Origin of the sequence: Streptomyces sp. RLB3-17 (genome assembly GCF_007113425.2) — a bacterium.
GTDB classification, from domain to species: domain Bacteria; phylum Actinomycetota; class Actinomycetes; order Streptomycetales; family Streptomycetaceae; genus Streptomyces; species Streptomyces mirabilis_D.
This window is the reverse complement of record NZ_CP041610.2, coordinates 112,701-166,340: the sequence shown is the minus strand read 5'-3', so window position 1 is coordinate 166,340 and position 53,640 is coordinate 112,701. Positions and strand designations below refer to the sequence as shown.

Sequence of the window (53,640 nt, the reverse complement as noted above, 5' to 3'; positions counted from 1 at the left end):
GCCCGGCGGAGCCGGGGGAGTGCTTCGTCCGGGCCGGAATTGCCCGTATGGCAGCAGTGCGGAAGTGTTCCGGTGAGGGCCGGGTTGGACTGATCGGGTCGGGGTTGTCGGTGGTGGGTGTTGGCGTCCGGATCATGCAGCTTCGGTATGCCTTCCGCCTCGACCCGGGGTCCGGTCAGCGCGTTGCGCTGGCGCGGGCGTTCGGGTGTGCGCGGGTGGTGTATAACGACGCGGTTGCCGCCCGGGAGCGGGCCCGGCGGGAGGGTGCTGCGTTTCCGAGTGCGGGCGTGCTGTCGAGGACGCTGATCACCGAGGCGAAGCAGAGCCGCGAGCGGCAGTGGCTGTCCGAGGTGTCGGCAGTGATCCTGCGCGGCCAGCGCGAGCGGCACGGTGGCCGCGATGATCAATGTGCGGGACCGCGGACGTAAGACTGTTGTGGCGGGCATGATGGCTCCTGTTCTCGCCCCTCGGGGCGGGCATGAGAGAGGCGCACCCCGGGCTGTCCAGGCGGTGGGGTGCGCCTCTTGCGTTGATCATTCGATTCCGCCCTGACCAGGCGGTCGGGCATGCTGGATGGTGCTTCCATCTCGTGACGGGGAAGGGGAGCGCTCGGGGCGGTCGACGCGGCTTAACGGATGCTGCGGCCGTCCCGGGGCCCGCTACCGCCAGGCACCGATCCACGAAGCCGGCCAGTCACCGCGGCCGGTGAAGACGTGTGTGACTGGCACTCACCTAACTCAAGCGCTCCGCCAGTGAAGCGCTCAGTCACAACGTGCACCCCGCTGTCCCGTCTCAGAAGCCTTCCGCTTACCGGTCAATGGAGTTGTCTGGTCGAACAGGGTTCTGGATGGGCGAAGGGGCGACACCCGTGCGTGACGGGTGCCGCCCCTTCCTCTGTATCAGCCCAGCAGCCCGGCCAGCACTGCCGTCGTCGCGCTCAGCAGTTGCTCGGTGGCCGGGCCGCCCGCGGCCGTACGGGCGAGCAGGCCCTCGCGTGCGGCCAGGATCACCTCGGTGGCCTGCTCGGGGGAGGCCCCGGGCGGTACCAGCTCCGGCAGGACCCGCTCTCGGTGACTGTGCTGATGCCGACCGCGCTTGACCGGGCTTGCCTGCGTGCAGGGGTGGGCTCCTCCTGGCAGGAGGAGCCCACTTCGGGGGATGTGTGAGGGGCTATTCCGTGCGCAGGCCCTCCGGGCGCATCATCCGCAGCAGCGGCGGCAGGCTGAGCAGCGTGACCATGCCGACCACGGCCGCGCCCACGCCGGTCATGGTCAGGACGCTCGGCCAGTCCATGGTCACCGGTGTACGGGTCATCTTCAGCAGCACCGAGCCGAGGGTGATACCCACCGTTGTGGCCAGTACGAGGCCGAGTCCGACCGGGAGGGCCGTCTGCCACAGCACCGAGAGGCTTAGCGTGCGGCGCCGGGTGCCGAAGGCGACCAGTGCGGAGAGCAGCTTCCTGCGCTCGCGCAGCTGCTCCAGCTGGGAGACCAGCAGACTCGCGCCGATCAGTGCCAGCACGAAGGCGGAGCCGACGAACAGGCCAGTGCGGATGGAGGCGTATTTGGCGTCCTCCTGGGTCGCCGACCAGCTGTAGGTGTGTGCCAGGGGGTCGATCCGGGCGACGACGTTGCGTATGTACTCCCGTGAGTCCGGCACCGACGGGTCCAGACGCAGGTAGACACCGTCCGAGGACACTGCGGGCGCGGCCTTGGCGGGTAGGGCGGCGGGGGTGACCAGCAGACCGTTGGCGTCCTGCAGTGAGTCCTTGCGCGCGTCCACCACTCGCACGTTCGCCGGAACGGTCCAGGGCACCTCGAGGCCGCGTTCGGCACCGTCGTACGACGGGTCGATGTAGAGCTGCCGACCGGGCTTCACCACGGCGATTTCGTCGGCGTTGCTGGGGGAGGTGTAGTGGCTCCTCGTTCGCGTGATGAACACGTCGCCGTCCTTGCAGGAGGGAAGCGTGGCGAGTTCGCGCAGGGCGGTGCAGTTACCCACGGTGAGGCCGTTGCTGTTCTTCGGGTTGCGACGTGCGTCCCCGTACTGCGAGATGGCCGGGGCCACTGCGGCCCGTACCCCCTTGGTGCCGGTGAATTCGCGCTCGATGCCGGACAGCGGCTTGCGGTCGCTGAAGTCGACCTGCATCTGGACCCGGCCGGGGTCCTTTCCGGTGGCCTTGGTGTACTGGCTCTGAGTTCCCGTGAACAGCATCTGCAGGGCGATGGCTCCGGCCACGGCGACAGCGATGCCGTTGACCATGCGTGCGGCGGTTCCGCTGCTCAGCTGCAGCCGCCGTACCGCGAGCTGCCAGGACAGCGCGCCCTTGCCGAGGCGGACGACGACCGCCTCCACGACCCAGGGGAGCAGCGCGGTGATGCCGATCAGCAGCAGCAGCACGCCGCTGATGACGAGGTACTGGTTGAAGTCGCCGTTCTTGCGGCCCTTGTCGATCATCGGGTAGAGCATCGCGAGGCCTGCCAGCGGCGGCAGCAGCCGCCACCACAGCCGGCGGCGGCGCTGCTTGGCCGTGCGCACGACGCCAAGCGGTTCCACCATCACGCCGCGCATCGCGAGCAGCGTGACGAGTACGGCGGCGGCCGGGATCGCCACCGCGACCAGCGCGGCGAGTACGGGGGAGGGATCGAGGTAGCTGGGCCAGACGCTCACGCCCAGCACCTCGGTGGAGCCCAGCGTCTGACGGCCGAGGAGGAAGAAGCCGGTGCCGATGACCAGGCCGAGCAGGGCTCCGGCGAGTGCTTCGCCCGCCGCGATCCGCCGGGTCATGTGGCTGTCCGAGCCGACCAGGCGCAGCGCGGCCAGTCGGCGGTCGCGGCGCTCGCCGCCGAAGCGGACGGCGGCGGCGATGAACACGGCGACCGGGGTCAGCAGCACCACGAACACGACCAGGACCATGAGCAGCAGCACCGGGTCGGTCTTCTCGGGTGTCGTGTCCGGTTTGCCATACTCGGTCAGCCGGTGCACCGGGGAGAAGCCCGTGAGTTTCAGCCCTGAGGCGCCCGCGTAGTAGGCCAGTTCGTGGGAGCCGATGAGTCCGCTCTCGCCGATCGTGCCGGTGATCTTGTAGGGCAGGCGTTCCCGCAGCAGCGTGGCGTCGTCCGAGGCGAGCAGGTTCTTGAGCGCGGGGGAGACCACCATCTCGCCCTTGCCCGGGAAAGCGTCGACTCCCGGGGGCAGCGGCGCCCGTTTGCCCTCGGGTTCGACGAACCGGCCGAGGATGTCGTCGTCGTGCCAGGTGGTGTCGGCTTGGGCGATCAGGAAGGTGTTGTCGGCCCTGGACGGGACTTTCTGGGAGTACACGTTGGCGTAGCGGGCGTCTTCCACCCGGGTGCGGGCGGCGAAGACGTTGGGCAGGGCGGTGCACAGCAGGAGCAGTGCCACGCCGAGGCCGACGCCGACCGCGGTCAGCGTCATCCGGACCCAGCCCTCGCGGCCGCCGGTGACGGCGAAGCGGGCTCCCATGGCCAGGTCTCTGGCCCACTGGCGCGGACTCATACGGCGCGCTCCATGTCGCGGGACTTGCCGTCGCGGACGACGATCTCGCGGTTGGAGTAGGCGGCCACGCGTGTCTCGTGGGTGACGAGGACGACGGCGGCGTTGGTGGAGCGGGCCGCGTCGGTGAGCAGGTCCATCACGCGCTCGCCGTTGTAGGAGTCGAGTGCGCCGGTCGGTTCGTCGGCGAACAGCAGGCGCGGTCCGGTGACCAGCGCGCGTGCCACGGCGACGCGCTGGCCCTGGCCGCCGGAGACCTCGCCGGGCCGCTTGCCCTTCAGGTCGTCGACCTCCAGGCGTTCCAGCCAGCCGAGCGCCGCCCGCTCGGCTTCCTTGCGGGAGGTGCCGTTCAGCCTGAGCGGCAGGGCGACGTTCTCCACGCAGGTCAGCTCCGGCACGAGCTGCCCGAACTGGAATACGAAGCCGAACTCGGAGCGGCGTAACGCGCTGCGCTGGGCGTTGCTCATCGTCGTCACCTCGCGCCCGTTGTAGGTGATCGACCCGGAGTCGGGCGGCAGGATGCCCGCGAGGCAGTGCAGCAGCGTCGACTTGCCGGAGCCGGAGGGGCCCATGACGGCGACGACCTCGCCGGGGTGGATGGAGAACTCGGCGCCGTCGAGGGCGTGGGTGTGCCCGTAGGTCTTGCGCAGGTCCTGCGCGGTGAGCAGGGAACCAGGGGGAGAAGTCGTCATCGGGCTACAGCCTCACGGAGTTTGTCGAGTCGGGCGGCGGTCAGCTCCAGCCAGCGCAGGTCCGCCTCCAGGTGGAAGAGGGCGTGGTCGCAGATCAGCTGGTCCGCCAGATCGCCCTTGCGCTTGCGGTCGGTCAGGATGCGCATGCTGCGCAGGTGCTCGGAGCGTTGGGTGTCCAGGATGTCGGCGGCGTCCCGGTGGGTGAGCAGCGCGAGGACGACTTTGGTGTAGAGGGCCGACTGGAGGTACTCGTCCGGCTTCTGCGGGGTCGCGAGCCACTGCTCTACGTCGGTGATGCCGGCGTCGGTGATCGCGTAGCGCTTGCGCTCCGGGCCGCCGCCGGCCTCGATGCCGTCGACCTCGACAAGGCCGTTCTTCAGCAGCCGGGACATCGTCGAGTAGACCTGGCCGTAGTGCAGCGGCCGGTCGTGACCGAACGTCTCGTCGAAGGCCCGCTTCAGGTCGTAACCGTGTCGCGGGCCGGCCTCCAGGAGCCCCAAAAGGGTGTGACTGATGGACATGACCCGCACTCTACACACCGTGTATACGCGGCGTGTATACACCGAGTGTGCAGATCGTGGCGGGGTGTGCGACAGTGCAGGTGAGGGAGCCGGGAATTCCGATCGTCACGGTTCGGAAACAGGCAGTCACCCCCGCCTGCGCGGGGAGGACACGATCCACTCCATCTGGTTGAGGTCGCCGTTCACAATCCCTCGCCTTGTGCGGCCACGGCCTGCGAGAGCGAGAACCTACCTGGCACCGGCTCGACCAGCCACCCCCGGGCCACCATCCGCTTTGCCTTCGACCGCAACGCTTCCACCTTTGACGGAACCACCTCCAGGCCGAAGCAGACGGCCATCTCCTGGCAGGAAAGCGGACCTTGACCAAGCCGGTGGCAGTCGGCAAGGACGCGCAGGATGCGTCGGTAGTCCACCGACAGCGCCGACCAGACCAGCCCCGCACGCCCCATCGGCACCACCGACTTCGACTTCGCCGGTTCCGAAGCCCCGGCGGGCACCGGCTGTTCACCGCCATCCGGCAGGTCCACAGCGACATCAGGACCGGCGACGTCACCCTCGCCTGGGGCCAGTACCTCGCCGACACGCGACCAGGCGATGACCCACTCGTTCCAATCGCGCTCGGCCATGGACAGCTCGGCCTGGATCCGATCGGCCTCCTCCCGCAGTTCGTCCACACGACGGCGAGCGGCGCACTCGCGCTGTTCCAGCAGCCCCACGACCGACGGCATTCCTGACCTCCACTGGAGCGACGACACAACAGGTCACCACTGCAACGGAACCACCGTCCCCATGCCTGACCAGCGGAAATGCGATCCTCAAGCTCGGAAAGACAACGGCTTCTTACCGAGGGCCCTGAGAGCTACGACTTCGCCGTTCACCACGCTGGAGTCGGTACAGAGCACCTGCTCAAGGCCTACCTCGCAGGAATTCATCCGGCTCTGATCGTCGACGGTCGGCACTTCGACTCGTTGCTCCATGCCACGGGCCTGGGCTTCCACGCAACCATCCCTGGCCAAGGTGAAGACCATCGGCCTCACTGATGCCCATGAGCGGGTGCTGAGGCTCCTTCCCAGAAAGATCCCGATCGACAAGAAGGCCCTCGAACCCCTGGCGGACGCCCGCAACGGAGTTGCCCACAGCGCGATACACGACTCGGCACAAGCTGAAGCGGTAATCACGATCTGCTTGCGCCTCGTTGACCCGGTTCTCGAAGAACTGAAAGTCCATCCGAACGGCTACTGGGGCCCTACCGCGTCCTGCATGACAATCTGGTCGATGACCAAGTGCGAGAGGAATGCGTTGCGGCGGAAGCCCTGCTCGTCAAGGCACGCTCAATGTTCGAACGGCGCTTCGGGCACATGGCACGCAAGGAGCGTGATGTGGTTTTGGCCGCAACCACCAGTCAGCCGATGATCACCATGAGCCGGGGAGCACCAAAACAGTGTCCGGCCTGCGGTTCGCATGGGTGGCTGGCGAGGCGAACGTCCAGGGCATCGCTGCCCACTGCGCGGTATGGGACCTCGAAGTGGACAGCAAGCTGCTGTTTCACTTGGGCGACCTGAGGAGGTTCTCTTGGACGACGACCCTTACCACTACGTCGGGGACGAACCGCCAGTGGACGAAGACATCTACAAAGGCCGCTGAGTCGGCTCGGCTCATCGCACTCGGCCCGTCGTCGCCCCGGCCAGTGCCTATCTACGCGGCGTTACCGTCGAGTTCGTCATCCGCCGCGCTCGCCGCAGTTGTGGCCTCCGGCGCGGTGCGCCTGTAGCCCGACGACCGGCCACTCGAGGCCGGTTGGCCATCGCCCCTGGGCCAGGACCCGGGGCGTTTGGTCAAACGAAGAAGGGGCCGCCGCGCCCGGACAGGGTGGTAAGCGGGGAGGTGGTCTCGAGGATGGCCTGCCGCCACTGGACGCGGCTGGCGAACTGCTCCTGGTCGAGGCCGTTCGGGTTGTGTTCCCGCTGGGCAAGATGCTCGGCGACGGCGGTGAGGGTGGCGGCGCCCCTCGCCTCCATACCGGGCATTGAGGCCCGGAGGGCGTCGATCGCGGCGACGGCCGGGGTGGTAGCTGAACAGCATTGCGGGGTCGTTGGCGTCGATTCCCGTGTGCAGTGCGGCGATCGCCTTCCGCAGATGCGCATCCCCTGTCTCAGCCGGCACCCAGCCGCGGTCAGGCTCTCGGCGGCCGTGCGGGGGCGCGGGAGGCCGGGGTCAGTTTCGGTCCTCGTCCTGGGCGTGTTGGTAGAGTTTGGCGATGTCGTTGTCGAAGTACGCGGCGTAGGAGACGTCGTTCTCGTCGCCGCCGCCTTCATGGCCGCCCAGGATGCCGATGACGGTGCTGGTGTGGCTCTTGGGGTCGTAGTCGGTGAGCCAGGGGCTGCCGCTCGTGCCGCCCTCGAAGTCGGTGCACTGGATGCGCAGTTGGGTGTCGCTGAATTTCGTGGTGTGGTTCTGGCAGGAGATCGGGGTGTCGCGGCTGGTGGGGTAGCCGGTGATCTTGACTTCGTTGTTGAAGCCGCGGTCTGTGCCGAGGCTGTTGCCGCCCAGGACGTCCTGGATGTTCTTGCCGTCCTTCGGGCCGACCGTGAGGAAGGCGACGTCGAGGTCCTCGTCCTGCGATGTGGCCCAGCGGTCGTCGACGACGACCTTGTTGACCTTCCACAGGCCGGTGGGTTCGTTGCCGTTGCGGTAGTCGGGGGCGAAGACCAGGTCGTCCACCGGCTTCCCGGCGTCGGCGTCGAAGGCGCAGTGAGCCGCGGTGATCAGCATGTTCCGGCCGGGGCTCTGCACCACGCTCGCCGTGCAGAAGTGGGAGCCGTGGTCGTCCTTCTCGAAGACCGTGCCGATCCGGGCGTTCTCATCGGTCCTGCGCGGGGTGTACGCGGTGCCGTCCTGGGCGGGGGCGGTCGCCGAGGGGTCCCGGTCCTGAGGGGCCTGGCCCGGCTCGCCGGACTTGCCGTAGCTGCTGCGCCCGCTGCTTCTGCTCGGATAGGTCTCCTCCGCGGCGGAACCCACCACCGCGGCTGCCCCCACGATGACCAGCGTCAGTGCTATGCCAGCCTTCATGGAGCGAAACGGTAGCCCAGTCCGGGCATGCTGGTCAGCCCGGGATGGGGCAGACGGGCTGACAGGTCCCTGACCCTACTCAGGTCGGCCACCGAGCGGGCGCACCCGGCAGCGGTACTGATTCGGCAGAGGCGCTGGCCCGTCGCCTCCGAGCGGCCATCCAGGAAGTGGTTCGGCCGAACCACCGTAGACGTGCTGCCGCGCCTCGAACGGAAGTCCCGGAAGCGTTTCGGTCGAAACACTTCCGACGTCCTACGTGCCTAACTTGCCTGAAGCCGGAGCACCCCATCTGATCAGCATGGGCCACCCCGAACCATAAATAATCCTCGCGGACGGGGCATCCGGCCGATGGACTCCCCGGCCGCCACCGGGGCGGCGCACAGGCCACGGAACGAGTCCGCTGCGGCCGGTTTGGTGTGGATCGGCGCGCGGACACCGCAAGGCTCGACGGGCTCCGGAGTCACGTGCAGCGTAGGAGTGGGTCGTAGGTGATCAGCGGTGGTGTGACGGCTGGCCGATGCCAGCGTTGCCCTGCGGGTGGTAGAGCTCTTGGGCGCGGGCCAGGTTGATAGGCCCGTCCTGCTGCAGGTGCAGGAAGAAGCCCAGCTGCCACGCTTGAGCACTGCTGGCCTGGCGGTTGGCAGGGCTTACCCAGGGCGGGTAGACGCGAAAGGCTCGTTTCCCCCCGGAACCGTTTGCTGATACGACGCCATGCTGGCGGAGCGCGTCCATGGGAAAGACGAACTGGCCGAAGTGGTGATCGTCGCGGGTGCTGATGACAAAGAGGTCGACGGGGTCCGTAGCATCGAAGGGCTGGATAGGCCCGGCCGGGGACCTCTTCCAGACGGTGACGAACTGGCCAGCCTTGATGGGGGTCGTCTTGGCGGCGCGAAACCGGACGGCGAGGCCGTCGAGGGTGAACTCGTAGGCAGCGTACTCGGCGCTCTCGGCTTCGGGGACTGGCTGCGAGCAGGCAAACCCGCAGCGGTCGTAGACGAGCACCTTCGCCGCGATGAGATCTCCGTGGGCCGGGGAGGAGTCCAACCAGGGTTCGGGGCGGAGATCGGTTGAGTGCTCGCGGTCCGTGGCCATTTGCCCACTCTTTCACGGGCAGTTGGACGCAGCCGACTTGACCGGGGGTGATCGCTGGAGGGTCCGCTCCGGGAGCCGAATCTGGGTCAAGAACCGGCAGTGGACGACACCCATTTCCTGCGCCGTCTACATGGCCGAGCCCGCTGCGAATTGGGTGCTGTGGCCGATGGGCGCCTGCCGCTTGAGCGACAAGGGTGGAGCCATGAAGCATCCGCCGACCCCATTGTCGCAGCCGCTGGCGCCTCTGGCACGGCGGCACATGGACCCGCGTTCGGCTGTGCAGCCATGAAGGGGCTCGGTTGTATGGAGGCATGAGGAAGTGAACAACCAGGTCAGCGCCACCGAGAGTGCGGTCCTGCGCCCCGAGCACCTCGCCGCGTCGCGTGAAACGTTGCATGAGCAGCGCCTGTTCCGCCAGGCGCAACTGCGGCAGATCGCAGCGCCCTCCCAGCCAGGAGCCGACCACATGCGCTGATAGCCGGCCGCTTCGCAGATCGAGGTCCACGTCAGGCTCGTCGCCGCGGCCCGGATGGTCCTTGCCCACGTGGAAGCGGCACTGGATCGGATGGACCAGGGCCGCTACGGCAGGTGCCACCTGTGCGCGAAGCCCATCGCACTGGACCGTCTCAAGATCGTGCCGTACGTCCGCGACTGCGCACGCTGTCAGCAACTTCGGGAAGCAGGGCAGTGACGGGCACCGGGCTAGGGAGTCGTCCGTGACGTTCCCGCTGTCGCCTTCGTTCAAGCCGAGTGTCAGGGTGGCGCAGGTCCTCTGCCCGCGGGAGGCGGGTCGGCTGCAGTGAGGGGCGGGCTATGGCTCGATGAGCCCGGCGCGGACGGCGCAGCGGGTGAGTTCGAGGCGGTCTTTGAGGCCGAGCTTCTGCAGGGGTCGTATGCGTCTGGCGATATGTTCGGCCTCTGCGCGGCGACCCATGGGTCCAAGCGGTAGCAACTGGACCCATGGGTCCAAGCGGTAACAACTGTTTGAAGCGGTCATGAGCAGTCGAGGCAGCTGCCCCGGCCGCCAGCCGGTCGGCCCCGCTCCGGTGTTCTCTGATGGCACCGTCGGTCTGATCCACCTCACCAGTCACGGCCTGCCCCGCTCGGTCAACAACATCGCTTTGTAGGCGCTGATCGCTGCGTTCGCTGACGAGAAGAGCATCGTGGAGGCTCCTCCACCCGCCTCGCCATCATCAAGACGCACGCGACGGCGCGGACCACGAAAGCGGCACCGGGGCCACGAAGACTGCGGCGGCCTGGCGGCCAGCGTGGCCTTCTCGTCCTGTCGGGACGGAGACCGAGGCCGGATACGCTGGCGGGGTGATCGAGAATCTTCCTCCCTGTCCGAAGTGCTCGTGTGAGTACACCTACGAGATGAACGCCCTGGTGGTGTGCCCGGAGTGCGGCCATGAATGGGTGGCCGCCGAGGGCGGTACGGATTCCGGCGCCCCTGCGGAGCGGGTCGTCAAGGATGCCGTCGGCAATGTGCTGCAGGACGGCGACTCTGTGGTCGTGGTGAAGGCGCTCAAGGTCAAGGGCAGCCCCTCGGGGATCAAGGCCGGCACGAAGGTGCGCAACATCCGACTGGTCGACGGGGTCGACGGGCACGACATCGACTGCAAGATCGACGGTTTCGGGGCGATGCAGCTGAAGTCGAGCGTGGTCAAGAAGGGCTGACCAGCCCGCCCCAGTCGCCGGGGCGGCCCGGCAGCAGTCTGATGCCGAATTGCAAAATTTCGCAATTGGTTAGATGCTGTCATCGCTATGCCTGCAGGTAGTCGCGGGCGCAGCCTTCGCTTGCCCCGGGTGGGGCGCTGTCGGGGAAGTCGAGGAGTCGTGTCCGTTCCGCTGTACCAGGCCAAGGCCGAGTTCTTCCGGATGCTGGGGCATCCCGTACGGATACGGGTGCTGGAGCTGCTGCAGGACGGGCCTATGCCGGTACGTGCGCTGCTCGCCGAGATCGAGGTGGAGCCCGCCAGCCTGTCGCAGCAACTGGCGGTGTTGCGCCGCTCGGGCATCGTCACCTCCAGACGCGAAGGCTCGACGGTGGTCTACGAACTGGCCAGCGGGGATGTCGCCGACCTGATGGGGGCCGCGCGCCGCATCCTGACCGAGCTGCTGGCAGGGAAGAACGAGCTGCTGGCAGAACTGCGGGAAACCCAGGTCGCCGGGCGATGAGACTCTCGTTCGGCCGGATCGGGGCCCGGCTCACTGCGCTGCTGCCGGGCCGTACGGACCTGGCGGAGATGCGCCGCGACCCGCGCCGGGACCTGCTGGCCGGCCTCACGGTGGCGATCGTCGCGCTGCCGCTCGCGCTCGGTTTCGGCGTCTCCTCCGGGCTGGGCGCGGAGGCGGGTCTGGCGACCGCGGTCATCGCCGGCGCGCTGGCCGCGGTGTTCGGTGGTTCGAATCTGCAGGTGTCCGGACCAACGGGCGCGATGACGGTCGTGCTGGTGCCGATCGTTGCCGAGCACGGGCCGTCCGGGGTGCTCACCGTCGGGCTGATGGCGGGCGTGATGCTCGTCGCGCTCGCCCTGCTTCGGGCCGGGAAGTACATGCAATACGTGCCCGCGCCCGTGGTGGAGGGCTTCACGCTGGGCATCGCCTGTGTGATTGGTCTGCAGCAGATCCCGAATGCCCTCGGGGTGCCCAAGCCGGAGGGCGACCGTGTCCTCGTGGTGACCTGGCGCGCCCTGGAGGCGTTCACAAGGAGCCCGAACTGGACCGCCGTAGCTTTCACCCTGGCGGTCGCTGCCGTCATGCTTGTCGGGGCTCGCTGGCGGCCCAAGGTGCCTTTCTCCATCCTCGCGGTGATCGCGGCCACCGTCGTCGCCCAGGTAGCCGGTCTGGACGCGGCGAAGCCGATCGGTGACCTGCCGTCCGGCCTGCCCGCCCCCTCGCTGGCCTTCCTCGACGTCGGCGCAGTCGGTTCACTGCTCGCTCCAGCGGCCGCTGTGGCGGCGCTGGCCGCGCTGGAGTCGCTGCTCTCGGCCTCGGTCGCCGATGGCATGACGGTCGGCCAGAAGCACGATGCGGACCGCGAGCTGTTCGGCCAGGGCCTGGCCAACATCGCCGCCCCGCTCTTCGGCGGGGTGCCTGCGACCGGCGCGATCGCCCGTACCGCGGTCAACGTCCGGACCGGGGCGGGGTCCCGGCTGGCGGCCCTCACCCACGCCGCGATCCTCGCCGTGATCGTCTTTGCTGCCGCGCCCCTCGTCTCCAGGATCCCGCTCGCCGCGCTCGCCGGCGTGCTGCTGGCTACCGCTGTCCGGATGGTCGAGGTCGGCTCGCTGCGGGCCATGGCCAGGGCCACCCGCTCGGACGCGCTGATCCTCGTCCTCACCGCCGTCGCGACCCTCGCACTCGACCTCGTCTACGCCGTGATCCTCGGCCTGATGGTCGCGGGCACGCTCGCCCTGCGCGCCGTGGCCAAACAGGCGCGCCTGGACCAGGTTCCCCTCGACCGCGGGGACCACAGCGCGGAGGAGCACGCGCTGCTCGCCGAGCACATCGTCGCGTACCGGATCGACGGGCCGCTGTTCTTCGCCGCCGCCCACCGCTTCCTGCTGGAGCTGGCCGAGGTCGCCGACGTACGCGTCGTCATCCTGCGCATGTCCCGCGTGACCACCATCGACGCCACCGGCGCCCTGGTCCTCAAGGACGCGGTGGAGAAGCTCAACCGGCGCGGCATCGCTGTTTTGACCTCCGGAATACGCCCCAGCCAGCGCCAGGTCCTGGACTCCGTGGGCGCATTGGAGCTGCTGCGTCGGGAGGGACGCGAGTACGCCACCACGCCGGAGGCGATCCAGGGCGCGCGCAACTACCTGGAATGCGCCGGTGTCATACCGACCCACCCCGCCCAGATGTCCCGGCCCATCAGTGAGGAAACAGAGGAAACCGTCGGATGAGCACTCCCCGCGCATCCCTGCGCATGGTCGAGGTCTCGGGTGCCGAGGCCCTGTGGCTGCTGGAGGGCAGTGCGCTGGGACGGCTGGTGTACGCGCAGCGGGACCTGACCGTGCTGCGCCCGGGCCGGCACACCTGGGAGTACGGCCGCCTGGTGGTGCGCACCCCGGCACCTGCCGCTGCGGTCCCCGCCACGGCGACCTACCACGTGGACGAGGTCCGCGCGGCGACCGGTACCGGCTGGAGCGTCACGGTCGCCGGGCCGGTCGACGTGATCACCGAGCCTGACGAGGCCGCCCACTACCAGCGCACCCTCGCCGGCTGGAGCCACGGCCCGCACGACACCCTGCTGCGCCTGAACCCCAAGACGGTGACCGGTTTCCGTCTCGCCCGCGCGGAGGCGTGATGAGCACTCGGCTCGAAACCCTGCCCTACCGGCATGTCCTCACGCTGCCGACGATGCCGTCCGCGGTCCGCATGGCCCGGGAAACCGCCGAGCAGGCGCTGGCCGAGTGGGGTATCAGCCTGCGTCACCCCAGTGTCGATCCGGCCCTGCTGATCCTCGGTGAACTGGTCACCAACACCGTCCGGCATGCCGCCGACCTCTCCCCGCAGCTGACCGTCATCTACGCGGCGGGCAAGGACTGTCTGGCCTTCGCCGTCCATGACCGTCACCCCTACCAGCCGGCGTTGTACGGCGCGGTCACCCAGACCGGTGGCGGCGGTCTGGGCACGGTCATGGAGCTCACCCTCGGCCTGGGCGGCACGGCCGTCGTACGGAGTGATGCCGACGGCCAGGGCAAAAGCATCTGGATCACCCTCCCCCTCTGAATCGCCAGACTGACCGCGTAAGGAAGTTGACGCACATGACCATCGAGTGGCGCTACACCGCCGAGCAGGACCTCGGCATCCTGTCCGTCTCCGGATACCTGGGCCCGGACGCCGTCCACCGCTTCACCGGTGCCGTTGGCTGGGCGCTGGCCCGGAGCACCGGTCCGGTCATCGTCGACCTCACCGGACTGCGCGGCTGGTCGGCCGAGGGGCAGCTGGCGATCACCGAGGCCGCGCGCTGTCTCGCCGCATCGGGCCGCAGCCTGGAACTGGCCGCGATCCCCGCCGACGGATCCCTCGTCCCCGGCGGAGACTGCCCGCTCATCCCCGTGCACGCCGACCTGGCCGGCGCGCTCGCCGCACACAGCACACGGCACGACGAGCCGCCGCAGGGCCGCCCCGAGTGGCAGACGACAGGGCGCCCGACCGGAGACCAGCAGCGGGCCTGATCCCGCCGGGCTCAGCCGAGGGAGAAGGCTCCGTCCCCGTCCCGTACGGGCACGGCAGCGCAGATGTCGCCTTCCGTGGCGATGGCCACGTCCTGGACGAAGCCCCTTGCTGCCAGCTCCCGCCCGGAGACACCGGCGGCGACCGCGCGGGTGAGGTGGGCGGTGCCCTCGTAGGCCGCTCTCGCGGCGGCCGCCTCGGCGGACAGCGGTCCCGCGCCCTGGGCGTGCAGGTCGGAGATGAGGCCGCCGGCGCCCAGCAGGTCCTCCAGCGCGGGGCGCAGGCGGCCGTCCGGCCATTGCTCGCCCGCTGCGATCACGGCGACCGGATGCGCGGGCGAGCCGTAGCCGCGGGCGGTGAGCCAGCTGCCGACCGCGGTGATGTTGCGCAGACAGGCGGCGACCACCCGCAGGTGAGGCGGTGCGGCCGCGGCGATGGCCGCGCCGTTCGGGGACGGCAGCACCAGGCGCGCGACGAACGGGGCGCGGCGCATGTGGGCCGGTGAGAGGGACCAGGGACTGTCGGGCGTCACGGCGTGGCGGGCGACGGCCAGCCGTGCTCTGGATTGCCGCGCGTAGACGGCGGCGGCCTTCTCTGATGCGGCCCGCTCGGCCGTGGTGGCGGGGCAGTCCGGCAGCCAGAACGGGAGAACCCGGATGCCCCTCTCGGCGGCGACGCTCACCGCCGTGCTGAAGGACAGCACGTCAACGACGATCGGACAGGCAGCCTCTCCCGCGAGGCGCCCCGCGCGGGCGGGTCCCCACTCGAAGCGGATCCCGTTGCCGGACTGAACCGTCCAGTCACCCATGGTCCATCCCCCCGTTGCGGAGCCGCGTGCGGGTCAGCTCCGGCCGCCGTCCGACGCGGTGGCCCGGCCACCGAAGGACAGCTTCAGCATGCGGGCCTCGCCGCACCGCGGGCACTGCCCGTCCGGGCCGACGGCGGTGGGCCGGCACTTGAGGCGGCAGGCGGGGCACTTGAACCAGGCGACGCCCGCGCCACGCAGCGGAATGATTCTCACGCCAGCCTCCTTCACATCACGTATGGAGTTGCTAATCTTAGCAATTGCTGAGGTCGTCACTGCTGAATTCGGGCGGCTCGGTTCTCGTGCGCGGATTCGGCTGGGCCGCTGCCGCACGCGAGGATGGGCCACATGTGTTTGACGAGTGGGTTGATGCGATGCGTCGAGGACGGCCTGGTGCGGCCGTGCTGCCGTACCGGGGAGGCGACGACAGGATGAGTACGCCGCTGTACCAACTGAAGGCCGAGTTCTTCAAGACGCTCGGCCACCCGGCGCGCATCCGGGTCCTGGAGCTGCTGAGCGAGCGCGAGCACGCGGTCGCGGAGATGCTCCCGGAGGTAGGGATCGAAGCAGCGCATCTGTCGCAGCAGCTCGCGGTGCTGCGCAGGGCGAACCTGGTGGTGACCCGTAAAGAGGGATCGACGGTGTATTACTCGCTGACCAGCCCGTATATCGCTGAACTGCTCAGGGTCGCCCGCACCATCCTGTCCGGCGTGCTCGCCGGACAAGCCGAGCTCCTCGCCGATCTGCAGGCCGCCCAGACCCAGGCGAAACCGCCGTCGTAACGGCGGCCCTCAACCGGCGGCCGCTTCCCGGGACTGACAGCGCTCTGTGGTAGCGGGAGGTGGCCGCTTCACCCCCGAGTGACGTGACTCCGGTCGCAGGTGGCCTGTCGGGCACCTGCCGACAAGCCCTCACGGTGCCAGGGAGGGTTCTTAACTGCTGTGGGCTTCGTCATCGAATCTCAGCGTTTGTCAACTTCCGTTGATGGTCGGGGGGTTGTCGGTGGCGGCCGGTAGCCTGATCGGGTGATCGTCACGCATGCCTACCGGTTTGCACTGGACCCGACGCCTGGTCAGGCCAGGGCGCTGCTGCGGCATGCCGGTGCGGCCCGGGTGGCGTTCAACTGGGGTATCACGCAGGTGAAAGCGAACCTCGGGCAGCGGGAGGCGGAACGGTCCTACGGCATCGCCGAGGCCGGTCTGACGCCGTCGTTCGGCTGGTCGATGTATTCCCTGCGCAGGGCCTGGAACGCAGCGAAGAGGGAGGTGGCGCCGTGGTGGGCGGAGTGCTCGAAGGAGGCGTACGCCACCGGGCTGGATCAGCTCGCCCGGGCCATGAAGAACTGGTCCGATTCCAGGCGCGGCAAGCGCAAGGGCCCGCGGATGGGCTTTCCTCGCTACAAGTCGAAGCGGAAGACCACGCCGTCGGTTCGGTTCACCACCGGCACGATCCGCTTGGAAGACGACCGCAGGCATGTCACGCTCCCGGTCCTGGGAACGATCAGGGCGCATGAGTCCACACGGAAGCTGCACCGCCGGATCGCGGCCGGCACGGCGGTGGTGAAGTCGGCGACCGTCCGCCGCGAGGCGGGCCGCTGGTTCGTGTCCTTCAGCTGCGAAGTCGAGCGGACCGACCGTACCCCGTCCCGAGCGGATACGGTGATCGGCGTCGACCTGGGCATCAAGCACCTCGCGGTGTTCTCCGACGGCCGCCCGACCGCCGAGAACCCCAGACACTACGACAGCGCGCGCCGCAAGCTCGGCCGCCTGTCCCGCACGGCCGCCCGCCGTCTGGGCCCTGACCGGCGCACCGGGCAGCAGCCTTCGAAGCGTTGGCAGCGCGCGGATGCGGCCCGCAACCGGGTGCACTACCGCACCGCGAACCTGCGGCGGGACGCGCTCCACAAGCTCACCACCAGCCTGGCCCGCGAGTACGGCACGATCGTGGTGGAAGACCTCAACGTCTCGGGAATGCTCAGGAACCGCAGACTCGCCCGCGTCGTGGCCGACGCCGGGTTCGGCGAGATCCGGCGTCAACTCGCCTACAAAACCCGGTGGAACGGCGGAACGCTCGAAGTGGCGGACCGCTGGTTCCCCAGCAGCAAGACGTGTTCCGGATGCCAGGCAGTGACACCCAAACTGCCTCTCCGGATACGGATGTACGTATGCGAACACTGCGGACTCGTCCTCGACCGGGATGAGAACGCGGCACTGAACCTCGCCGCGCTCGTGAAGCGCCACGTCGCCGGGAGTGGCCCGGAGACAGAAAACGGACGTGGAGCCGACCGTAAGACCCCGTCCTGCGGGGCCGGTGGCATTGAAGCGTCTACCCCGCATTGATACCTCCTGGTATCGAGTGAGACGGGGACCTTCACCCAGCAATGGGTGAATCACTGAGATTCGCAGAAACTCGGTGAACGGTCGCTATGTGCTCCAGCTACCGTGCCGCGTCATCCGTGGTGTTCGCCACGGTGTTCCTGGCGGGCTGCTGGCGAATCGGCGGGTGCTACACCGTGCTCGATGGTTCGGCGCGGTCGAACACCACGAGGTCCCAACCGGTGCCGACCACGATTTCCCCGCGCGGGCCGACGCACAGCGCACCGCGGATCATGCCGGCTACGTCGAACGCGTCACGCTGCGTGCCGTTCCGCAGGTCCCAGAACCGCACCGACCCTCCACTGTCGACGGTGAGCGCGGTGGGCACGCCGTCGAATGCGCGGCAGTCGATCGCGGCAATCGGGCGCTCGTGCCCCGCGAGGGCGTGCAGGGCGGCACCGGTCGTCAGGTCCCACACCCGGACGTACGTGTCCTGGCCGCCGGTGACCGCCACGGGACGGCCGTCGACCGATCCGCATGCCACTGCTTCCACGGTGCCGTCGTGTCCCGTCAGCGCCGCGCGCCGGGTGCCCGTGGCCAGGTCCCACACCCACGCGGATCCGTCGTGGCCGACCGAGACCGCGAGCGGCCGCCCGCCGACGCCCGAGCACGCGATGCCGTTCACCGCGATCTCGTGCCTGGTGTGGATCTCGCGGCACACCTCGCCCGTGTCGAGCCACCAGACGAACAGCGAGTCGTGGTACGCCCCGGCGCTGACCGCCACGGGCCGTCCCGCCAGAGTCGTGCACGCGATCCCCCTTACCGGTCCCCGGTGTCCGGTGAAGGTAGACGTCGGCGTCCCGCTGGCCAGGTCCCAGACCCTCACGGTCTCGTCGTCCCCGCCGGTGATCGCTACGGGCTGTCCGGCCACGACGGCGCACGCGGCAGCATAGACGGCGCTCCGGTGCCCGGTGAGGGTGACGCGGAGGCGCCCGGTGCCGAGTTCCCACACCCGCACGACGTCGTCGTGCCCGGCGGTGACCGCCACGGCAACGCCGTCCACGACCGCGGTCGCGACCGCGCCGATGTCCGAGGTGTGGCCGGCGGCGGGCAGGCGGGCGCGCACGGACGCGGTGAGGTCCCACACCCGCACCGTGCCGTCGAGCCCGGTACTCACCGCGACCGGCTGTCCGCTGTGGACGGTGCAGGTCACCGACGACACGAAGTGCTCGTGGCCCGCCATGACCGCGCGCGACTCGCCCGTGACCAGGCCCCACACCCGGACGGTGCCGTCGATCCCGCCGGTGACCGCGACGGTCTCGCCGTCGATCACCTTGCAGTCCACCGAGGTCACCGTGTTCTCGTGACCGATGAGGGCAAGCGCCTCCTCTGCGCTGTGGAGGTCCCACACCCGGGCGCTGCCGTCGGTGCTGCCGGACACCGCGACCGGACGTCCATGGAGGACGGTGCAGGCCACCGCGCGGAACCCGTGACCGCCGAGGAAGTCGTTGGTGATCCTGCGTCGCGCGCCGGTGGCCAGGTCCACCACGAGGACGTTCGAGTGGGTCGCGACGACGGCCACCGGTCGGCCGTCGAGGACCGTGCACGCCAGCGCGTCGACGGAACAGTCGTAGGCGGCGACGCGAGTTCTGCTGCGGACGTCCCACACCTCGAGCGCCGGTCCGCCCACCACGGCGACGGGACGGCCGTCGAGTTCGGCGCACGCGACCGCGTTCAGGTGGCGGCCGTGGCCGGTGGGCGTGCTCCACACCGCGCCCGTGGCCGGGTTCCACACCCGCAGCTCAGCGTCGCGGCCCGCGGTCACCACGAGCGGACGCCCGTCCACGACCGTGCACGCGACCGCGTCCACCGTGTCCGTGTGACCGGTGAGCGTGGCCCGGACGGCCCCGGTGTCGAGGTCCCACAGCCGGACCACGCAGTCGTGGCCCGTGGTGACCGCGACGGGGCGACCGTCGAGGACGGTGCACGCGCTCGCCGTCACCGGCTTGTCGCCGCCGACGAGCGTCGCGCGGAGGGCGGGGCTGATCTGCTGCCCGGTCGCCCAGTGCGGGAACCACCGCAGGGGCGGCACGAGCGCCCGGTGTAGCTCGGTCGCGCCGAACCTCGCCGCGTCCGTGGCGAGCACCAGGCGGCGCCGCTGCGGCGGCAGGCGCCGGTGCACTCCGGAGGAGGCGCGGTAGACCGAGCGCACCAGGCGGGCGCCGGGCGTGGTGACGTGGTCGAGCGCGGGGAGCAACTCGTCGGGTTCCGCGTGGGCCAGGTAGCCGGGGTCGGTGACGAGTTCGTCCAGTCGCCCGCACCGCGCGGCGTGCGTCGCGAGGTGCCGCAGCAGGTACGGGTGCGCTCGCGACCAGATCCGCTCGCCGGTGTGGTCGAGCGGGACCCGCGAGAGCAGCACCTCCGTGAACGCGCCGTGCGCCGCGACGGCGTCGACGCCCTCGCGCAGGTGCTCGGCAAGCGCCTGGTGGTACAGGCGGTAGGCGGAGCGGTGCGCCTCGACCGCCTCGACGACGTACGAGCCGGCGTGGCGGCGCAGCCACAGCAGGTCCTCGTCGCCGTACCCCGTTCCGGCCAGCCGGGCGGCGAGCGGTGCCCAGATGTCCTCCCACGGCAGGCCCTGCCCCTCGGCGAACGCCAGCGGCCGCAACAGGTCGCGCACGCGCTCGGCGTCGCCGCCGAGCCTGGTCACGAGGTCGTGGCGCATCGCTGGCCCGGGCAGCCGCGGCAGCGCCGCGCGCCACGCCGGGTCGCGCCAGTCGGGGATCGCTGTGTCCGCCGCGAGGGTGCCGCTGGTGATGCGGGCGACCAGGAACGACGGGGTGGCGGCCGCCGCGACCGCCGCAGCCACGGCGGCGGTCGCGTGGGGCCGGTCCCGGTAGGGGCTCTCGGCCGCCGACTCCCGCAGGCAGCGCGCCGAGTACGCGGTCAGGGCGTCGAGGTCGGCGTAGCGGGATGCATCGAGGTCCACGCTGCCGTCCCGCCGCAGCCCGAGGTCCGCCAGCAGGTGCGGCCGCGTGCCGACGAGCAGGCGCAGCCGGCCCGCCGCGTGGTCGGCCAGCGGGCGCAGCAGCCGCAGGACGAGGTCGTGAGGGTCGGCCGCCTCGTCGAGCGCGTCGATGAGGACGGTGACCGGCGTGGTCAGCGCGTCGAGCAGCGCACCCGGCGTCTCGGCGGGCACGCGGGCACCGGCGGCGATCCCCCGCAGCACCTGGTCGGTGGTCAGGTTCTGCGCGTACACGGCGACGTCGACCGCTCCGACGGCGGGGACGGCGTCCGGCGGCAGGCCGATCGTGTCGACCGGCACCATGGGACGCCGGTCCGGGTGGGTCAGCGTCGAGACGAGGCCGAGGACCGCGGTCTTGCCGGACCCGGGCGCGGCGGTCACCGCGAGGAGCGGTCGCGCCGGGTCGGGCTCGGCGAGCCAGCGTGCGATGTCGCGCAGGGCGGCCACCCGCCCGGAGAACCACCACCCGTCCCCGCCCTTGGCCCGGACCAGCAGGGTGGCGCGGAACTCGCCGTCCCGCCGCCGCGCCTCGGCGTCCCACTCGACGGCCTGCTGGATCGCGAGGTCCACGCCCGACGGGCGGGTGTCGCGGCGCGGGTTGGGCAGGAACGGCGGCACCTCGCCGGTGAGCCCGGCCATCGCCGAGCCGATCATCTGGAAGCGCGGCCGGGCCGGATTGGCGTTCATCGCCTTGACCACCGTGTCCAGCGGCAGGGTGGGCGGCGCGTGGCCCGCGGTCGAGACGTCCACGACGGCGTCACCCAGCAGTCGGGGGAACGCGCCGACGCTCGCCTGTTCCACGGGCTGGGCGGAGGTGATGACCACGAGCCCTGTGCCTGCCTCGCCCGCCCAGTGCCGGGTCATCCTGGTGAGCGCTGCGGCCGTCAGCTCGTTGCCGCCCTGGCCGGAGTAGCAGGTGTCGAGCATCAGCAGCAGCCGCCGCACGGGGGTGTCGAGCAGCATTCGCCGGGCCAGTTCCACCGTGGGCAGGGCGTCGGCGACGTCGTCCGGGTCGGTGTCCGCAGTGAGCAGGACGTGGTCCTCGCTGCCCTCGAGCACCTCACCATGCGCCGCGACGTACACCGCGAGCACGTCGTCCGGCCGCCGGTCGGGGGCGCGGCAGAAGGCGCGGAGCCGGCTGGTGAGCTGCTCGCGGGTCGGGTCGAGGCCGAGGTCGTCGACGTGGGTGTAGCCGAGGGCGCCGGTGAACAGCTCGATGATCCGCTCCCGCGCGTGTACGAGGCCGGGCCGGTCCCACCGCGGCGCCCTCGCGTAGTGCGCCACCGCGGTCGCGATCAGGAACCGCCGGACCGGGTCGTCACGGTCCACCGAGCCCTCCGGCGATGGCGGCGCCGGTGAGCCGGTCGGTCAGGTACGCGGCGGCGTCGTGCGCGTGGGAGCCGTTGTGCACAACGACGTTGTGCACCCGGTCGCCGAACCGGCAGCGGAGGTCCTTCTCCAGTGCGACCACGTCGCCGCGGTCCACGACGTTGGTCCACACCAGGTCGTCCGGGCCCGGCCAGGCCCCCAGCCCGTCGATGGGCGCGGGTTCGAGCCGGTCGAAGATCAGGTTCCGGATCCCGAGCGGCGACCCGAGCGTCACCAGCGCCCTCACGCTGTGCGGCCGCGCGCACAACGCCTCGTACGCCACGAGCGTGCCCAGCGAGTGCGCGACCACCACCCGGGTGTCTGGCTCGATCAGCGCCGCCAGCCGGGACCGGGCCGCCGCCCGCAGCGCGGGATCGGCCAGGTAGCGGTGCACCTGCTTGAGGTCGAAGACCAGCGCGCGCGTCGCGATCCCGGCGAAGAACCTCGAGCGCGACAGCTGGCGCAGCGCCGCCTGCACGGACCCGGGCACGCGCGCCAGAGTGTCAGCGCCGGGTGGCGCCACCGCGGGATCGGCCTCGGCGGCCGCGCGCCACCACGCGAGGAGCTGCTCCTGCTCCCACCCCGGCTCGACATCCTGGGGTCCGAGGAGGGGGTCGCCGACGGCCAGGGATTCACCGGGCGGGCGGAACAGGTCGCCGTAGAACGCCATGGCGCCGTCGCCAGCGGCCGCCTCGTCGCCACCCGCCCTGGTCAGGCCGTCCAGCAACGTTGGCCACCAGTCCCGCAGCAGCGTGCGTTCCCCCAGCAGCTGCTTGCCCACTCCGTGCACGCAAACGACGCGAGCCACACCGCCCCCTCAGCCCTTGCGGACGCCATTGTCACACAGCCCTGCCCGCCACTCGCCGAGGTGAGCAGCCGCACGCTGGCGGCCTGCCGCCAACTGGCCGCGCGGCGCAGGCTCCCACGACTCCGACGGCCCAACGCGCCAGCATCGTCAGGGCCTTCAATCAGGCACGGAAAGCCAGGAACAATCTTATTGTCACCGGATCCTGTTCCGGATCACTCCGAACTCCGGATCGTCCGGGGCGCGCTGGCGGCGGCGTCCTGGCCGTCGGCTGGATCTCGACCTCAGCCCCGCGAGACTGATCCGCATTGGTGGTCTGCGGTCTGCGGTCTGCGGGAGCGGCTCGGCCGGAACCGGTCCTGTCATGTTCGGTTGCCGAGACGGCACAGTAAGTACTGCTGCGGCCTCCGCCCCGCCGGATCCGTTTCGTGGCGCGTGGCCCGGTTGTATCTGCCCGCCGAGAACGAGACCCGGATCGGGGGCGGCCTGTTCGCCACCGCCCGCGCCGCCCACCCCTGGACCCGGGAGGCCGGAGCCTCTGCTGGGGCCTGGGGCGCGGCGAGCTGTCTCGCGCGACCGTGCGGCCGCCCAGATCCGGGGGAAGCAGGTAACGCATTGAGTTGGGCCACGTGGTTGGTCGCGGGCAGCTCGAACGCACCTGCCCCCACCAGCTCTGCCGGCTGTTCCGCATCTGATGGACGACCGCTGGAAGCACGGGGTCGAGATGGCCGTCGACGTCACCTTGGTCGGCCGCTACTACGCGCGGTTTGCCGACCATGCCGTGTCGATCGCCCGGTGAGTGGTCTATCTGGTCACCGGCGAGCTGACCACAGACGCGTCAATCACCCCGTGAACCCGGCCTACGGCGGCTCGGACCCTACGCTCGGCGAACCGGCGCGCCCCGGGGCATCCTGGCGACGGACTGGTCACCGGCCGTCAAAGGGGCTGGGTGAAGCGCCAGAGGCGGCGGGTCAGGTCCCCTTGGTCGACAGCGTGGACCTTGGCGAGTGTCCAGCTGTCGGCAAGCATGCCGACCAGGTCGTGGGGGAGAAGCGCACCGCGAAGCCGCCGTGCTCAAAGACGTCGTCGGCGTGGGCGGCGCCGGTGTCGTAGTGGGCGTCACCGGTGTGGGGCGGTGTCGGGGGAAGGTCCCGCCAGGGGCGTGCGGCAGGCCCCTGTGACCGTCCGTGGAGGCTGGCCGCAGGGGGCGCCGGAGCGGAGAATGGTGTTGTTGCCCCGCTCGTCGGTTGGGCGGTGGTCGGATGGACAGGCTCGGCCGGGTGGCTCCGCGCGCTGGAAACCGACCGACGCACTGTGCCTGGATTCGCTGCGGCGGGGCGATGTCATAGCCTTCGCCCGCCCGTGCGCCCGCTGGGCCGAACCGCGCGAGTGCGTGTGCGCGCGGCTGGCCGATGTCTGAGCGACGGGCATCAACTCGCCGGGTGTCCCGGACAGGACGTCTCGTGAGAGTCCATCTCTCGGCTCAGGCTTTCGGCCGCGAGGACTCGTGTGCGAGTGTCAGCAGGTCGGGGGCCCGGCCTCCGGCGGTGTGTCGGTGCGGGAAGGCGGTGGCGCTCCATGTCGTACGTCGCCGTGAGTGCGCTGAGCCATCCCGGGCTGCTCCGCGGGCGGAACGAGGACAGCCTCGTCGTCGGACCGTGGACACTGTGCGCCACCGTGACCGAGAACCCGCAGAGCCTGGTCTTCCCGCTGGGGACGCCCCTCGTCGTCGCCGTCGCCGACGGGCTCGGCGGACATCCCGGCGGCGACGTGGCCAGCGCCCTGGCTGCCCACCGGCTCGCGTCGATCGGTCCCACTCTGAGCAGCGAGGACGCCGTCCGCGACGCCTTGAACGCTTGCAACCGCGCCCTGTACCGGGCCGCCGGCGGCACCGGAAGTGAGCTGGCCACCATGGGGACGACCGTCGCCGGCGTCGTCGTACGGCCCGGCTCGCTACTGACGTTCAACGTGGGGGACAGCCGGGTGTTCGCGTCCTCTCGCGACGGGCTGCGCCAGGTGAGCGTCGACGACAGCCCGCCGCTCGAACCCGGGGAGCGCACCACGTTCCTCGTCACCCAGTGCCTGGGCGGTACGCCCGGTTACCGCCCCATCAGTCCTCACGTGACGGCCGCGTCGCTGTCGCCAGGCGACCGCTACCTCATCTGCACAGACGGTCTGACCGACCCGGTGACGCCGGACGAGATCGATGCGGTGATGCGGGAGCACGACGACGGCCGGGCGGCCTTCGAACTCTGGAAGGCCGCCATCGCGGCGGGCGGACCCGACAACATCACGCTGGCGGTCGTACGCATCGGCGACGAGTAGGGGAGGCCCCTGTCGCCCTTTCGGCATGCGGTCAGACAGGGAAGACCTCTAACGCGCCAGAACGGCGATACGCGGTGGGGGGCGGAAATTCGGTGTCTACGCCGTGTTGTCCCAGTCGTACGGTCCGCCACCACGCCACTCGATCAGCTCTGGGTCGTCGACGACCCGGTCCTCGGCGGGCAGGCCGGCACGGTGCAGGAAATCCAGCACGTCGAACAGGGTGTACGCGGTGCCCGTGTACTTGCCGCGGATCATCACGCGCCGACCCCCGTCCGACTCCGGCGAAAGCACGACCACCGGGGGGCGTACGTCCATGTCACCAGCATGCGCCGGGACCGGCCGGCCCGCAGCTTCCGGTCGTCGTCGCTGAGGCTCACCGAGACCTTGTTGCCCAGGCTGTGCTCCGTGCCCTGTGGGGTGTCGCGCTCATCAGGGTGAAGTCGCCCGGGGTCTCCCGCATGCCGTGCATGATTTTGTCGGCTTCGGGGTGTCCTGCCGGCAGAACACCTCATAGGTACCTGCCGGTGGTGACAGCATCGGACAGCGTCGTCGTAGCGATGCGTGTTGCGGACCGCATCCACCGGAACACTCGACACACTCGACGCCACGACCGGGCACCCCCACCGGGCGCACACTGGACACAGAAAGCCCATGCGTCATGAGTCGAACATGGAGGTGGGCCATGAGCACCCTCGAAGAACACGTCGACGTTGGAGTGCCGATCGACAAGGCTTGGGACGACCTCCACCGCGTGGAGAACTATCCGCGGTTCGTGGAAGGAGTGCGCGAGGTCCGTACGGAGGCGGGTGGTCGAACGCGTCTGGACGTCGAGGCCGGCGGCCGGGCCCGGGTGTTCGAGGCCGAGATCTCCGATCGCAGGGGGGAACGCGTGATGGAGTGGCACACCACCAGCGACCCCGAACTGGTGGGTTCCTTCTCGCTGCAGCCGATCAACGAGAACCGCACCCGGGTCCAGGCACGGCTCGAGTACGACCCCGACGCGATCAGGGAGACCTTCGGCGGCCAGAAGGGATTCGCCCAGGTGAACGCGATCGAACGGCTCGTGCGCAGCGATCTGGAGCATTTCAAGGAGTGCGTGGAACAAGGGGGTTGAGCGGTAGAGAAAGCGGGTGCTGGGGGCTGTCGAGGACGGCAGCCTGCGCTCGAAGCCGCCGCTGGCGGGCCGGGGGCGCCGTAGCCGCTGCGTGCCGTTCTGTCGGAGCCCGCGTTGGGGCGGGAGATCTGACAGATATGGAATGACCCCGTTTGGAGTCGCATGCTCCGCACGCCGGTCAGGTCTCGATCACGGCATCGCAGTCGGAGCAGACCACGGATGCGTACTGCACGGGGTACCAGGGGGCGCCAGGGTGTTCGGAGGGCTTCCAGCAGGCCGTCTGCATGGCGAAGGTGTCCTTGCCGCAGAGGGTCCGCGGTCCCGTCGCGGAGGGCTCCCCCGGGGCGGAGGGCGCGGCGTGCAGCTTGCGGACGGGCCGTTGCTCACCAGCCGCTATCCCCAGGGAGGAGCGTTTGGCCATGGGGTTGTCGAGCTCGTACACGACGACGATTTCGCCCATGCCCCCACAGTAGGCGGCCGGGCGCCCGACCTGCTCGGCGTCGAGTACTGCACGACCTGACATCGCGTCCTGCCGCCGGACCTGTGGGCGCAAGTGGCGCGCCTCGCGCCGCTGACCGGGCCGACCCCCGGTCCCGGAGAGCAAGCAGCCCCTGTACCGATTCGAGCGCGACAAAGTTCGCTGCGGCCGGGCTCACGCCGGCGGCCTCCGACGTCGTACGGCCGCCTCGGGTGGCCAAGCGCCCTCCAAATGGAGGCCAGGGCGATCGCGCTCACACCGGCAGGAGGGGCGGTTCTTCAGCGTCGAGACCGAGGTGATCCGTGTACACGCCGACGAGCGCATCGTCGTGCCCGGTACGTATCACCTTGATCCAGTCCTATAGCCCGCTGATCTACGACTTCCGCCATGGCGGCAGCGCCCTGCCGTACGTGCAAAGCCCTGAGGTGTTCCAGCAGGAGCTGCTCGTGTGCGGCGAAGTCACTTTCCTCGACCTTCGGCCGCTTCGCGAGGGCCCGACGTGCGCAGTGCCTCTCGCTCTCCCTCACACCAGGACCGGCGCCGCCGTCCCCCGACAGCACACTGCCCCGGAGCCGTTTGGCTATCACTGAGTTCTCTTCACCCCGCATAAAACCATCGGCGGCGAGCAAGCGCACCCGTTCGAGCACGGCCTGGCGCTGCGGAGTGAGGCCACCACCCTGCGCCGCTTCCCGAGCACACCGATCTGGGTACAGACCTCACGGGCCCGTCACCACACCGCCGATCCACCAGCGCGGACCACCCCTGTGAGTGAACGCCTCTGCTGAGCTGGGGCGATAGGGTCATAACGGAAGGTCTGGGCAGTCTCGAGGGCCGGGTCTGGCGCATTAGTTCTTGTCATCCCAGGGGGCGCGTCTGCGCCCGGCACACGTCAGGGGGCCTCTTTGCCGCCAGAGACACAACGATGCGCTCTGACGCTCCCGGGCTCCGATCGCCGAGCGACTCCCGGTGCGGTCACCAGCACCGACACGGCCAGGCTGACCTTCCTGCGCGACGCTGTGCGCGGTATCGGCACAACCCTGGATCTCACGCGCCAGGCCGGCCAACTTGCCGGCCTGGCGGTGCCGGGGTTCGCCGACTTCGCTTCGGTTCATCTGTGCGATCAGGTCGTTGCGTCGGAAGATGACCTCGCGCCCTAGGGCCTGCAGGGTGCGGTGGTGATGCACCGCGTGGCGGCAGTCCACCATGAGGACCTGGACTGCCGGGAGGAACTCCGCCCAGGGAAGACCTTCGTCTACACGACCGGCACGGCCATGGCCCGATTCCTTGCGGAGATCGAACCAGTCCTCATTCCCCATGTAGGAGATGAGGTCTTGCAGCAACTTCCGGCGGAGCTCGACAGCCCGGCCGCCCGGTTGGTGCTGAAGGGCTCCTCCGTCCTGCTGGTGCATCTGGTGGCGCACGGCGGGGCCCTCGGCTTCCTGGTGTTCGGGCGCAAACCCGACCGTCCCGCTTTCGTCGCCGCGGACCTGACAGCCTGTGAGGAGGTGGCCGAGCGGGCGGCCGTCGCCCTGCACAACGCCCGGATCCACAGCGACGAAGCGACGGCATCCGCGGTGCTGCAGCGCAGCCTGCTTCCCACGCCGCCCCCTCGCCTGCCAGGGGTGGAGATCGCCTACCGGTATCACCCCAGCAGTCACACCACGCAGGTCGGAGGCGACTGGTTTGACGTGATCCCCCTGCCGGGCCACCGAGTCGGACTCGTCATCGGCGACGTGGCAGGTCACGGCCTGCACGCAGCGGTCGTCATGGGACAGCTGCGCACGGCAGTCAGGACCCTCGCCACTTTGGACCTGCCCCCCGGGCGGCTACTTGCCCAGCTCGACGCCTTCGCACAGCACCTGGGCTACACCCAGCTGGCCACCTGCCTGTACTGCGTCTACGACCCGACGACCGGCCGCTCCGCCCTCGCCAGCGCCGGCCACCTTCCGCCAGTCCTCGTGGGGCCCGACGGCAGCAATGATCTGCTGAAGGTCCCCGTCGGCGCACCCATCGGAGTGGGCAGCGTCACCTTCGACACCCTGGAACTGCTCACGGACCCCGGCAGCCTCCTCCTGCTGTGCACCGACGGCCTGGTGGAGACCCGCGGGCAGGACATCGAGGAGGCACTCCACGCGCTCGGCCGCAGACTCACCGCCCAGCACTCCTCGCTGGAGGACACCTGTGAGGCACTGATGCGGCGCCAGCATCCCGAGGGCCACCACGACGACATCACCGTCCTCATGGCCCGCCTGAACGGGATTCCATGCGATTCTCCGCGGAAGTAGCTCTGGATGCCGGGCGCCGTTCGGCGTCATGCATCGGCGTCCATGCCAGAAAGCTGTGCGCCATCCAGGTCAGGGGGTGCCGCTTGGCCCGTGATGGAGCGTCAAAGAGAGTGGGATTGATTCCGAAGAACGCGTACGGCGACGGCGCATCCTCGAACAAATAGAACGGATCCATGTCGAAGGCTGCCCCGGCGGAGGGGTGCTTGCCGATCGCAGCCGGATTATCGACCCGCTTGAGCGTGACCGTTACTGCATCCTGCATCTCGTCGCGTAAGAAGGGAATGATCACGGCTTCACCCTGCCCCTCCGCCATGTCGGTGGCAAGGGCCAGGGTGAGCCAAGAGCCCCGTCACCCCTCCAAATGAAGTGCAGAGAAGCCAGGGGCTGACCTGCCGATACGGACGCGACGCCCAGCTCGTGTGCCTCGCCTGCCGGGCGAGCGACGAGCGGGCCCCCGGGGACGCACCCGCTTCGGGCATTCGTGCGCCCCGGTCTACGAGTCCTCGCCGCGAGAAGTCCGCACCTTCACCCACTGAATGTTCGAAAAATTTACCCAAGCCCTATTGACTCTTGGCGATTCCCGTGCAGGGTGATTACTAGGCCACAACACCGAAAGAGCCACAAAGTCGGTGAGGACGTCTAGTCGGCGGAGCGACCTGGACAGGATGTGGTTTAGGCCCCCGGCAAGCCGGCGCGATACCGAGGCAACAGTGACGACTGAAGCCTCAGGACACGTGCAGCACTACCGGGGACTGTTTTTGCCCTCGGAGCCTTCGCACGGGCCTGACCGCGGCGCGAAGGCTGTGCGACGCCCGCGCTTCGCGGAACCGAAGAGCGCCAAGTCTGTCGCCTGCGGCCGGATCGGTCAGTCTGCATCGATGTCGGGCTGGATCTCCACGGTGAAGGCCGCGTCCTCGGCACGTTCGCCTTCCTCGTCCTCCCAGACGATCACGCGTACGTGCCTCTGCCCGGTGCCGAGCACCTCCCACTCGGTCAACAGGTCGGTGACGACGAGGGCGGCGACGTACTCGGCGTCCTCTTTGGGATCGTCGGTGATGACGGTCCCCCGCCACCGCTCGGGATGGCCGCCGTAGGGGCGCCAGCCCTGCGAGCCGTGCGGCTCGTCGACCCGGTACACCCAACCCTTCTCGGTGCCCATGGCACCGATCCTTCCACTCAGGGCGCATCACGCGCCGGATCGGATCGACGTTCGCCGAGCGCCCGGCTATAACAACTGCCCCCATGGCATCGAGCTGGAGCATATGTGGGGACTTTCTCGTGACCCGGGCAGCTCGCTGGGGGTGGCTGCGACCGGGATGCGCGCCACGTGCTGTGGGATGACGCTGGATGCATGAAGGCCACGTGGTCCGGGATGATCCGGTTCGAGTCGGTCGCGCTGTCGATCAGGCTGTACGCCGCCACGGAGGAGCATCCCGTGCGCCTTCACGAGATCCATGCCACCGACGGCAGCCGCGTCGAGCACCGCCGCTTTTGCAAGGCCGAGAACCGGGAAATCCCGGACGAACAAGTCGGTAGGGGCTTCGCCCTGGGGGACGGGCGCATGGTGCCGCTCACGGACGAGGACCTGGCTCATCTGCCTCTGCCCACGACGCGGACCGTCGACGTGCTTGGTTTCGTGCCCTTCGAGGACATCGACCCGATCAGTTACGGGCGGCCGTACTACGTGGGTCCCGGACCGGGCGCCGACCGCCCCTACTCCCTGCTCGTCGAGGCGCTCGCGCGCACCGGCTACGTCGCCGTCTCCAAGGTAGCCCTCCGCGGCCGTGAGCGGCTGGCGCTGCTCCGCCCTCGCCACGGCATTTTCATCCTTCAGACCCTCCTGTGGCAGGACGAGCTGCGCGACCCCGGAGACCTCGCGCCCTCGACGCCGGTCACCGACCGGGAGCTGGAGCTGGCCGAGGTACTGATCCGGGAACTCACCGGCATCGACGTCGGCGCGGTGCACGACGAGTACGCCCACGCCCTTGAACAGCTCGTGGACATGAAGATCACCGGCGGTGAGCTTGCCGGGCCGGCGGAGGCCGCCCCGGCGCTGGACTTGATGGCGGCACTGGAGGAGAGCGTCCGGGCCGCCAAGCGGGCGCACCGACGCACATCGGCCCGGCCTCGGCCATAGGCCTTGTGGCCGTACAAGCGCCGTGGACGTTCGCTGTATCGGATGTTGTCTGGTGCGGTGCCGGGGCCCCAGCTGCGCGGGTCGGTGACGAGCCAGTGGTGCAGATGCTGCAGGCGCCATACGGAATCGAGGTGGTGGTGCTGGAAGGCGTCGGTGTCGGCGCCGTCGGGGATGACAGGTCTCGCGGGACACTGCGACGACGTCGAGACCCCCGCATCGGCTACCTGAGCGCAGCCGAACTGAACAAGTGGACCGGCCAGACCATAAAGTTGCTCACCGCGGACACCAGCGAGCCGGGCCCCGGGACGGACATGGCTATCGCGCTGCTGGCGATGCTCGCGCAGATGGAACGGATCTACATGCTGGAGCGTGCCGCCGGCGCGCGTGCCGCCAAAGAAGCCCACGGACTGCCGACCGGACGGCCCGCGAAACGCGACCACCCGCGCCGGAGCCGCCCAGCGGATTAGAGACGGTGCGATCCCCGAACAGGTCGCCGCAGAGCTCGGCGTCAGCCGCTCCAGGCTGTACCGAGAGCTACCCAAGCACCGCGAGAGGACCAGCCACGAAGGCTGATGAGTGATCCAAGCCGCATCCCTGTTGGTCAGCGATATCCGTTGCTTTCGCAGCGAGTACTGCCGGGACCCCAACACCTTGCGACGCGTGCTACCAGTGACGGACTCTGGTCGTAGTCGTCCACCGGCACGGGCGGAGTACACAGCTGCCCTACCTTGCTGCTCCTGTGGTCCGCGGGGTGCGAAATGAAAGTCGAACTGATCCAACAGGCTGCCAACGTGCTGTTCGGCGTCCCGGACGATGTGCATGAGGAGATCATCACGCTCATCACTGCTGTGACCCGGGCCCCGAAGCTACAGGGCCCGGAGCTGGCCGCAGTATTCGGTGAATGGTGCTGGCTTGTCTACACCAGCCACGGTGACGTGATCGAAGTGCTGGACGTCGGCTGCGCCCGGTGACATCAGCAGCGTGCGGGGCTCTTGCGCTGTGGTCTGGCGTGCTGGGCCTGTGCGTGGTCTTCCTCGGGGCCGTGTCCAGCGGCATCCGGCTCGTACTCATCAGCTGGTTCGTGATCGCCTCAGCGACTGCGGAGAGCGGGCAGGCCACGCTCCAGGTACTCCTGCGGGGTGTCCCAGTGGCCATGACCGCCAACCCTCTCGTGGCCGCAGCCGACACCACCGTCGCCGGCTTCCTCGCCGACCCCGCTTTCCGCTACCGTCACTCGGCCTTCCCCATCACCGACAAAATGCCTTGGGGTGCCGACCGCATGTGGGGTGCCTCCGATCCGGTGCCGACAGACGTCCCCCCGCTTATGGCTCCGCAGCGAAGCCGGAGGGGAAGTGGCCCGGTCAACTTGACCCGGTCCTGAAGGACCGGGCTTGCAGGTAGGGCGTGACTGGCTGCCGCGTAACCTCCCGCATCTGAGCCGCCTACGGTGAGGCGGCTGGGACGCGTGACTCACGCCCCGCTTTCCACGCGGTCTCGCCTTTGCGGGCGATGTTGCGGGAAGCGTTCAGGTCGGCGTGCGCAACGACGCCGCACGACCTGCATTGGAACCGGGCCTGCGAGGCCCGGTTCCGCTTGTCTACGTGGTTGCATTCGGAGCAGGTCTGGCTGGTGTATGCGGGGTCGACGTACACCAGGGGCACGCCGGCACGGCGGGCCTTGTAGGCCAGGAACTGCCCGAGCTGGGCGAATGCCCAGGAGTGCACCGCGGCCCGTTGGGGCCTTCTGAGCCGTACCCTCCCACGGATGCCGCCCAGATCTTCCAGGGCGATGCCGCGGGAGGTGCGTTCAGCCTCTGCCACGATGCGCTTCGAAATGACGTGATTGGTGTTGGCGGCGAACCGCCGTTCGCGCCGCGAGCGTTCCTTCAGTCGGCGCTTCGCGGACTTCGTACCCTTCTTCTGCAGCGTCGTGCGCAGGCGCAACTGCCGGGCCCGATACCGGTTCAGTCTCCGGCCTGCAAGAACCTCGCCGTCAGACGTTGTTGCGATGTTGACGATACCGAGGTCGACGCCGAGGAATCCGTCCGGATTCTCGTTGAGCTCGGCTTCGGGAACCTCACAGGTTGCGAGGAGGTAGAACTCGCCGTCGCGTTCGACGAGGTCCGACTCGCCTTTGCGGTACTCGCGCAGCGTCTTCAGCTGGTCGGTGGACCCGGTGAACCGGACGCCTTTGAGCCGACCGGCCGTCGTCCATATGGAAACGGTCCCTGCATCATGCTGCCAGCTCAGACACCGATCGTCATACGGCTGCGCGGCGCTGGCCCGGAACGCGATCGGCTTGGACTCGGCCTGTACCCGGCGCTTCGAGCGCGGCTTCCCGAGGTTGCCGGCTTTGATGTTCACGTGCAGCGTCGTGTACGCGTCACGGACCTTCTTTATGACATGCTGCGCCGCCTGGGCCCCTAACCCGCGGGCCTTGAGTTCGGCGTACGTGTGCTTCCGAAGCTCGTATTCGCGCGGAATGCCGCGAGCGAATGCCACCTGAGACACCGAGTTCGCGGCGGCGTTGCACTCGAGCAGGGTCGACCGCAGCGCGACCGCCTGCTCGGCGGCCGGCAGCAGCTTTGCCTGCACGACGATCTTCACGCGACGAACCGTACTCCTCGACACTGACAACAGGGCTAGTCTGTCCTGCAGTTGCCAATGTGCAACATCTCCCGAGATCAGCAATAGCCGCCCTGCCGGCCGCTTGGCTAGGCGCGCAGCGAAACGGCGCCGCTGCGCGGCGCCGTGGTTGAGGAGGCGATTCCTCCCGGGCCTGAAGGCCCGGGGTTCCTCGCCAGAAACAGCTGAAGAATGATCTTGTCTGTGGACTACCGCTCCGGACCTGCCCGAGCTTCCTGATGCTACGCACACCAGGCCGTCTGACATGCAGTTTTCATTAGGCGCGGGTCTCATTGGGGCCTCGCTCACGCGAGGCCCCACGACGGGATCAGACGGTGAGGACGAGCTTGCCCCGGAGGTGACCGCCGTCGAGCAGCCGGTGCGCGTCGGCGACGCGCTCGAACGGGAACGTCTCCTGCACGTGGACCCGGAGCCTGCCCTGTTCGACGAGTTCGACGAGACCTCGCAGGGCGACCGGATCGGGGTCGACCGCGATGCCGCTGAAGCGCATGCCCGCCGCCTCGTACTTGGCGATGAGCTCCGGATCCTCCTCGGCGACCGCCGTCACCAGATGACCGCCGGGGCGGAGCACTCCGAGCGACCGCTCGACGGTGTCGCCGCCGATCGTGTCGACCACGATGTCGATGTCGCGGACCGCCTCGGTGAAGTCGACCGCCGTGTAGTCGATCACCTCGTCGGCGCCGAACCCCTCGACGAACTTCCGCTTGCTCCCGCTGGCTGTCGCGATCACGTGCGCGCCGAGCGCTTTCGCGATCTGGATCGCGACGTGGCCGACCCCGCCACCACCGCCGTGGACCAGGACGCGGTCGCCCTCGGTCACGCCGCCGAGGTCGACGAGGCCCTGCCACGCCGTCAACCCGACGACCGGCAGCGCCGCCGCCTCGACGTGCGAGAGCGACGCCGGCTTGCGTGCCAGGTGCAACGCCGGCGCCGACACGACCTCGGCGTACGCGCTCGCCGCCCGCGGGAACAGCGGCATCCCGAACACCTCGTCGCCGGGCCTGAACCGCCACGTCTGCGGCGCCTCCTCGACCACGCCGCTGATGTCCCAGCCGAGAATGAACGGCGGTCGGCCGATCAGCGGGAACTCGCCGGCGCGCAGGCGCGCCTCCAGCGGGTTCAGCCCGATCGCCTTGACGCGGACGAGAACCTCGGTCGGGAGGGGATGGGGCTGGGGCGCGTCCACGATGGTGAGCACCTCGGGACCGCCGAGCGACTGCTGGGTGATGACTCGCATGACTCTCCTGGCTTGGGAGGGGGGAGAGAACCCAGGCTAGGTTTCCGATAGGAACCAGCAGGTACCTTAGGCGCCATGAGCGGTTTCGGTCCCGGCGATCCCTTTCTCGCCGACTGCCCGGCGCGTCTGACGGTCGAGCTGATCGCCGACAAGTGGACGGCGGTCGTGCTCTACGGCCTCAGCAAGGGCCCGGTGCGCCATGGCGAGCTGATCGAGCTGATCGGCGGCATCTCCCGCAAGATGCTCACCCAGACGCTCCGACGGCTCGAGGCGCACGGACTCATCCGCCGCCACGCCTACGCCGAGGTGCCGCCCCGCGTCGAGTACGAGCTCACCCCGCTCGGGGCAACGCTGATCGATCCGATCCACATGCTGACCGAATGGGCGAGGGCGAACGGCGACGCAGTGCTCGATGCGCTCGATGCCGATCCCGAGCCGGTCGTCCCTAGCGACTGAGGCTCCCGCCAAGGCACTGAATAACTCGGTATCTGCCCGGCCGCGCTCGGTCTGCAGGCTCTCGATGCGCGCCGCGAAGCGGGCGCTGACGGAGCTACCCCCGCAGGCTCGGGGACGACAGGGACAGCGTGTACCTGACGCTGGTCCGGTCGGAGCTACCCCCGCAGGTGCGGGGAAGACACTTCTTGACCTGCGGTGATGCTAGCAAGAGTGCCCGATTCCCTTCACCTGCCTCGCGATTGCAGGGGCCACTTTCAGGGGGCTTGCCAGCAGTCCGCCATGCGGATCGACTCTGGGTAAGTGCATCGGGAGGGCCGGGTGGTGGAGGAGGAGCGGTCGACGTCGAGGCCCCCGCAGGCGCAGGGACAACGCCTCGGCCGCAATCATGGCCATGGGTTACCTCCGAAATGCCCCTGCGGGCGCGGGGACGACACGGCGCCGTGCTCGCCGATCCACCACGTGAACGCGAGCTACCCCCGAGGGAGGCCTGAGGCCGCCGTCGCACCTGCCGCCTGCTGAGGGCAACCGACGAATAGGGCTCCCCAGGTGATGGAATACGTCGCTGGACGTCGCCCCTGACCGATAAGCCCTGCGTCGGCTTTGGGCGCGCAGCCCCTTCTACGCCGAGGCCCCCGCGGGCAACCGCCTGGAGTTCCTCCAGCCGCGGTATGCGGCCACGGTCACCTTGGCGAACAAGCCTGCGAAGGTGAGCGGGATCAGCGGGGAGAGCGCGCGGCCCAGCCGGTTCCAGCCGCCCTGATCCACCGGCACCCAAGACCCCCACGGTTCCTTGGCCACTTCCAGGGGCGCGCCGAAGACGGGCTCGGAGGAGAAACCGCTCGCCGTGATCCAGCGTTTCCCGCCGTCAGAGGCCGGCGCTGGATCCACGAACCCCCTGCAATCGAGGTCGGGATGACCGCCGCCCCGGGATGTCGTGGCTGGCGCGGACGCTTCGCAGTCCGTGACCCGCATGGTCAGCTGATGCCCGACCAGCCCCAAGCCCCTCTCTGACATCGTCGGGTGAGACGCCCCGAAATGATCAGATATTGTGGGCGGGCACGACAGGAGCATCACCCGCATGACCAGCACCAAGCCTTCCGAGCAGGATCCCGCGCCGCGGCCGAAGCGGCGCCGCTTCACCCCCGAGTACAAGCTGCGGATCGTCGCCGAGTACGACGCGGCCCCCACCGGGGACAAGGGCGCCATCCTGCGCCGGGAGCGGCTGTACCACTCCCACATCATCGAGTGGCGCCAGGCCAGGGACGCCGGCGCGCTGGAGAAGCTGACCGACCACCGCACCAGCCCCTCCCGCCCGAAGAAGCACCCTGCAGAGGCCGAGAACGACAAGCTGCGGCGGCGGGTGGAGCGCCTGGAGGAGGAGGTCGCGAAGCGGGACGCCGCGCTGGAGGTGCTGGGAAAAACACACGCGCTCTTGGAAGCACTCTCCAAGAGCGCGGACTGAAGGACGCCCTGGAGCCTCTCCTCCACGAGGCCGTGGAGGACCTGGCCCCGTATCTGGGCATCGTGGCTGCGTGTCGGATCACCGGACGCTCCCGGGCCACCCACCACCGGCGGCTGAACCCTGCCCCGCCCCGGGCGAAGACGCCGCGTCCGGCGCCGGTCAACGCACTGTCGGCCGTCGAGCGGCAGGCGGTGCTGGAGCTGATGAACCGGCCCGAGTACGTGGACCTGCCGCCCGCGCAGATCTACGCACGAGAGCTGGACGAGGGCCGCTACCACTGTTCCGAGCGCACCATGTACCGGATCCTGAAGGAGGCCGGGCAGGACGGTGAACGCCGCCGTCAGGCGACCCATCCGCCCCGCACGGTTCCCGAGCTGGTCGCCAACGGGCCCTCCGAGGTGTGGAGTTGGGACATCACACGCCTGGCAGGTCCGGCGAAGGGGGTCTGGTTCCACGGGTACGTGATCCTCGACATCTACTCCCGCTACGCCGTCGGCCACACCGTCGAGGCGGCCGAATCCGCCGCGCGGGCAGAGGAATTGATCCGTGAGGCGATCGACCGCAACGGCATCGTGCCGCACACCGTGCACGCCGACCGCGGCACCTCGATGACCTCCAGGCAGGTCTCCCAGATGCTCCTCGATCTCGGTGTGACCCGTAGCCACTCCAGGCCCAGGGTCAGCAACGACAACCCGTTCAGCGAGAGCCAGTTCCGCACCACGAAGTACCAGTCGGACTACCCCGAGCGCTTCGATTCCCTCGCCCACGCACGGGAGTGGATGGACGCGTTCATCTCGCACTACAACCACGTCCACCGGCATTCCGGGATCGGCTACCACACCCCCGCCAGCGTCCACTTCGGCACCGCCGAACTCGTCCGCGAGCAACGGGCAGCCACCCTCACAGTCGCGTTCGAGCAGCATCCCGAACGCTTCAACCGCCGGCCGGCGCCGCCGAAGATTCCTCAGCAGGCGTGGATCAACGACCCCGCACGACGGCGCGAACCACAGCAACACAGTTCATAGCCGCATATGCGTTTCATTTGACTTGACAGCTACCGAGCGCCCGACGGCCGAGACGGCCATGTAGACGGCGACACCGAAGAGGGAAAGGGCGATCACACCGCAGAGGACACTCCCGAAGGCCTGCTTCCGCCCCATGCGCACCGTAGTCTGCTTTGTCACCGTCCGATCGTACGAACCCACCGCTGGGACACTGGCAGCGCCCCTACGCCTTCCGGTGCCTTCCAGCCGCCGAGACACCGGCCATCAAGTACGCGGGATCCCTCTTTCCGGGACGCTACAAACCCGCGCGATCGCCTCGAATGAGTACTTCGGAACGTGGACGAAGACCTTCACCGACCCGAGGCTCGGCGCGGCCATCGTGGACCGCCTCACTTTCGGCGGCAACATCGTCGAGACCGGAACCGACTCCTACCGGTTAGCGCAGACCAGGGCCGAGCTGGACACAGCGGGCTGAGCCTATCGGCGGGGACGGGCACCCGTGATCGGCACGGCTGTCAGTGCCTGGATCTATGGTCAAGGCATGACTCCGACACGCCCTGCTGCATTGGACCGGACCAGAACCGGCAGCCGATGACCCGCGACGGCCGGGGCTTTGTCCGCCATGTCGAGCTCGATTCGAGCGTGGGCACCGGCCGCTACCCCTTCAGTCTGCCGGTCGTCACCCACCTCGCCAGCTTGGACAGGCTCGATCTGGACCCCGCGGTGACGTTCCTGGTCGGCGACAACGGCTCCGGCAAGTCCACCTTGATCGAGGCGCTGGCCACGGCCGCCGGGTTCAACGCCGAGGGCGGTTCCCGGTCCTTCCGGTTCGCCAGCCGGGCCACCGAGTCCAATCTGGGCGATCACCTGACTTTGTGCTGGAACCGAAGACCTCGCACGGGATTCTTCCTGCGCGCCGAGAGCTTCTACAACGTGGCCACCGAGATCGAGCGGCTGGACGAAGGCTCGGGGGAACTGATGCGCGCCTACGGCGGCCGGTCCCTACACGAACGCTCCCACGGCCAGTCGTTCCTGGATTTGGTCCACCACCGTTTCGGCCCGAACGGTCTCTACGTGCTGGACGAACCGGAGGCAGCCCTGTCGGTGCAGGGTTGCCTGGCGATGATGGTCCGGATCCGGGAACTCCTCCAACAAGGGTGCCAGTTCGTGGTGGCCACGCATTCGCCGATCCTGCTGGCCATGCCCGACGCACGGATCCTGCAGATCGAAAGCGGCGGCACCATCGAGCAGGTGGAATACGAGCAGGCCGAGCCTGTCGCTTTGACCCGCGCGTTCGTCAACCATCCTGACCGCTTCCTGGACCGCATGTTCGCCGAGGATGCATAGATCAGCCGGTTCGACGGCGCTCTCTGCCCGGACATTCAGGACGAGGCACACACGCGCCGACACCTCGTCACCAAGGGATGCAGTCGCGAGTACCGATTGCGCACGGCTGTGCGACTTCATTTCTCGACAACCCTTGCCAGCCCCGAGGCCAATAGGTGCCTCCCGAAGTGCGCAACAAACGCCTCCGTTGAGGACCTACGCAGCCAACCCCTGCAAGGGCGGGGGTGAGCCGTGAGGAACCCCGACATGACCGCAACCCAGCCGGTCCTCCCCGCGCACGCGGGGGTGAGCCGAGTTCTTCGACTGCTCGGCCACCAGGATGCCGTCCACGATCAGCACCGTGTTCTCTCCGGAACCGTCTGCGAGGCTGAAGTGCGAGCGACGGCCCGAGGTGGTCGACGATGCAGTCGGCCGCAGACAGCAGAACCCCACGGGGACCGCATCGTCGCCGTGTGGGCGGCCGGTGACGACCAGGAGCTGGACGATGCTTGGGTGGACCAGGTCATTGACCTCGGCAGCCAGTGGGGGCAGTACGATTACGTCACCAATATCCGCTTTGCCGCATGATCCGGTTGATTGCCCTGCATAACCCACATAATCTCCGGGTGCGATCGCATCTCGTCGCCCGCTGCTTGGGCCAGTGCCGTCGCTGGAGCTGTCGCGGATCGACTGGGTGATCGTCGGCGGCGAGAGCGGCTCGGCTCACAGAGCGCTGGACTTGGCCTGGGTTCGCGACATTCGAGACCAGTGTGTAGATCTTCGGGTAGCTCTGTTCTTCAAGCAGGTCGGTGGGCTGACCCCGAACGTCGGCGGCCGCCTGCTCGATGGCCGGACCTGGGATGAGTATCCCGATACGGCGGACATGGTGGGGATGTGACCCAGATGTGCGTCAAAGAGCCCTTGGGAGTGAGACCCCGGCCACGGAGACGTCGGCCGAGTTCGGCGGACGTCCCCAATAGCGGTGCCGGACGAGGAGACCACGGCCGACCGGATCAGCAAGTCGCCCTGTCGGCGATGGTGCTCGCGGCGGCCGGCTGTGACGCTACCGCGGGTAGTGACTGGCCTCTGTTCCCAGGACGTTCAGGAGGGCGAGTGCCTCGGCGCCAGGGGATCCCGGCGGCGCGCTGAAGAGCACGAGGTACTGGTCGCGGTCGGTGAGGGTGAGGGTGTCGCAGTCGACGGTGACCTCCCCGACGGTCGGGTGGCGGAAGGTCTTGGTGAGCATCGGCGCGGCCTGCACGTCGTGCCGTTCCCAGAGCCGGGCGAAGTCGGGGCTGGCATAGCGGAGTTCGTCGACGAGGCCGGTCACCGCGGGATCGGTGGGGTAGCGGGCGAGGGTGGTGTGGAGCTGCATCACGACGCCCAGCCGGAAGTCGGCGGCGTCGGAGATCCCGTAGAGCGTCGTATCGGCGGGCTGCGGTCCGGGGAAGGCCCGGCGCGCGAGGTTGCGGTCCTCGGGGGCGAGCGGGGCGAAGTCCTCCATGAGCGCGGCCGCGAGGTCGTTCCAGGCGAGGACCTCGCACGCGGCGGACATCACGAAGCCGGCCGTCTGCGGCAGCCGCTGAAGGAGCGCGAAGATGCTCGGGCTGACGTCGCGCCGGTGCAGTCCGGTACGGTTCGGCGCGGTGCCCGCGAGGACGTGGAGGTAGTCGGACTCTGCGTCGGTGAGCCGCAGCGCTCCCGCGATCGCGGCCAGGACGTCGCCCGAGGGGCGTGGCGCCCTGCCCTGCTCGAGGCGGATGTAGTACTCGGTGGAGATGTGGGCGAGGACTGCCACTTCCTCGCGGCGCAGACCTGGTGTGCGGCGTCGCGGGCCGGAGGGGAGACCGACGTCCTGCGGGCGGAGCCGCTCGCGGCGGCTGCGGAGGAACGCCCCGAGCTCCTGTTTGTTCATACGCCCAGTGTGCGCGCGGCGCGGCGGCGGATCCTGGTACAGCCTGTGCCTGTATCCGGTCCGGGTGCGGCCTGACGCTGTTTGGCATGACGAACAACACGAACACCACCGACAGCGCACCCGTCGGCCTGCTCACCCGCAAGGTCATCTTCATCACCGGGGCCAGCCGCGGCATCGGGGCGGCCGCGGCCCGGCTCTTCGCCTCCGAGGGCGCCGCCGTCGTGCTCGCCGCCCGCAGCACCGACGCCCTCGAGACCATCGTGAAGGAGATCCGAGCCGACGGCGGCTCCGCCGACGCCGTCACCCTGGACCTAGCAGACCCCGCGAGCATCCGCGCCGCTGTCGACCACGTCGAAAAGCTGCACGGACGGCTCGACGGCGCCTTCAACAACGGTGCGGTCCCTCAGCAGCAGTTCGGCCCGGTCGAGACCACCAGCGACGAGGACATCGACGAGCAGTTCGCCGTGAACTTCCGTTCGCACTGGACCGCCATGACCGCCGAGGCCGCGCTCATGCGGCGAGGCGGCGGCGGGGCGATCGTCAATACCTCGAGCATAGGCAGCCGCCGCGCGAACCCCGCCCTGCCCGCCTACGGTGCCATGAAGCGCGCCCTCAACAGCCTTACCGAGACCGCCGCGGTGAACTGGGCCGGTGACCGTGTCCGGGTCAACGGCATCACCCCCGGCGGGACCGCCACGGAGATGATCGACACCTGGGAGGCGGCGACTCCCGGCATCGTCGAGCAGATGACCGCGACGATCCCGCTTGGTCGGATGGCTGAGCCCCGGCAGATCGCCGAGGCGGCCGCGTGGCTGCTCAGCGACCGGGCCTCGTACGTGACCGGCGCGATCGTCCCGGTCGACGGCGGCGCCGGCGCCTAAATTCCCTGACCGGTCGCTGCGGCCACGCCAGCCGTCGCAGGTCAAACCCGTCCACAGATCGTTGTGCTCGATCAGCGTCCAGGCCGGGGCCGTGTGGGCATGCCCAGGTCCACAGTCCATGTCGCGGCGGCCCGGTGGGCCTGAGCGCGCTTGCTGCGCAGGAACCTCAGGGTGAGGTCGAGTCCTTCGACCTCACCGCGCCAGCCTTCGTCGATCGCGCGTTGGCGGCGGGCCAGCAGGTCGGCCTCCAGCTCGTCGAGCCGGGGCAGCATCCTGGGGTTGATCGACAGCATCGGGCATCGGATACAGGCGAGCTCATGCGCGCAGGGCGTGCCGTAAGGACGTCCGCAGGAGCCGAGTTCGACCTTGCGCTTGTCGAAGTGCTCCTGGAAGTCACTCCACTCCTCGTCAGTGGGTCGGCGGTACTCCGTCGGGGGCCGCTTGGCCCGGCGACGGTCGAGGAATTCGGTGTAGTGGGCGATGACGTCCTCGTCGAAGACTGCGACGTAGCCGCGGGTGGTCTGGATATCGAGGTGGCCGAGCAGGGCCGCGCCGATGTGAATGGGCAGGCCATTGTTGACCAGGTCGGTGGCGAACAGCCTGCGGAAGTCGTCCGGGGCGAAGCGGATCTCGGCGAACTGCGGGTGTGTGGGGATCAGGGCCTTGGCGGCGTTGTGCGGATCTGGCGGCGGCCGTGTCCGCGGCCGGCCTCGCGGGTGACGTCCGGGACAGCCCGCCAGGGCAGGCCGGCCAAGTGCTGGAGCAGGGTCGGCTGGTTGCCTTTGACGGTCAGCATCCAGTCGGCGCCGCGTTCGGCGAGGTAGGTGACGTGATCACGCTGGCAGTGCTGCGCGTCGACGGTGATCACGGTGCCGCGCAGAGTCTTGCCGTCGACCACGATCGCTTGTCACGTGGCCGGCTCCTCTGCGGTCGTGGCCCGGCCGGTGAGCAGGCCCGGATCCCGGGCCCTCAGCCGCTCCAGCCCACCGCCCAAGGGCACCCGTGGCCTCCTCGTTCATTCGGCACAGCGCACGCCCACCCCCACTCACATCACGGTAGGCCGGCGGATGAGCCCGGCCACCGCGCACACGGGAACCGGGTCCGGTATCGCGCGCGACGGCCCCAACCATGCTTGATGGCTGGGAATCAGCAGGTGCGGGAACTGGCGACAGAGGACCGAGCCCCGGAATGGAGGAGATGAAGGGCAATCCGCCCACACCAAATATCCTCCCAGGCTTGGGACTTGGCATGATTGTGGTGCTCGACCGAGTCGTCGCGGGCGACGAATACGTCGGCGACCAGCGTCGGAGGGAACAGGCCGTGCTCGACGACGCTGGGGGTGGCGCCGAGCAGCGCCGCCAGGCCCGCGAGGACGTCGTAGGCACAGTGGCGCGCTCCACCTGGACGCCATGAACCACGTTTGCTCCACAGTGTGTGGGTCGACGGTGGACGGGATGGGAGCTGAGGAGGGTAGCGGGTTGCTGTCGAATGCAGAGCCGGCCCGTCGGCCACGGCGTGACCTTCCAACTGCCCTCGGTTGCCGCGTCAACCGTCACCCTGCTCGATGTCCAGATGGATCGGACCCCGAAGAACGGGGCTGGGCCGGTACGGCGGCGGGTCGGCGACCAGCCTGGGTCGGTCGAGCCGGCGTACCAGCTCGGTCAGCGCGATCTGGGTTTCCCGCCGGGCCAGCGGGCCACCGAAGCACAGGTGGATGCCGCTGCCGAACCCCAGGTGCTGGTTGTCACGCCGATCCGGGTCGAATCGGTCCGGATCGTGGAAGCGCTTCGGATCGCGGCTGCCTGAGGCAAGCATGAGCATGATCTGCGAGCCCTTGGGGATGACGGTGTCGGCGACGGTGATGTCGCTGTACGCCGCCCGCCAGGGAATGATCTGCACGGGGGGCTCGTAGCGCAGCAGTTCCTCGACCAGCGGCACGACGAGGTCCGGTTCGTCGCGCAGTCGTTGCAGCACCTGCGGGTGGCGCAGCAGCGTCAGCATGCCGTTGGTGATGAGGTTGACGATGGTCTCATGGCCGGCGATGAGGAGCAGTTTGGCGGTGGCGACGATGTCGGCGTCGGCCATCCGACCGTCAGGCCCGTCGTCGTTGGCCAGCCGTGACAGCAAGTCGTCTCCCGGCCGGCCGTGGCGCTGTTCCACCAGCTCGCCGAGGCACTGGCGCAGATCTTTGCGGGCCTGTACGCCCTTGTCCAGTTTCTCCTTCGGGTCGGTCTTGGGGTCGTAGTCGATCGAGTTCATGATGTCGTTCACCCAGAGGTGGAACCTCGGCTCGTTCTCGCGTGGCACGCCGAGCAAGTGACAGATCACGGTTACGGGGAACGGGAAGGCGAAATCATCGACGACGTCGATCTGCTCCTTGCCCGCCAAATCGTCGATCAGGCTGCGGACGGTGACGGTCAGGAAACCTTCAAGTCCGGTCACCAGCCCAGGGGTGTGCGGGGGGCCGAAGTGACGCGTCGCCATACGCCGCAGGCGATCGTGCTCGGGCAAGTCCATGTGGATGAACGACGACGTGGCCCCTCCCTCGACCGAGGGCATCGGACGCGACAGATTGCGCACGTCGGAACTCAGATGCGGGTCATTCAGTATGTCCGTGATCTCGCGATAGGCGCTGATGACGTAGCTGCCGTCCTCCTGCCGAGCCACCGGCGTCCTGCGCAACTCGGCATACAACGGGTAGGGGTCGGCCCGGGCGGAGTAGTCGAAGATCCGTTGCAGCGTGCCGGGCGTCCCGGTCGCGGTCGTCCTGCCTTCCTCCTGCTGATGCCGGTGCACAGCCGTGACGCGACGCTCACCCGGGTCATGGCCTGTGACGACCGCCGTGGCGCCCTGCGCGAGCAGGGCGGGGCCGGGAAGGTCGACGGGCACTGGCTTCGCATCGAGGGGCTGGTCGGGCGTGGGGCAGGGGGGCGGGAAGGGGGCAGCTGTCTCGATCAACCGTCGGTAGTAGTCCAGCCACTTGCCGTTGTTGAAGCTCACGGCGGCCGTGACGCGGCCCCGATAGCCATATACGGTGACGAAACGGTGGTCGTCCAGCGATCCCTGGGTGACGACCACCTCGTCGGCGAAGGTCGGCACGCCGACGGACTTGATGTTGACGCCGAACTGGATCGACCAGAACAGTGGGATGGACAGGTGGGGTCGGCGGTCCGCCTGGGCGCTGACCATGTTGTGTGCCGCGACCTCTGCCTGCTCCACGGCGTTGGCCCAATGCTCCAGTGCGATGAGCCGGTATTCGTAGATGGGGTTCGGGCAACGTGCCACGTCTCCCGCGGCGAAGACGTCGTCGGCGACGCGGCCATGGATGTCGAGGGCGCGGCAACCCGTGTCACAGGTGATTCCCCACACGCCCGCCGCCAGTCCCGACTCCCGCAGCCACTCGGTGTTGCGGATGCTCCCGAGCGCCACCACCGCCACATCGGCGTCGATAGTGCTGCCGTCGGAGAAGTGGGCGCGGCGGAAGTGCCCCTGGGCGTCGCCTTCCAGCTGGGTGACTTTGACGCCGCAGCGCAGGTCGACGCCGTGGGCGCGCTGCATGTCCGACGCCACCTCGCCGACCATGGCGCCGAGTGCGCCGACCAGCGGGGCCGGTGCGAGTTCGGCGACGGTCACCGGGAGGTCCCGCTCGCGGCAGATGGAGGCGATCTCGGAGCCGGTGAATCCCGCACCGATGACCAGTACTCGGGAGGGCCCGGCGGCGAGGGCTCGCTGCAGGCTCTCGGCATGCTCGCGCGTACGTACGACGAACACGCCGTCCAGGGCCGCCTCGGACTCGACGAACCACGGCCGGGCCCGTACCCCGGTGGAGATCAGCACCCGGTCGAAGGGAACCTCGCGTCCGTCGGCGAGATGTACGTGGTTCGTCGTGAGGTCCAGCCCGCTGGCGGGCACGCCCAGCAGCCACTGCGCATCGATGCCACGACGGCGGGGCAAAGTGGTGCCGTCCGCCGGCACCCACCCGGTCAGTACCTGCTTGGACAGGGGAGGCCGGTCGTAGGGCTCGCCCAACTCATCACCGATCATGGTCAACGATCCGGTGAAACCCTCGTCTCGCAGAGCCTCCGCGGCCCGCAGCCCCGCCAGCGACGCCCCGACGATCACGATGCGGCCATCGCGCTTGAACGCACGCAGGTTGTCGGCACTGGTCATCACGGCGACGCCTCCACCGGTGCGTGCCGCGCATCCAGCTGGTCGACCAAGATCGCCTGAAACGGGCAGGCCGCCGCGGCACGTAGCACCTGGTTGCGCCGGGCGTCGTCGGGGTCCGGGTCGTACATGAGCGCTTTCTCACCGTGCATCCGGAACGCCTCCGGAGCCAGGAACGCGCGCTGCGCCTACCCCTCGCATCGGGAAAGATCAACGACAACTTTCACCCCGACCTCCACAGGGAGTGGGAGCTGCCGACCCTCAAGCCGGCGCCACTCCGGCGCGCAATGAGGGAGGATCCGGCCGCTGCCCACGCCTGCGAAGTGTGAGGGGGTGCACCGCGCTCGTCGGGTCTCCATGGAAAGAATTGATCATCGCGGCTAAGGGGATCGGCCCCTGGCTGGGGACGTATCCCTGGTTGCCGCTGCATTTTGATTACGTACGCGGCGCTCATTTGGATTGCCGTTTCGACAGAAACCGTGTGCCCAGATCGGGTGGCCGGTCCGGCCGGTCCGCCGCGCAGCAGGTCGGGGCGGGCATCCGCGAGGGCGAAGGCTCGCCTGAGCCCGGCGACAAGCGCGTCGTCGATGCGGCAGCGCTGTGCTCGTCGTTCACCCACGAGCCGCCCAAGACCCTCAAGGGCCAGATCGGCTACCTGATGAAGCAGCTCAAGTCGACCCGTGCCGTCGCCCAGGAGATCGGGGTGAGCCAGCGGTCGGTGGAGCGCTACCGCAGGGGCGAGCGCAAGCACCCGCCCAAGCACATTGCCGACAAGATCGACGCTGCGGTGCGGTCCCGCTGGCAGCCCCTGGTCCGCAAACGCCGGCGCAAGCAGGCCGCCGCCCCCGGCGGGATCACCGTGGCGACAAGGGCCCGCTTCGGCTACACCGCACCGGTCGGCACGACCGACGACGGCTCCTTCCGACGACTCACCGCGCACCTCCCCCCGGCGTACGCGCAACGCCTGTTCGACGCCCGCGACACGGGCGCCAGCGACCAGCAGATGCGCGAAATCATCGCCGTAGGTTTCAAAGACGTCTATTTTCAGGACGGCGGAAGCCGCGCTATGGGACTTTCGGACGTCACCCTCCACGACATTGATTACCTCGACCTGGATTACTGAATAGGGGAAAAGCGCGGCCACCACCGAAGGCCGCTTGCGCCGAAGCGCGATAGTTGTCACACAGGCAGGCTTCTGAACTTGTGATGTTGGTGCCGTTCGGCTGACAGCTGGTTGTCTGCACCGGTAGCCCTGGGGTGTGAGACCGCGTCTGAGATCTGCCGTTCCCCTGGACTGAGGGGGTCGTTGAGCCTCATGTGAGTGCTTCTGTGGGCGGGTATCCGTCGGACCTGACGGACGAACAGTGGGCGCTGGTGGAGCCGTTGCTGCCGCCAGCACGGGTGGGACCGAAGGGCGGTCGGCGGGAGAAGCATCCTAGGCGGCGAATCGTGGACGCGATCTTCTACGTTGTGCGGACCGGTTGCGCCTGGCGACAGCTGCCGAAGGACTTCGCGCCCTGGCCCACCGTGTACTGGTACTTCACCTGGTGGCACGACGACGGCACCGTCGAACGGATCCATGACGTCCTACGCGGTCGAGTCCGCGAGGCCGACGGGCGAGCCGCCGAGCCGAGCGCCGGGCTGATCGACTCGCAGTCCGTCCGCACTGCAGACACCGTGCCCGCCGCGACCCGGGGCTGCGACGCGGGCAAAAAGATCAAAGGACGCAAGCGATTCATCGTCACCGACACCCTCGGCCTGCTCCTGGCCGTCCACGTTGTTGCCGCGAACGTCCAGGACCGCGACGGCGGTCCTCGCCCGCTGCTCTGGACTCGCCTTGACCACCCGGGCGTCCTAAAAGTCTGGGCCGACCAGGGCTTCGCCGGCCGCTTGGTCGACTGGACCGCCATCATCCTCGGCCGCGAGCTGGAGATCGTCCGCAAATCCCCCGACCAGCGCGGTTTCCAGGTGCAACCCAAGCGGTGGGCTGTGGAGCGCACGTTCTCGTGGATCACCGCCCACCGGCGCCTTGCCCGGGACTACGAGACCAGCCCGGCACACTCGGAGTCGATGATCCGATGGGCGATGATCGACATCATGGTTCGCCGCCTCACACGCAGAGGAACGGCTTCACGGCCAGGGCCCCGACCGCTCACGCGGATCCCTTCTCGGTGATCAACGGTTCTGCTGATGCAAAATTGAGTCAGCCAGTGACGTCACCGGAAAGTGCGGCCTCCAACGCGAGCAGCTCCTCGTCAGTGAGCTGCGGAACAGTCCAGTCGTTGCCCTGCACATGTGCGAGGAACCGCTGGTCGAGCGCCACGTGATAACGCTCGACGTAGTAGGCCAGATCGGAGTGCCAGAGCCAGTGCCCGTCCGTAAGCAGGTGCCACCCGCCGATCACGGCATGGGAAGGGCTGAGGACATCGTGTACGAGTGTGGTCGCGGCGACCAGGACTGTGCCGTTCCGCAGGTACTCGACTAGCTCGCGGGCCTGTGCCGGCGCCTTATCGCGGACGGAGCCTCGGAGCGACGGCCCGTCTGGCCAGCCGCGCTCAAGCTCTCTGAAGTTCCCGACCACAGGAAATCTCTCGTCCATCCGCAGAGGCTAGGACATCTGCTCGTGCACGGTCGCCTCCCCAAGCTCGCGCCAGGCCCGGCGCCACCGCTCCACCGATCGCACGCTGACGCAGGGCAGTGGCAATCTCCGCGTTCTTCCGCCCGCCCTCGAAACGTTCCACGGCCTGGAACCGTAACCGCTCACGCGTGGTTCTCTCTGCGTCGGTCAGCCCGCCGCCCTGCGCGTACCTCAGACCGCGTTTGAGATCTCTGTCAGGAGTCCCATCGAAGGGGTCGCCGGGAAGACCTCGGCTCAGTGAAGTTCAGATCGCCAGGCTGGAGCGTGGTTGGAGCGCGGTCCGCTGGCTCACGGCTGGGCGGACCAGCGGTGGACGCTGGCACGGATCAAGACGCTGATCGACTCACTGTTCCGTGTCTCCTACACGGTCGAGGGCACCTGGCGGCTGCTGAAGCGGCGCCGCTGGAGCTGGCAGCAGCCCGCCCGGCGGCCGATCGAGCGCGATGACGACGCAGTCGAGGTGTGGAGGAAGGAGACCTGGCCGCGGGTAAGAGCACCGCGGCGGAGCGCGGGGCCTGGATCGCCTTCGAGGACGAGGCCGGGCAGTCGATGACTCCGCCGCGTGCCAGGACCTGGGGCCGGATCGGCCAGACCCCGGTCGTGAGGGTGAGGGGCCGAGGCTCCGGGCGGGTGTCGATGGCGGGCATGGCCTGCTACAAGCCGGGCGAGCGGTCCCGGCTGATCTACGCGATTCGCGAGTACCGGGGCCGCAGGGACGAGCCGAAGGGCTTCGGCTGGCGCGAGTTCCGCGACCTGATCGTCCGCGCCCGTATCCAACTCGGCGGCCCGATCGTGCTGGTCTGGGACAACGTCCGCCTGCACCTGACGGCTGGCATGTGGGAGTTCATCGCCGCGAACGCCGAGTGGCTCACCGTGTTCCAGCTGCCCACCTATGCCCCGGACCTCAACCCGCAGGAAGGCGTGTGGTCGCTGGTCAAGCGCGACATCGGCAATCTCGCCGCGGCCGACCTCGGTCAGATCACCCGGGCCGTGAAGCGCAAGCTCAAGATGCTGCAGTACCGCCCCGAAGTGATCGACGGCTGCCTTGCGGGCACCGGTATGGCCCTTTGATCGAAGCAGCGCGCAGTCAAGAACAATCTGAGCGGTAGGCGAAGGGCCTGTCGGAGCAGCTGGTGCATTCGAACAGGTAGATGCCGCCCATGTCGCCGAGCATGAGCCCAGGGGGGCATTGGATCTCGGTGCGTTGTTCGTATGGAAGGTCCCAGATGGTTCCCATGGCCGGGGTGTCCTCGATGGGCAGCCACGTGCGCCAACTCTCGCCATCGAACTCGTTGCTGCTGATCGTCAGGAGGTGCTCCATGCGCACACGGCATGTCGGGCACGTCGGCCAGTTGGGCTCCTGCGTCCACGTCGGATACCCGCCGACCTTGACGCCGTCCGACACGGAGAGGTGGGACCAGTAGGACCAGCCGGTTTCCTCCTCCAGCTGTTCGAACCTGGCTTCGAGCGCGTTGGCGACCTCGTCCGGGAGGTCCCAGTTGGGGTAGTCGGTGACACGCTCAGGGTGCAGGACGCACGGGTCCGGAAGGTAGTCGTTGTCAGCGCCGGTCGGGCGGGGTCGGTTGGCCGGCTGCAGGTCGCTCAGGGAGCCGTCTCGCCAATAGATCTCGGGGCGGGGAACGTAACCGTCCTCGTGATCGAAGGGGCACCACAGCACCTGCAGCAGATCGGTGGCGCTGGGGAAGGCCAGGTCAGGCACATCGGCCGCGAAGAGCTGGAGGACCGGGACGAGCGGGATCGGTCCCTGGGCGGGAGGGGAGAACGCCGTGCGCGGGTGGTCGTCCTCGCAGTGGGGCCAGGGCTCCGAGAGCGGCCAGAGCACGGGTCCGCCGAGCGAGCTTTCCCGCGCGCTCGGATCGCCGAGGCGCGGATGCAGGCGAACGGCCGTCTTCCGATAGCTGGCCACCTCAGGGAACAGCGTCTCGACATCGAGCGGACGTGGCGGGGTGGTGCGAGCCATCGGAGTGCTCCTCACAGACCAAAGCGTTGGCTTGGCCACGGACGAGGCCGCGGTGGGCTGAGAGTAGCCGCACGGTCCGTCGGATCCGGCAGCAGGCCCCGTTCTCGGTCACGGGGCAGCGCGCGGTCGGCCCTGACAACACCCGACATCACGAGTTCAAGTTCAGTTGTTGTCACCTGCGAGGTTTGACGCCGGAAGGTCGTTCTCTCAACTCTTGACGGCCTCTGCGATCTGCTGGGCGGCCTGGGCGGGTGTGAGGTGCGTGGTGTCCACGACCTCGGCCTCGGCGTGCAGCCACGTGCGGGCCGCCTCGGCGTAGGGCTCAAGGTATTGGAGACGGAACGGGGAGTTGGGGCCAAGAACGGTGTCGCCCGCGATGCGCCCGCGGAGGGTGTTCTGGTCGGCATGGAGGACGAAGTGCCGGACCGGAATGGCGTGCTGGGCAAGGCCCGAGCTGATCTCGCGCCAGTACTGCTCGATCAGGACCGTCATGGGCATCACCAGGGTGCCGCCGGTGTAGTCGAGGACGCGTCGGGCGGTCTCGACCACGAGCGGCCGCCACGGCGGCCAGTGCTGGAAGTTGCCCGTCCAGGGCAGCCCTGGCGTGATGTCCATGAGTGTCTCGCCGACTTTCTCGGCGTCGAACACCCGTGAGTCCGGGATCAGCTGCTGCACGAGCGCACCGGTCGTCGTCTTGCCTGCGCCGTGGGTGCCGTTGAGCCATACGATCATGGACTTGACGCTAGCGTCGTGCGGGCCGCGGGGACAGGCAGAAATGGGCGTGTGTGACAAGTCGGATGCCTCGCCTGTGACAACCAGGATGCTTCGAGCGATCCCTTTTGCCAGCTCGCTCAACCCCGCTAGTGACAACTCCTGACCTTCGGCTTCACCGCTACAGGTGCTGCGTAGACAAGCGCCAGCCGCAGCTCTGGGACGGCAAGGAAGTCTGGGACACCCAGGAGGAGTTCTCCCTCGACGCGGTCGATGCCTGGACGGCCGGTGTCCAGGTCCTGGAAGCGTGGGTTGATGAACACGAGGACGCACGGCAGGACCCGGACGCCTTCCGGGTCCGCGTCTGGAAGGTCGACCTGAAGGAGCTGAGCGACCCGTTCAAGACCGTCCCGTTCGGCGGCCCGGCCGAGGTCGTCGCGTGTCACGACCTGTACGACGCCAAGTCCGAACAGGCCATGAACGACGCCGTCTGATGGCCGGACGCTGCACCGCGGCCACCCCGCTTCCAGCGGGGCAGCGAATGACGGCCGAAGCCCTCATCAGTTCCGGTGACGGCGGCTACGGTGACAGGGAGACCCACCAGGAGGAGCCCGTGAGCGCCCAGCCCGAGCACACGCCCGTTCCGCCGTACGCCCCCGCCCCAGGAGCTCCGGCCGAACTGCTCGTGCAGCTGCGCGCCGACCGCCGTGCCGACCGCTGGGTGCCGGCTTTCGAGCAGGAGTGGGCGGCCGCACTCGAGGAGTCCCGCCGGACGTGCTCCCTCACCACGCTGTACGAGGTCGTCCAGGGCTGGCAAGCCCGCGTCGCCTCCGCCCCGGTGGTCGACGCGTTTCTCGCCTCCGGCAAGGACGACACTGAGTTCGTCGACCTGGAGGAGATCCGGAGCAGGCGCCGGTGACCGGTCAGCCGTACGCGGTCCGACTGTCCCCGCCCGCCGCGAAGGTGCTCGCCGCACTGCCCGAGCACGCAGAGCAGATGGTCTGGGACGTCCTGGACGCCGCGGCCGGGAACCCGTCGGGCTTCCCACAACAGAACGCCGGCGACCCCGAGGACGTGCGCATCGCATCCGTCGGCCAGCTGTCCGTCATCTTCTTCGCGAACCGCGCGCGGAGGCACCTGTCCGTCCTGGACATCGTCTGGCTCGGGTAGCCACCCGTGACAACGCCCCGCCCCCTGCATTCGAACTGCCGGGTTGGGGCCGATTCGCATCGTAGCCACGGCCCTATCCACCGGTTGCCACCCTGGCGGCAACGTGTATCTCTGGCCAGGGGCTCACCAGTTGCCGCGGGGACGTTCGGCACCGAGCTGGATCTCGCGCTGGCATTCGCGGCAGTCGGGCAAGCCGCTCACGCGCCGGCTTTCCCCCTCCGCCCAGGTGAAGCCGCACAGCGACGTGAGCCGGTCCTCTTCGTCATCGGAGGGGGTATGGGAGCCGTAGCCCGAAACGTTCCACGTGGCCGCCGTCCCGCCGTCGTAGGGTGTGCCCTCCGGCCACTCGTACACGGATTCGGTGGCGGTGCAGCGCATCCGGAGGTCAGGGCCCTCCCAACGGGCACCCTGCCGCGCCTCAGCGGCCGCGTCGACCGCGTCTGCCAGTCGCTCGAAGGACAGGTCGTAGTCCTTCATGTGCTTCCAGCTGCCAGGACCCTGGTCGCGGACCAGCGAACGGAACAGCAGCAGTCGCGCCAAGTCATGCTGCACGACCCGGACGGTGTTGCTCTTGGGGTCCTAGCCGTACGGGATTTCGGTGCCAGTCTTCTTGGGCATCGCACTTCTCCTCGTCTACGCACGCTGGTGGGCTGAGCGTGCCCGGAAGGAGCGGCACGAGTGAAACTCGCGACTGCACATACAGCAGCAGGCAGACTCTGTTGTCTTTCTACGCTCCCGATCTCTGTACCGCTGTCTCCTCAGGTGTGGCCGGCATTCGGACAGGGGAGAACCTCATCGCCCCCTTGCTTGAGGCGAGTTGGCCGAAAAGGCAGAGAGCCAGGTCGAGTGAAGGGTGACCACATGCCGAAGCGCGGTCTTGCCCCAACGAAGGTGTGCGTCTGCCCTGAGTGCGGTGCCACGACGAAGGCGAGTCTGCGCAATGGCCACCTCTATGAACACTCGGCGCCAGGGCGCCCTGGCATCTGCCCGAAGTCTGGGGAAGTGGTCCTGACCGGACCGGAGTTGGAGAACAGTTACGAGTGTGCGTGCGGCACTTGGGTCCGGATCACTCACAAGGGCACTCTTGCCCAGCACTCCATGCCGGAGGGGGAGCGGTGCCCCTTGTCCGGAGAGCCGATAGTGGCTCGTGCCGCTCCCCGTCCCGTCGTGGATGGCCTGCTGCGCATGGTGCCCGCCGCGCCGGCCCAAGGGTGGGCGAAGCCGGTCACCAGCAGCGGTGGCTCCAGCGTGTACGCAATCCTGGCTGGCCTGCCCGGCCACGGGCGACGTCGCCGCTAACCACCCAGCAGCACATTGTG

Annotated in this window: 58 protein-coding genes and 9 pseudogenes; 35 read left to right on the top strand and 32 right to left on the bottom strand. The window is 68.9% G+C overall.

The window, feature by feature from the left end; all coding sequences use genetic code 11:
• The first annotated feature begins 134 nt into the window (after positions 1-134).
• Positions 135-428 (top strand): helix-turn-helix domain-containing protein, encoded by a 294-nt coding sequence (locus FNV62_RS00880; protein ID WP_306459628.1) that lies wholly within the window; start codon positions 135-137, stop codon positions 426-428.
• Positions 429-1,170: 742 nt separating this feature from the next.
• On the opposite strand, the gene FNV62_RS00875 is transcribed toward FNV62_RS00880, so the two are convergent.
• The 7 genes from FNV62_RS00875 to FNV62_RS00845 all read right to left on the bottom strand — a co-directional run bounded on the left by FNV62_RS00875 (position 1,171) and on the right by FNV62_RS00845 (position 8,887).
• Positions 1,171-3,516: an ABC transporter permease gene (locus tag FNV62_RS00875; RefSeq protein ID WP_143611852.1), complete on the bottom strand. Its 2,346-nt coding sequence runs from the start codon at positions 3,514-3,516 to the stop codon at positions 1,171-1,173.
• Positions 3,513-4,205, bottom strand: a complete 693-nt coding sequence (locus tag FNV62_RS00870) for an ABC transporter ATP-binding protein (RefSeq protein ID WP_143611851.1) — start codon at positions 4,203-4,205, stop codon at positions 3,513-3,515. Before FNV62_RS00870 ends, FNV62_RS00875 begins: the two co-directional genes overlap by 4 nt.
• Positions 4,202-4,726: a PadR family transcriptional regulator gene (locus FNV62_RS00865; protein ID WP_143611850.1), complete on the bottom strand. Its 525-nt coding sequence runs from the start codon at positions 4,724-4,726 to the stop codon at positions 4,202-4,204. Before FNV62_RS00865 ends, FNV62_RS00870 begins: the two co-directional genes overlap by 4 nt.
• A 182-nt stretch (positions 4,727-4,908) precedes the next feature.
• Positions 4,909-5,454: a hypothetical protein gene (locus FNV62_RS00860; protein WP_143611849.1), complete on the bottom strand. Its 546-nt coding sequence runs from the start codon at positions 5,452-5,454 to the stop codon at positions 4,909-4,911.
• 1,107 nt (positions 5,455-6,561) lie between these two features.
• Positions 6,562-6,744 (bottom strand): hypothetical protein, encoded by a 183-nt coding sequence (locus tag FNV62_RS00855; protein ID WP_143611848.1) that lies wholly within the window; start codon positions 6,742-6,744, stop codon positions 6,562-6,564.
• A gap of 196 nt (positions 6,745-6,940) precedes the next feature.
• The gene (locus tag FNV62_RS00850) at positions 6,941-7,795 is read right to left on the bottom strand and encodes a trypsin-like serine peptidase (protein ID WP_143601573.1); all 855 of its coding nucleotides are present in this window, start codon (positions 7,793-7,795) and stop codon (positions 6,941-6,943) included.
• Positions 7,796-8,287: 492 nt separating this feature from the next.
• The gene (locus tag FNV62_RS00845; RefSeq protein WP_143599552.1) at positions 8,288-8,887 is read right to left on the bottom strand and encodes a MepB family protein; all 600 of its coding nucleotides are present in this window, start codon (positions 8,885-8,887) and stop codon (positions 8,288-8,290) included.
• A gap of 319 nt (positions 8,888-9,206) precedes the next feature.
• Between FNV62_RS00845 and FNV62_RS57835 the strand changes: the two genes are divergently transcribed.
• Positions 9,207-9,362: a hypothetical protein gene (locus FNV62_RS57835; RefSeq protein WP_375336671.1), complete on the top strand. Its 156-nt coding sequence runs from the start codon at positions 9,207-9,209 to the stop codon at positions 9,360-9,362.
• Between the two features lie 54 nt (positions 9,363-9,416).
• Positions 9,417-9,578 (top strand): TraR/DksA C4-type zinc finger protein, encoded by a 162-nt coding sequence (locus tag FNV62_RS57830; RefSeq protein ID WP_097288512.1) that lies wholly within the window; start codon positions 9,417-9,419, stop codon positions 9,576-9,578.
• Between the two features lie 120 nt (positions 9,579-9,698).
• Here FNV62_RS57830 and FNV62_RS55100 read toward each other — a convergent pair.
• Positions 9,699-9,785, bottom strand: a pseudogene (locus FNV62_RS55100) (DNA-binding response regulator); the annotation flags it as partial.
• Positions 9,786-10,207: 422 nt separating this feature from the next.
• On the opposite strand from FNV62_RS55100, the gene FNV62_RS00830 reads away from it, so the two are divergent.
• The 6 genes from FNV62_RS00830 to FNV62_RS00805 all read left to right on the top strand — a co-directional run bounded on the left by FNV62_RS00830 (position 10,208) and on the right by FNV62_RS00805 (position 14,073).
• Positions 10,208-10,564 carry a zinc ribbon domain-containing protein YjdM gene (locus FNV62_RS00830; RefSeq protein ID WP_275901426.1) on the top strand — a complete coding sequence of 119 codons (357 nt, stop codon included), beginning with the start codon at positions 10,208-10,210 and terminating at the stop codon, positions 10,562-10,564.
• Positions 10,565-10,723: 159 nt separating this feature from the next.
• Positions 10,724-11,065 (top strand): ArsR/SmtB family transcription factor, encoded by a 342-nt coding sequence (locus FNV62_RS00825; protein ID WP_054237181.1) that lies wholly within the window; start codon positions 10,724-10,726, stop codon positions 11,063-11,065.
• Positions 11,062-12,795: a SulP family inorganic anion transporter gene (locus FNV62_RS00820; protein ID WP_143599551.1), complete on the top strand. Its 1,734-nt coding sequence runs from the start codon at positions 11,062-11,064 to the stop codon at positions 12,793-12,795. The genes FNV62_RS00825 and FNV62_RS00820 overlap by 4 nt, the downstream gene beginning before the upstream one ends.
• The gene (locus tag FNV62_RS00815) at positions 12,792-13,199 is read left to right on the top strand and encodes a pyridoxamine 5'-phosphate oxidase family protein (RefSeq protein WP_143599550.1); all 408 of its coding nucleotides are present in this window, start codon (positions 12,792-12,794) and stop codon (positions 13,197-13,199) included. Before FNV62_RS00820 ends, FNV62_RS00815 begins: the two co-directional genes overlap by 4 nt.
• Positions 13,199-13,624 (top strand): ATP-binding protein, encoded by a 426-nt coding sequence (locus FNV62_RS00810; protein ID WP_054237178.1) that lies wholly within the window; start codon positions 13,199-13,201, stop codon positions 13,622-13,624. Before FNV62_RS00815 ends, FNV62_RS00810 begins: the two co-directional genes overlap by 1 nt.
• Before the next feature lie 35 nt (positions 13,625-13,659).
• A complete protein-coding gene (locus FNV62_RS00805) occupies positions 13,660-14,073 on the top strand; it encodes an anti-sigma factor antagonist (RefSeq protein ID WP_143611847.1) in 414 nt (137 codons plus the stop codon).
• Between the two features lie 11 nt (positions 14,074-14,084).
• Here FNV62_RS00805 and FNV62_RS00800 read toward each other — a convergent pair whose 3' ends face one another.
• The gene (locus tag FNV62_RS00800; RefSeq protein WP_143599548.1) at positions 14,085-14,879 is read right to left on the bottom strand and encodes a 2-phosphosulfolactate phosphatase; all 795 of its coding nucleotides are present in this window, start codon (positions 14,877-14,879) and stop codon (positions 14,085-14,087) included.
• A gap of 33 nt (positions 14,880-14,912) precedes the next feature.
• The gene (locus tag FNV62_RS00795; protein WP_097288518.1) at positions 14,913-15,092 is read right to left on the bottom strand and encodes a hypothetical protein; all 180 of its coding nucleotides are present in this window, start codon (positions 15,090-15,092) and stop codon (positions 14,913-14,915) included.
• Between the two features lie 215 nt (positions 15,093-15,307).
• Between FNV62_RS00795 and FNV62_RS00790 the strand changes: the two genes are divergently transcribed.
• Together FNV62_RS00790 and tnpB are read left to right on the top strand one after the other, a co-directional pair.
• Complete coding sequence (locus FNV62_RS00790) at positions 15,308-15,658, top strand: ArsR/SmtB family transcription factor (protein WP_054228650.1); 351 nt, start codon at positions 15,308-15,310, stop codon at positions 15,656-15,658.
• 243 nt (positions 15,659-15,901) lie between these two features.
• Positions 15,902-17,215 (top strand): IS607 family element RNA-guided endonuclease TnpB, encoded by a 1,314-nt coding sequence (tnpB, locus tag FNV62_RS00785; protein WP_143611846.1) that lies wholly within the window; start codon positions 15,902-15,904, stop codon positions 17,213-17,215.
• 166 nt (positions 17,216-17,381) lie between these two features.
• Here tnpB and FNV62_RS00780 read toward each other — a convergent pair whose 3' ends face one another.
• Both FNV62_RS00780 and FNV62_RS00775 read right to left on the bottom strand, forming a co-directional pair.
• Entirely contained in the window at positions 17,382-21,545 is a 4,164-nt protein-coding gene (locus FNV62_RS00780; protein ID WP_143626762.1) for a caspase family protein, read from the bottom strand.
• Positions 21,535-22,392, bottom strand: coding sequence for a hypothetical protein (locus tag FNV62_RS00775; protein ID WP_143599545.1), 858 nt, complete (start codon positions 22,390-22,392; stop codon positions 21,535-21,537). The genes FNV62_RS00780 and FNV62_RS00775 overlap by 11 nt, the downstream gene beginning before the upstream one ends.
• A gap of 685 nt (positions 22,393-23,077) precedes the next feature.
• On the opposite strand from FNV62_RS00775, the pseudogene FNV62_RS00770 reads away from it, so the two are divergent.
• Together FNV62_RS00770 and FNV62_RS00765 are read left to right on the top strand one after the other, a co-directional pair.
• A pseudogene (locus FNV62_RS00770) lies at positions 23,078-23,185 on the top strand (phosphate transport system regulatory protein PhoU); the annotation flags it as partial.
• A gap of 782 nt (positions 23,186-23,967) precedes the next feature.
• Positions 23,968-24,714: a PP2C family protein-serine/threonine phosphatase gene (locus FNV62_RS00765; RefSeq protein ID WP_143611844.1), complete on the top strand. Its 747-nt coding sequence runs from the start codon at positions 23,968-23,970 to the stop codon at positions 24,712-24,714.
• A 96-nt stretch (positions 24,715-24,810) separates the two neighbouring features.
• Here the strand turns inward: FNV62_RS00765 and FNV62_RS00760 are convergent, their stop codons facing one another.
• Positions 24,811-25,029: a hypothetical protein gene (locus FNV62_RS00760; protein WP_054228639.1), complete on the bottom strand. Its 219-nt coding sequence runs from the start codon at positions 25,027-25,029 to the stop codon at positions 24,811-24,813.
• Positions 25,030-25,396: 367 nt separating this feature from the next.
• On the opposite strand from FNV62_RS00760, the gene FNV62_RS00755 reads away from it, so the two are divergent.
• Positions 25,397-25,828, top strand: a complete 432-nt coding sequence (locus tag FNV62_RS00755; RefSeq protein ID WP_143606452.1) for an SRPBCC family protein — start codon at positions 25,397-25,399, stop codon at positions 25,826-25,828.
• A 178-nt stretch (positions 25,829-26,006) separates the two neighbouring features.
• On the opposite strand, the gene FNV62_RS00750 is transcribed toward FNV62_RS00755, so the two are convergent.
• Positions 26,007-26,288: a hypothetical protein gene (locus FNV62_RS00750; protein ID WP_143599544.1), complete on the bottom strand. Its 282-nt coding sequence runs from the start codon at positions 26,286-26,288 to the stop codon at positions 26,007-26,009.
• A 75-nt stretch (positions 26,289-26,363) separates the two neighbouring features.
• Here FNV62_RS00750 and FNV62_RS55095 point away from each other — a divergent pair.
• Positions 26,364-26,695 (top strand): annotated as a pseudogene (locus FNV62_RS55095) (flavin reductase family protein); the annotation flags it as partial.
• 456 nt (positions 26,696-27,151) lie between these two features.
• Here FNV62_RS55095 and FNV62_RS00745 read toward each other — a convergent pair.
• Positions 27,152-27,622, bottom strand: a complete 471-nt coding sequence (locus tag FNV62_RS00745) for a hypothetical protein (protein ID WP_164331442.1) — start codon at positions 27,620-27,622, stop codon at positions 27,152-27,154.
• Positions 27,623-27,637: 15 nt separating this feature from the next.
• Between FNV62_RS00745 and FNV62_RS00740 the strand changes: the two genes are divergently transcribed.
• Entirely contained in the window at positions 27,638-28,591 is a 954-nt protein-coding gene (locus FNV62_RS00740) for a PP2C family protein-serine/threonine phosphatase (RefSeq protein WP_164331440.1), read from the top strand.
• Here the strand turns inward: FNV62_RS00740 and FNV62_RS00735 are convergent.
• Positions 28,545-28,880, bottom strand: coding sequence for a hypothetical protein (locus FNV62_RS00735; protein WP_179858469.1), 336 nt, complete (start codon positions 28,878-28,880; stop codon positions 28,545-28,547). The genes FNV62_RS00740 and FNV62_RS00735 overlap by 47 nt on opposite strands.
• A gap of 576 nt (positions 28,881-29,456) precedes the next feature.
• The gene (locus FNV62_RS00730; RefSeq protein WP_097288525.1) at positions 29,457-29,750 is read right to left on the bottom strand and encodes a hypothetical protein; all 294 of its coding nucleotides are present in this window, start codon (positions 29,748-29,750) and stop codon (positions 29,457-29,459) included.
• Between the two features lie 192 nt (positions 29,751-29,942).
• Between FNV62_RS00730 and FNV62_RS00725 the strand changes: the two genes are divergently transcribed.
• The 4 genes from FNV62_RS00725 to FNV62_RS00710 all read left to right on the top strand — a co-directional run bounded on the left by FNV62_RS00725 (position 29,943) and on the right by FNV62_RS00710 (position 31,699).
• A complete protein-coding gene (locus FNV62_RS00725) occupies positions 29,943-30,728 on the top strand; it encodes a Ku protein (protein WP_144314447.1) in 786 nt (261 codons plus the stop codon).
• Positions 30,729-30,826: 98 nt separating this feature from the next.
• Positions 30,827-31,195 carry a hypothetical protein gene (locus tag FNV62_RS00720; RefSeq protein ID WP_144314446.1) on the top strand — a complete coding sequence of 123 codons (369 nt, stop codon included), beginning with the start codon at positions 30,827-30,829 and terminating at the stop codon, positions 31,193-31,195.
• Entirely contained in the window at positions 31,098-31,301 is a 204-nt protein-coding gene (locus FNV62_RS57825; protein ID WP_144314445.1) for a helix-turn-helix domain-containing protein, read from the top strand. Before FNV62_RS00720 ends, FNV62_RS57825 begins: the two co-directional genes overlap by 98 nt.
• Positions 31,302-31,486: 185 nt before the next feature.
• Positions 31,487-31,699: a hypothetical protein gene (locus tag FNV62_RS00710; protein WP_097288527.1), complete on the top strand. Its 213-nt coding sequence runs from the start codon at positions 31,487-31,489 to the stop codon at positions 31,697-31,699.
• A gap of 471 nt (positions 31,700-32,170) precedes the next feature.
• On the opposite strand, the gene FNV62_RS00705 is transcribed toward FNV62_RS00710, so the two are convergent.
• Positions 32,171-33,334: an RNA-guided endonuclease InsQ/TnpB family protein gene (locus FNV62_RS00705; protein ID WP_143599539.1), complete on the bottom strand. Its 1,164-nt coding sequence runs from the start codon at positions 33,332-33,334 to the stop codon at positions 32,171-32,173.
• Between the two features lie 346 nt (positions 33,335-33,680).
• Complete coding sequence (locus tag FNV62_RS00700) at positions 33,681-34,610, bottom strand: NADP-dependent oxidoreductase (protein ID WP_143599538.1); 930 nt, start codon at positions 34,608-34,610, stop codon at positions 33,681-33,683.
• Positions 34,611-34,685: 75 nt separating this feature from the next.
• Between FNV62_RS00700 and FNV62_RS00695 the strand changes: the two genes are divergently transcribed.
• Positions 34,686-35,066, top strand: a complete 381-nt coding sequence (locus FNV62_RS00695; RefSeq protein ID WP_143599537.1) for a winged helix-turn-helix transcriptional regulator — start codon at positions 34,686-34,688, stop codon at positions 35,064-35,066.
• A gap of 618 nt (positions 35,067-35,684) precedes the next feature.
• Here the strand turns inward: FNV62_RS00695 and FNV62_RS00690 are convergent.
• Positions 35,685-35,954 carry a hypothetical protein gene (locus FNV62_RS00690; protein WP_144314444.1) on the bottom strand — a complete coding sequence of 90 codons (270 nt, stop codon included), beginning with the start codon at positions 35,952-35,954 and terminating at the stop codon, positions 35,685-35,687.
• A 190-nt stretch (positions 35,955-36,144) separates the two neighbouring features.
• Between FNV62_RS00690 and FNV62_RS00685 the strand changes: the two genes are divergently transcribed.
• The 3 genes and pseudogenes from FNV62_RS00685 to FNV62_RS00675 all read left to right on the top strand — a co-directional run bounded on the left by FNV62_RS00685 (position 36,145) and on the right by FNV62_RS00675 (position 38,879).
• Positions 36,145-37,553, top strand: a protein-coding gene (locus tag FNV62_RS00685) for an IS3 family transposase (RefSeq protein WP_399221741.1) whose coding sequence is annotated in 2 segments (ribosomal slippage) — positions 36,145-36,511 and positions 36,511-37,553 — 1,410 coding nt in all. Because the reading frame shifts where the segments join, the coding sequence is not laid out codon by codon here.
• Positions 37,554-37,839: 286 nt separating this feature from the next.
• Positions 37,840-38,007, top strand: a pseudogene (locus FNV62_RS55090) (ATP-binding protein); the annotation flags it as partial.
• 116 nt (positions 38,008-38,123) lie between these two features.
• Positions 38,124-38,879, top strand: a complete 756-nt coding sequence (locus tag FNV62_RS00675; RefSeq protein ID WP_143606445.1) for an AAA family ATPase — start codon at positions 38,124-38,126, stop codon at positions 38,877-38,879.
• Between the two features lie 294 nt (positions 38,880-39,173).
• On the opposite strand, the pseudogene FNV62_RS00670 reads toward FNV62_RS00675, so the two are convergent.
• Positions 39,174-39,333 (bottom strand): annotated as a pseudogene (locus FNV62_RS00670) (IS5/IS1182 family transposase); the annotation flags it as partial.
• Between FNV62_RS00670 and FNV62_RS54425 the strand changes: the two are divergent.
• Both FNV62_RS54425 and FNV62_RS00665 read left to right on the top strand, forming a co-directional pair.
• Positions 39,315-39,446, top strand: a pseudogene (locus FNV62_RS54425) (transcriptional regulator); the annotation flags it as partial. The pseudogenes FNV62_RS00670 and FNV62_RS54425 sit on opposite strands and share 19 nt — an antisense overlap.
• Positions 39,447-39,489: 43 nt before the next feature.
• On the top strand, positions 39,490-39,756 hold the full coding sequence (locus FNV62_RS00665; protein ID WP_144314442.1) for a DUF5131 family protein: 267 nt from the start codon (positions 39,490-39,492) through the stop codon (positions 39,754-39,756).
• A gap of 165 nt (positions 39,757-39,921) precedes the next feature.
• On the opposite strand, the gene FNV62_RS00660 is transcribed toward FNV62_RS00665, so the two are convergent.
• The gene (locus tag FNV62_RS00660) at positions 39,922-40,773 is read right to left on the bottom strand and encodes a helix-turn-helix transcriptional regulator (RefSeq protein WP_144314441.1); all 852 of its coding nucleotides are present in this window, start codon (positions 40,771-40,773) and stop codon (positions 39,922-39,924) included.
• A gap of 86 nt (positions 40,774-40,859) precedes the next feature.
• Here FNV62_RS00660 and FNV62_RS00655 point away from each other — a divergent pair, with 86 nt between their 5' ends.
• Complete coding sequence (locus tag FNV62_RS00655) at positions 40,860-41,654, top strand: SDR family NAD(P)-dependent oxidoreductase (RefSeq protein WP_143606442.1); 795 nt, start codon at positions 40,860-40,862, stop codon at positions 41,652-41,654.
• A 71-nt stretch (positions 41,655-41,725) separates the two neighbouring features.
• Here the strand turns inward: FNV62_RS00655 and FNV62_RS55085 are convergent, their stop codons facing one another.
• From FNV62_RS55085 to FNV62_RS00645, 3 genes and pseudogenes are all read right to left on the bottom strand, one after another.
• Positions 41,726-41,947: a recombinase gene (locus FNV62_RS55085; RefSeq protein ID WP_225900070.1), complete on the bottom strand. Its 222-nt coding sequence runs from the start codon at positions 41,945-41,947 to the stop codon at positions 41,726-41,728.
• 210 nt (positions 41,948-42,157) lie between these two features.
• Positions 42,158-42,283, bottom strand: a pseudogene (locus tag FNV62_RS55080) (tyrosine-type recombinase/integrase); the annotation flags it as partial.
• A gap of 26 nt (positions 42,284-42,309) precedes the next feature.
• Positions 42,310-42,552 carry a hypothetical protein gene (locus tag FNV62_RS00645; protein ID WP_205523099.1) on the bottom strand — a complete coding sequence of 81 codons (243 nt, stop codon included), beginning with the start codon at positions 42,550-42,552 and terminating at the stop codon, positions 42,310-42,312.
• Between the two features lie 338 nt (positions 42,553-42,890).
• Here FNV62_RS00645 and FNV62_RS00640 point away from each other — a divergent pair, with 338 nt between their 5' ends.
• Positions 42,891-43,067: a hypothetical protein gene (locus FNV62_RS00640; RefSeq protein ID WP_164657581.1), complete on the top strand. Its 177-nt coding sequence runs from the start codon at positions 42,891-42,893 to the stop codon at positions 43,065-43,067.
• A gap of 132 nt (positions 43,068-43,199) precedes the next feature.
• On the opposite strand, the pseudogene FNV62_RS00635 reads toward FNV62_RS00640, so the two are convergent.
• From FNV62_RS00635 to FNV62_RS00625, 3 genes and pseudogenes are all read right to left on the bottom strand, one after another.
• A pseudogene (locus FNV62_RS00635) lies at positions 43,200-44,168 on the bottom strand (cytochrome P450); the annotation flags it as partial.
• Between the two features lie 288 nt (positions 44,169-44,456).
• Positions 44,457-45,824 (bottom strand): annotated as a pseudogene (locus FNV62_RS00630) (NAD(P)/FAD-dependent oxidoreductase); the annotation flags it as partial.
• The gene (locus FNV62_RS00625) at positions 45,824-45,952 is read right to left on the bottom strand and encodes a ferredoxin reductase (RefSeq protein WP_375336670.1); all 129 of its coding nucleotides are present in this window, start codon (positions 45,950-45,952) and stop codon (positions 45,824-45,826) included. The gene FNV62_RS00625 and the pseudogene FNV62_RS00630, both read right to left, overlap by 1 nt.
• 467 nt (positions 45,953-46,419) lie before the next feature.
• Here FNV62_RS00625 and tpg point away from each other — a divergent pair, with 467 nt between their 5' ends.
• Together tpg and FNV62_RS00615 are read left to right on the top strand one after the other, a co-directional pair.
• Positions 46,420-46,944, top strand: coding sequence for a telomere-protecting terminal protein Tpg (gene tpg, locus FNV62_RS00620; RefSeq protein ID WP_143610923.1), 525 nt, complete (start codon positions 46,420-46,422; stop codon positions 46,942-46,944).
• Between the two features lie 194 nt (positions 46,945-47,138).
• Positions 47,139-47,996: an IS5 family transposase gene (locus tag FNV62_RS00615; protein ID WP_143606441.1), complete on the top strand. Its 858-nt coding sequence runs from the start codon at positions 47,139-47,141 to the stop codon at positions 47,994-47,996.
• Positions 47,997-48,024: 28 nt separating this feature from the next.
• Here FNV62_RS00615 and FNV62_RS00610 read toward each other — a convergent pair whose 3' ends face one another.
• Positions 48,025-48,420: a hypothetical protein gene (locus FNV62_RS00610; RefSeq protein WP_143606440.1), complete on the bottom strand. Its 396-nt coding sequence runs from the start codon at positions 48,418-48,420 to the stop codon at positions 48,025-48,027.
• 307 nt (positions 48,421-48,727) lie between these two features.
• Between FNV62_RS00610 and FNV62_RS00605 the strand changes: the two genes are divergently transcribed.
• Both FNV62_RS00605 and FNV62_RS00600 read left to right on the top strand, forming a co-directional pair.
• Positions 48,728-49,012, top strand: coding sequence for a helix-turn-helix domain-containing protein (locus FNV62_RS00605; RefSeq protein ID WP_225900069.1), 285 nt, complete (start codon positions 48,728-48,730; stop codon positions 49,010-49,012).
• Complete coding sequence (locus tag FNV62_RS00600; protein WP_263986817.1) at positions 49,009-49,530, top strand: transposase; 522 nt, start codon at positions 49,009-49,011, stop codon at positions 49,528-49,530. Before FNV62_RS00605 ends, FNV62_RS00600 begins: the two co-directional genes overlap by 4 nt.
• Before the next feature lie 16 nt (positions 49,531-49,546).
• On the opposite strand, the gene FNV62_RS00595 is transcribed toward FNV62_RS00600, so the two are convergent.
• A complete protein-coding gene (locus FNV62_RS00595; RefSeq protein ID WP_143606439.1) occupies positions 49,547-50,440 on the bottom strand; it encodes a DUF1963 domain-containing protein in 894 nt (297 codons plus the stop codon).
• Between the two features lie 207 nt (positions 50,441-50,647).
• Positions 50,648-51,172: an ATP-binding protein gene (locus FNV62_RS00590; RefSeq protein WP_144079295.1), complete on the bottom strand. Its 525-nt coding sequence runs from the start codon at positions 51,170-51,172 to the stop codon at positions 50,648-50,650.
• A gap of 131 nt (positions 51,173-51,303) precedes the next feature.
• Here FNV62_RS00590 and FNV62_RS00585 point away from each other — a divergent pair, with 131 nt between their 5' ends.
• From FNV62_RS00585 to FNV62_RS00575, 3 genes are all read left to right on the top strand, one after another.
• Positions 51,304-51,645 (top strand): hypothetical protein, encoded by a 342-nt coding sequence (locus tag FNV62_RS00585; RefSeq protein WP_143611831.1) that lies wholly within the window; start codon positions 51,304-51,306, stop codon positions 51,643-51,645.
• 119 nt (positions 51,646-51,764) lie between these two features.
• Positions 51,765-52,070 carry a DUF6247 family protein gene (locus FNV62_RS00580; RefSeq protein ID WP_143651895.1) on the top strand — a complete coding sequence of 102 codons (306 nt, stop codon included), beginning with the start codon at positions 51,765-51,767 and terminating at the stop codon, positions 52,068-52,070.
• A complete protein-coding gene (locus FNV62_RS00575) occupies positions 52,067-52,321 on the top strand; it encodes a type II toxin-antitoxin system RelE family toxin (protein ID WP_144079294.1) in 255 nt (84 codons plus the stop codon). Before FNV62_RS00580 ends, FNV62_RS00575 begins: the two co-directional genes overlap by 4 nt.
• A gap of 123 nt (positions 52,322-52,444) precedes the next feature.
• Here FNV62_RS00575 and FNV62_RS00570 read toward each other — a convergent pair whose 3' ends face one another.
• Positions 52,445-52,873: a hypothetical protein gene (locus FNV62_RS00570; protein ID WP_225900068.1), complete on the bottom strand. Its 429-nt coding sequence runs from the start codon at positions 52,871-52,873 to the stop codon at positions 52,445-52,447.
• Positions 52,874-53,640: the final 767 nt, after the last annotated feature.

Excerpts from the sequence above, each read along its gene's own strand:
- FNV62_RS00765 (WP_143611844.1), top strand. The coding sequence starts at position 23,968 with ATGTCGTACGTCGCCGTGAGTGCGCTGAGCCATCCCGGGCTGCTCCGC.
- FNV62_RS00725 (WP_144314447.1), top strand. The coding sequence starts at position 29,943 with ATGAAGGCCACGTGGTCCGGGATGATCCGGTTCGAGTCGGTCGCGCTG.
- FNV62_RS57830 (WP_097288512.1), top strand. The coding sequence starts at position 9,417 with ATGGTCCTTGCCCACGTGGAAGCGGCACTGGATCGGATGGACCAGGGC.
- FNV62_RS00610 (WP_143606440.1), bottom strand. The coding sequence starts at position 48,420 with ATGGACGAGAGATTTCCTGTGGTCGGGAACTTCAGAGAGCTTGAGCGC.
- FNV62_RS00625 (WP_375336670.1), bottom strand. The coding sequence starts at position 45,952 with ATGTACGACCCGGACCCCGACGACGCCCGGCGCAACCAGGTGCTACGT.
- FNV62_RS00800 (WP_143599548.1), bottom strand. The coding sequence starts at position 14,879 with ATGGGTGACTGGACGGTTCAGTCCGGCAACGGGATCCGCTTCGAGTGG.
- FNV62_RS00660 (WP_144314441.1), bottom strand. The coding sequence starts at position 40,773 with ATGAACAAACAGGAGCTCGGGGCGTTCCTCCGCAGCCGCCGCGAGCGG.
- FNV62_RS00875 (WP_143611852.1), bottom strand. The coding sequence starts at position 3,516 with ATGAGTCCGCGCCAGTGGGCCAGAGACCTGGCCATGGGAGCCCGCTTC.
- FNV62_RS00870 (WP_143611851.1), bottom strand. The coding sequence starts at position 4,205 with ATGACGACTTCTCCCCCTGGTTCCCTGCTCACCGCGCAGGACCTGCGC.
- FNV62_RS55085 (WP_225900070.1), bottom strand. The coding sequence starts at position 41,947 with ATGCTGTCGATCAACCCCAGGATGCTGCCCCGGCTCGACGAGCTGGAG.
- FNV62_RS00805 (WP_143611847.1), top strand. The coding sequence starts at position 13,660 with ATGACCATCGAGTGGCGCTACACCGCCGAGCAGGACCTCGGCATCCTG.
- FNV62_RS00815 (WP_143599550.1), top strand. The coding sequence starts at position 12,792 with ATGAGCACTCCCCGCGCATCCCTGCGCATGGTCGAGGTCTCGGGTGCC.
- FNV62_RS00820 (WP_143599551.1), top strand. The coding sequence starts at position 11,062 with ATGAGACTCTCGTTCGGCCGGATCGGGGCCCGGCTCACTGCGCTGCTG.
- FNV62_RS00760 (WP_054228639.1), bottom strand. The coding sequence starts at position 25,029 with ATGGACGTACGCCCCCCGGTGGTCGTGCTTTCGCCGGAGTCGGACGGG.
- FNV62_RS00700 (WP_143599538.1), bottom strand. The coding sequence starts at position 34,610 with ATGCGAGTCATCACCCAGCAGTCGCTCGGCGGTCCCGAGGTGCTCACC.
- FNV62_RS00600 (WP_263986817.1), top strand. The coding sequence starts at position 49,009 with ATGACTCCGCCGCGTGCCAGGACCTGGGGCCGGATCGGCCAGACCCCG.
- FNV62_RS00790 (WP_054228650.1), top strand. The coding sequence starts at position 15,308 with ATGAGTACGCCGCTGTACCAACTGAAGGCCGAGTTCTTCAAGACGCTC.
- FNV62_RS00750 (WP_143599544.1), bottom strand. The coding sequence starts at position 26,288 with ATGGGCGAAATCGTCGTCGTGTACGAGCTCGACAACCCCATGGCCAAA.
- FNV62_RS00855 (WP_143611848.1), bottom strand. The coding sequence starts at position 6,744 with ATGGAGGCGAGGGGCGCCGCCACCCTCACCGCCGTCGCCGAGCATCTT.
- FNV62_RS00745 (WP_164331442.1), bottom strand. The coding sequence starts at position 27,622 with ATGGGGAATGAGGACTGGTTCGATCTCCGCAAGGAATCGGGCCATGGC.
- FNV62_RS00860 (WP_143611849.1), bottom strand. The coding sequence starts at position 5,454 with ATGCCGTCGGTCGTGGGGCTGCTGGAACAGCGCGAGTGCGCCGCTCGC.
- FNV62_RS00755 (WP_143606452.1), top strand. The coding sequence starts at position 25,397 with ATGAGCACCCTCGAAGAACACGTCGACGTTGGAGTGCCGATCGACAAG.
- FNV62_RS00695 (WP_143599537.1), top strand. The coding sequence starts at position 34,686 with ATGAGCGGTTTCGGTCCCGGCGATCCCTTTCTCGCCGACTGCCCGGCG.
- FNV62_RS00710 (WP_097288527.1), top strand. The coding sequence starts at position 31,487 with ATGAAAGTCGAACTGATCCAACAGGCTGCCAACGTGCTGTTCGGCGTC.
- FNV62_RS00730 (WP_097288525.1), bottom strand. The coding sequence starts at position 29,750 with ATGGGCACCGAGAAGGGTTGGGTGTACCGGGTCGACGAGCCGCACGGC.
- FNV62_RS00880 (WP_306459628.1), top strand. The coding sequence starts at position 135 with ATGCAGCTTCGGTATGCCTTCCGCCTCGACCCGGGGTCCGGTCAGCGC.
- FNV62_RS00865 (WP_143611850.1), bottom strand. The coding sequence starts at position 4,726 with ATGTCCATCAGTCACACCCTTTTGGGGCTCCTGGAGGCCGGCCCGCGA.
- FNV62_RS00850 (WP_143601573.1), bottom strand. The coding sequence starts at position 7,795 with ATGAAGGCTGGCATAGCACTGACGCTGGTCATCGTGGGGGCAGCCGCG.
- FNV62_RS00655 (WP_143606442.1), top strand. The coding sequence starts at position 40,860 with ATGACGAACAACACGAACACCACCGACAGCGCACCCGTCGGCCTGCTC.
- FNV62_RS00595 (WP_143606439.1), bottom strand. The coding sequence starts at position 50,440 with ATGGCTCGCACCACCCCGCCACGTCCGCTCGATGTCGAGACGCTGTTC.
- FNV62_RS00675 (WP_143606445.1), top strand. The coding sequence starts at position 38,124 with ATGACCCGCGACGGCCGGGGCTTTGTCCGCCATGTCGAGCTCGATTCG.
- FNV62_RS00810 (WP_054237178.1), top strand. The coding sequence starts at position 13,199 with ATGAGCACTCGGCTCGAAACCCTGCCCTACCGGCATGTCCTCACGCTG.
- FNV62_RS00590 (WP_144079295.1), bottom strand. The coding sequence starts at position 51,172 with ATGATCGTATGGCTCAACGGCACCCACGGCGCAGGCAAGACGACGACC.
- FNV62_RS00845 (WP_143599552.1), bottom strand. The coding sequence starts at position 8,887 with ATGGCCACGGACCGCGAGCACTCAACCGATCTCCGCCCCGAACCCTGG.